The 54,331-nt window shown below is 62.2% G+C and carries 51 protein-coding genes, 1 tRNA gene and 1 pseudogene (1 of these 53 running past the window's edge); 29 read left to right on the top strand and 24 right to left on the bottom strand.

What is annotated here, in order from left to right:
* Positions 1 to 118: 118 nt before the first annotated feature.
* Positions 119 to 1,318: a tyrosine--tRNA ligase gene (gene tyrS / locus FFS13_RS15860; protein ID WP_137820051.1), complete on the bottom strand. Its 1,200-nt coding sequence runs from the start codon at positions 1,316 to 1,318 to the stop codon at positions 119 to 121.
* 212 nt (positions 1,319 to 1,530) lie between these two features.
* Here tyrS and FFS13_RS15850 point away from each other — a divergent pair, with 212 nt between their 5' ends.
* Together FFS13_RS15850 and FFS13_RS15845 are read left to right on the top strand one after the other, a co-directional pair.
* Positions 1,531 to 2,973 (top strand): peptidoglycan DD-metalloendopeptidase family protein, encoded by a 1,443-nt coding sequence (locus tag FFS13_RS15850; protein ID WP_137820050.1) that lies wholly within the window; start codon positions 1,531 to 1,533, stop codon positions 2,971 to 2,973.
* A gap of 5 nt (positions 2,974 to 2,978) precedes the next feature.
* Complete coding sequence (locus FFS13_RS15845; RefSeq protein WP_137820049.1) at positions 2,979 to 4,070, top strand: anhydro-N-acetylmuramic acid kinase; 1,092 nt, start codon at positions 2,979 to 2,981, stop codon at positions 4,068 to 4,070.
* Between the two features lie 78 nt (positions 4,071 to 4,148).
* On the opposite strand, the gene erpA is transcribed toward FFS13_RS15845, so the two are convergent.
* Both erpA and argC read right to left on the bottom strand, forming a co-directional pair.
* A complete protein-coding gene (erpA, locus tag FFS13_RS15840) occupies positions 4,149 to 4,499 on the bottom strand; it encodes an iron-sulfur cluster insertion protein ErpA (RefSeq protein WP_119952572.1) in 351 nt (116 codons plus the stop codon).
* A 207-nt stretch (positions 4,500 to 4,706) separates the two neighbouring features.
* On the bottom strand, positions 4,707 to 5,741 hold the full coding sequence (argC, locus tag FFS13_RS15835; protein WP_137820048.1) for an N-acetyl-gamma-glutamyl-phosphate reductase: 1,035 nt from the start codon (positions 5,739 to 5,741) through the stop codon (positions 4,707 to 4,709).
* A gap of 132 nt (positions 5,742 to 5,873) precedes the next feature.
* Between argC and hemJ the strand changes: the two genes are divergently transcribed.
* The 4 genes from hemJ to FFS13_RS15815 all read left to right on the top strand — a co-directional run bounded on the left by hemJ (position 5,874) and on the right by FFS13_RS15815 (position 9,430).
* The gene (hemJ, locus tag FFS13_RS15830) at positions 5,874 to 6,299 is read left to right on the top strand and encodes a protoporphyrinogen oxidase HemJ (RefSeq protein WP_137820047.1); all 426 of its coding nucleotides are present in this window, start codon (positions 5,874 to 5,876) and stop codon (positions 6,297 to 6,299) included.
* Between the two features lie 34 nt (positions 6,300 to 6,333).
* Entirely contained in the window at positions 6,334 to 7,296 is a 963-nt protein-coding gene (locus FFS13_RS15825; RefSeq protein WP_137820046.1) for a nitronate monooxygenase family protein, read from the top strand.
* Between the two features lie 257 nt (positions 7,297 to 7,553).
* A complete protein-coding gene (locus tag FFS13_RS15820; protein WP_137820045.1) occupies positions 7,554 to 8,576 on the top strand; it encodes a DUF805 domain-containing protein in 1,023 nt (340 codons plus the stop codon).
* A gap of 65 nt (positions 8,577 to 8,641) precedes the next feature.
* Positions 8,642 to 9,430: an SDR family oxidoreductase gene (locus tag FFS13_RS15815; RefSeq protein ID WP_137820044.1), complete on the top strand. Its 789-nt coding sequence runs from the start codon at positions 8,642 to 8,644 to the stop codon at positions 9,428 to 9,430.
* A 30-nt stretch (positions 9,431 to 9,460) separates the two neighbouring features.
* On the opposite strand, the gene FFS13_RS15810 is transcribed toward FFS13_RS15815, so the two are convergent.
* Complete coding sequence (locus tag FFS13_RS15810; RefSeq protein WP_137820043.1) at positions 9,461 to 10,942, bottom strand: AAA family ATPase; 1,482 nt, start codon at positions 10,940 to 10,942, stop codon at positions 9,461 to 9,463.
* A gap of 91 nt (positions 10,943 to 11,033) precedes the next feature.
* Between FFS13_RS15810 and FFS13_RS15805 the strand changes: the two genes are divergently transcribed.
* On the top strand, positions 11,034 to 11,372 hold the full coding sequence (locus tag FFS13_RS15805; RefSeq protein ID WP_137820042.1) for a histidine triad nucleotide-binding protein: 339 nt from the start codon (positions 11,034 to 11,036) through the stop codon (positions 11,370 to 11,372).
* Positions 11,373 to 11,541: 169 nt separating this feature from the next.
* Complete coding sequence (coq7, locus tag FFS13_RS15800; protein WP_137820041.1) at positions 11,542 to 12,189, top strand: 2-polyprenyl-3-methyl-6-methoxy-1,4-benzoquinone monooxygenase; 648 nt, start codon at positions 11,542 to 11,544, stop codon at positions 12,187 to 12,189.
* 68 nt (positions 12,190 to 12,257) lie between these two features.
* On the opposite strand, the gene speD is transcribed toward coq7, so the two are convergent.
* Positions 12,258 to 13,052 (bottom strand): adenosylmethionine decarboxylase, encoded by a 795-nt coding sequence (speD, locus tag FFS13_RS15795; protein ID WP_137820040.1) that lies wholly within the window; start codon positions 13,050 to 13,052, stop codon positions 12,258 to 12,260.
* Positions 13,053 to 13,287: 235 nt separating this feature from the next.
* Positions 13,288 to 13,710, bottom strand: coding sequence for an OsmC family protein (locus tag FFS13_RS15790; RefSeq protein ID WP_137820039.1), 423 nt, complete (start codon positions 13,708 to 13,710; stop codon positions 13,288 to 13,290).
* 233 nt (positions 13,711 to 13,943) lie between these two features.
* Between FFS13_RS15790 and crp the strand changes: the two genes are divergently transcribed.
* Positions 13,944 to 14,588, top strand: a complete 645-nt coding sequence (gene crp / locus FFS13_RS15785) for a cAMP-activated global transcriptional regulator CRP (RefSeq protein WP_137820038.1) — start codon at positions 13,944 to 13,946, stop codon at positions 14,586 to 14,588.
* Between the two features lie 60 nt (positions 14,589 to 14,648).
* Here the strand turns inward: crp and trpC are convergent, their stop codons facing one another.
* The 15 genes from trpC to FFS13_RS15710 all read right to left on the bottom strand — a co-directional run bounded on the left by trpC (position 14,649) and on the right by FFS13_RS15710 (position 30,934).
* The gene (trpC, locus tag FFS13_RS15780) at positions 14,649 to 15,485 is read right to left on the bottom strand and encodes an indole-3-glycerol phosphate synthase TrpC (protein WP_137820037.1); all 837 of its coding nucleotides are present in this window, start codon (positions 15,483 to 15,485) and stop codon (positions 14,649 to 14,651) included.
* Positions 15,482 to 16,528 (bottom strand): anthranilate phosphoribosyltransferase, encoded by a 1,047-nt coding sequence (trpD, locus tag FFS13_RS15775; RefSeq protein WP_137820036.1) that lies wholly within the window; start codon positions 16,526 to 16,528, stop codon positions 15,482 to 15,484. Before trpD ends, trpC begins: the two co-directional genes overlap by 4 nt.
* Positions 16,525 to 17,121: an aminodeoxychorismate/anthranilate synthase component II gene (locus FFS13_RS15770; protein WP_137820035.1), complete on the bottom strand. Its 597-nt coding sequence runs from the start codon at positions 17,119 to 17,121 to the stop codon at positions 16,525 to 16,527. Before FFS13_RS15770 ends, trpD begins: the two co-directional genes overlap by 4 nt.
* Before the next feature lie 23 nt (positions 17,122 to 17,144).
* Positions 17,145 to 18,632 (bottom strand): anthranilate synthase component I, encoded by a 1,488-nt coding sequence (gene trpE / locus FFS13_RS15765; RefSeq protein ID WP_137820034.1) that lies wholly within the window; start codon positions 18,630 to 18,632, stop codon positions 17,145 to 17,147.
* A gap of 153 nt (positions 18,633 to 18,785) precedes the next feature.
* Complete coding sequence (locus FFS13_RS15760; protein WP_137820033.1) at positions 18,786 to 19,637, bottom strand: phosphoglycolate phosphatase; 852 nt, start codon at positions 19,635 to 19,637, stop codon at positions 18,786 to 18,788.
* The gene (gene rpe / locus FFS13_RS15755) at positions 19,634 to 20,308 is read right to left on the bottom strand and encodes a ribulose-phosphate 3-epimerase (RefSeq protein ID WP_137820032.1); all 675 of its coding nucleotides are present in this window, start codon (positions 20,306 to 20,308) and stop codon (positions 19,634 to 19,636) included. Before rpe ends, FFS13_RS15760 begins: the two co-directional genes overlap by 4 nt.
* Before the next feature lie 143 nt (positions 20,309 to 20,451).
* Positions 20,452 to 21,282, bottom strand: coding sequence for an ABC transporter permease (locus FFS13_RS15750; protein ID WP_137820031.1), 831 nt, complete (start codon positions 21,280 to 21,282; stop codon positions 20,452 to 20,454).
* Positions 21,283 to 21,307: 25 nt separating this feature from the next.
* On the bottom strand, positions 21,308 to 22,555 hold the full coding sequence (locus tag FFS13_RS15745; protein WP_137820030.1) for an ABC transporter permease: 1,248 nt from the start codon (positions 22,553 to 22,555) through the stop codon (positions 21,308 to 21,310).
* A gap of 164 nt (positions 22,556 to 22,719) precedes the next feature.
* Complete coding sequence (locus tag FFS13_RS15740; RefSeq protein WP_137820029.1) at positions 22,720 to 23,751, bottom strand: ABC transporter substrate-binding protein; 1,032 nt, start codon at positions 23,749 to 23,751, stop codon at positions 22,720 to 22,722.
* A gap of 61 nt (positions 23,752 to 23,812) precedes the next feature.
* On the bottom strand, positions 23,813 to 24,925 hold the full coding sequence (locus FFS13_RS15735; protein WP_137820028.1) for an ABC transporter ATP-binding protein: 1,113 nt from the start codon (positions 24,923 to 24,925) through the stop codon (positions 23,813 to 23,815).
* 332 nt (positions 24,926 to 25,257) lie between these two features.
* Entirely contained in the window at positions 25,258 to 25,887 is a 630-nt protein-coding gene (locus FFS13_RS15730; protein WP_137820027.1) for a response regulator transcription factor, read from the bottom strand.
* Positions 25,888 to 25,914: 27 nt separating this feature from the next.
* A complete protein-coding gene (locus tag FFS13_RS15725; RefSeq protein ID WP_137820026.1) occupies positions 25,915 to 28,305 on the bottom strand; it encodes a PAS domain S-box protein in 2,391 nt (796 codons plus the stop codon).
* Positions 28,306 to 28,471: 166 nt separating this feature from the next.
* On the bottom strand, positions 28,472 to 29,239 hold the full coding sequence (locus tag FFS13_RS15720) for a TerB family tellurite resistance protein (protein ID WP_137820025.1): 768 nt from the start codon (positions 29,237 to 29,239) through the stop codon (positions 28,472 to 28,474).
* Between the two features lies 1 nt (position 29,240).
* A complete protein-coding gene (gene murU, locus FFS13_RS15715; protein WP_137820024.1) occupies positions 29,241 to 29,912 on the bottom strand; it encodes an N-acetylmuramate alpha-1-phosphate uridylyltransferase MurU in 672 nt (223 codons plus the stop codon).
* Positions 29,909 to 30,934 (bottom strand): aminoglycoside phosphotransferase family protein, encoded by a 1,026-nt coding sequence (locus FFS13_RS15710; protein WP_137820023.1) that lies wholly within the window; start codon positions 30,932 to 30,934, stop codon positions 29,909 to 29,911. Before FFS13_RS15710 ends, murU begins: the two co-directional genes overlap by 4 nt.
* Before the next feature lie 126 nt (positions 30,935 to 31,060).
* Between FFS13_RS15710 and FFS13_RS15705 the strand changes: the two genes are divergently transcribed.
* The 12 genes from FFS13_RS15705 to FFS13_RS15650 all read left to right on the top strand — a co-directional run bounded on the left by FFS13_RS15705 (position 31,061) and on the right by FFS13_RS15650 (position 45,684).
* The gene (locus tag FFS13_RS15705) at positions 31,061 to 33,772 is read left to right on the top strand and encodes an LPS-assembly protein LptD (protein ID WP_137820022.1); all 2,712 of its coding nucleotides are present in this window, start codon (positions 31,061 to 31,063) and stop codon (positions 33,770 to 33,772) included.
* Positions 33,753 to 35,045: a peptidylprolyl isomerase gene (locus FFS13_RS15700; RefSeq protein WP_171006502.1), complete on the top strand. Its 1,293-nt coding sequence runs from the start codon at positions 33,753 to 33,755 to the stop codon at positions 35,043 to 35,045. The genes FFS13_RS15705 and FFS13_RS15700 overlap by 20 nt, the downstream gene beginning before the upstream one ends.
* Complete coding sequence (gene pdxA, locus FFS13_RS15695) at positions 35,042 to 36,028, top strand: 4-hydroxythreonine-4-phosphate dehydrogenase PdxA (RefSeq protein WP_137820020.1); 987 nt, start codon at positions 35,042 to 35,044, stop codon at positions 36,026 to 36,028. The genes FFS13_RS15700 and pdxA overlap by 4 nt, the downstream gene beginning before the upstream one ends.
* A gap of 63 nt (positions 36,029 to 36,091) precedes the next feature.
* Positions 36,092 to 36,898, top strand: coding sequence for a 16S rRNA (adenine(1518)-N(6)/adenine(1519)-N(6))-dimethyltransferase RsmA (gene rsmA, locus FFS13_RS15690; protein WP_137820019.1), 807 nt, complete (start codon positions 36,092 to 36,094; stop codon positions 36,896 to 36,898).
* 118 nt (positions 36,899 to 37,016) lie between these two features.
* On the top strand, positions 37,017 to 37,397 hold the full coding sequence (apaG, locus tag FFS13_RS15685) for a Co2+/Mg2+ efflux protein ApaG (RefSeq protein WP_137820018.1): 381 nt from the start codon (positions 37,017 to 37,019) through the stop codon (positions 37,395 to 37,397).
* Positions 37,397 to 38,221: a symmetrical bis(5'-nucleosyl)-tetraphosphatase gene (locus tag FFS13_RS15680; protein ID WP_137820017.1), complete on the top strand. Its 825-nt coding sequence runs from the start codon at positions 37,397 to 37,399 to the stop codon at positions 38,219 to 38,221. Before apaG ends, FFS13_RS15680 begins: the two co-directional genes overlap by 1 nt.
* Positions 38,218 to 38,547: a thiosulfate sulfurtransferase GlpE gene (gene glpE, locus FFS13_RS15675; protein WP_137820016.1), complete on the top strand. Its 330-nt coding sequence runs from the start codon at positions 38,218 to 38,220 to the stop codon at positions 38,545 to 38,547. Before FFS13_RS15680 ends, glpE begins: the two co-directional genes overlap by 4 nt.
* A gap of 283 nt (positions 38,548 to 38,830) precedes the next feature.
* Entirely contained in the window at positions 38,831 to 40,753 is a 1,923-nt protein-coding gene (locus FFS13_RS15670; RefSeq protein WP_137820015.1) for a PrkA family serine protein kinase, read from the top strand.
* Between the two features lie 219 nt (positions 40,754 to 40,972).
* Positions 40,973 to 42,244 carry a YeaH/YhbH family protein gene (locus tag FFS13_RS15665; protein ID WP_137820014.1) on the top strand — a complete coding sequence of 424 codons (1,272 nt, stop codon included), beginning with the start codon at positions 40,973 to 40,975 and terminating at the stop codon, positions 42,242 to 42,244.
* Between the two features lie 13 nt (positions 42,245 to 42,257).
* On the top strand, positions 42,258 to 43,823 hold the full coding sequence (locus FFS13_RS15660; protein ID WP_137820013.1) for a SpoVR family protein: 1,566 nt from the start codon (positions 42,258 to 42,260) through the stop codon (positions 43,821 to 43,823).
* Positions 43,824 to 43,885: 62 nt separating this feature from the next.
* On the top strand, positions 43,886 to 44,395 hold the full coding sequence (locus FFS13_RS15655) for a DUF4136 domain-containing protein (RefSeq protein WP_137820012.1): 510 nt from the start codon (positions 43,886 to 43,888) through the stop codon (positions 44,393 to 44,395).
* 56 nt (positions 44,396 to 44,451) lie between these two features.
* Positions 44,452 to 45,684, top strand: a complete 1,233-nt coding sequence (locus FFS13_RS15650; RefSeq protein ID WP_137820011.1) for a multifunctional CCA addition/repair protein — start codon at positions 44,452 to 44,454, stop codon at positions 45,682 to 45,684.
* Here FFS13_RS15650 and folK read toward each other — a convergent pair.
* On the bottom strand, positions 45,657 to 46,199 hold the full coding sequence (gene folK / locus FFS13_RS15645; RefSeq protein WP_137820010.1) for a 2-amino-4-hydroxy-6-hydroxymethyldihydropteridine diphosphokinase: 543 nt from the start codon (positions 46,197 to 46,199) through the stop codon (positions 45,657 to 45,659). The two genes, FFS13_RS15650 and folK, sit on opposite strands and share 28 nt — an antisense overlap.
* On the bottom strand, positions 46,190 to 46,546 hold the full coding sequence (folB, locus tag FFS13_RS15640) for a dihydroneopterin aldolase (RefSeq protein ID WP_137820009.1): 357 nt from the start codon (positions 46,544 to 46,546) through the stop codon (positions 46,190 to 46,192). The genes folK and folB overlap by 10 nt, the downstream gene beginning before the upstream one ends.
* Before the next feature lie 75 nt (positions 46,547 to 46,621).
* Here folB and plsY point away from each other — a divergent pair, with 75 nt between their 5' ends.
* Positions 46,622 to 47,191 (top strand): glycerol-3-phosphate 1-O-acyltransferase PlsY, encoded by a 570-nt coding sequence (plsY, locus tag FFS13_RS15635; protein ID WP_137820008.1) that lies wholly within the window; start codon positions 46,622 to 46,624, stop codon positions 47,189 to 47,191.
* Positions 47,192 to 47,242: 51 nt separating this feature from the next.
* Here plsY and tsaD read toward each other — a convergent pair whose 3' ends face one another.
* Positions 47,243 to 48,268, bottom strand: a complete 1,026-nt coding sequence (gene tsaD / locus FFS13_RS15630; protein WP_137820007.1) for a tRNA (adenosine(37)-N6)-threonylcarbamoyltransferase complex transferase subunit TsaD — start codon at positions 48,266 to 48,268, stop codon at positions 47,243 to 47,245.
* Positions 48,269 to 48,467: 199 nt separating this feature from the next.
* On the opposite strand from tsaD, the gene rpsU reads away from it, so the two are divergent.
* The 7 genes and pseudogenes from rpsU to FFS13_RS15600 form a co-directional block, all read left to right on the top strand.
* On the top strand, positions 48,468 to 48,683 hold the full coding sequence (rpsU, locus tag FFS13_RS15625; RefSeq protein WP_002551877.1) for a 30S ribosomal protein S21: 216 nt from the start codon (positions 48,468 to 48,470) through the stop codon (positions 48,681 to 48,683).
* A 133-nt stretch (positions 48,684 to 48,816) separates the two neighbouring features.
* A pseudogene (locus tag FFS13_RS20400) lies at positions 48,817 to 48,951 on the top strand (GatB/YqeY domain-containing protein); the annotation flags it as partial.
* A gap of 64 nt (positions 48,952 to 49,015) precedes the next feature.
* Positions 49,016 to 49,195: a GatB/YqeY domain-containing protein gene (locus FFS13_RS20395; RefSeq protein WP_256657912.1), complete on the top strand. Its 180-nt coding sequence runs from the start codon at positions 49,016 to 49,018 to the stop codon at positions 49,193 to 49,195.
* A gap of 45 nt (positions 49,196 to 49,240) precedes the next feature.
* On the top strand, positions 49,241 to 51,193 hold the full coding sequence (gene dnaG / locus FFS13_RS15615) for a DNA primase (RefSeq protein ID WP_137820006.1): 1,953 nt from the start codon (positions 49,241 to 49,243) through the stop codon (positions 51,191 to 51,193).
* Between the two features lie 68 nt (positions 51,194 to 51,261).
* The gene (gene rpoD / locus FFS13_RS15610) at positions 51,262 to 53,109 is read left to right on the top strand and encodes an RNA polymerase sigma factor RpoD (RefSeq protein WP_137820005.1); all 1,848 of its coding nucleotides are present in this window, start codon (positions 51,262 to 51,264) and stop codon (positions 53,107 to 53,109) included.
* Positions 53,110 to 53,309: 200 nt separating this feature from the next.
* A tRNA-Ile gene (locus FFS13_RS15605) sits at positions 53,310 to 53,386 on the top strand.
* A gap of 651 nt (positions 53,387 to 54,037) precedes the next feature.
* Positions 54,038 to 54,331 carry the 5' end (the start) of a M10 family metallopeptidase gene (locus FFS13_RS15600; RefSeq protein WP_137820004.1) on the top strand. 2,166 nt of this gene lie beyond the right edge of the window, so 294 of the gene's 2,460 nt are visible here — the first part of the coding sequence; the start codon lies at positions 54,038 to 54,040; its stop codon lies beyond the right edge, outside the window.

Here is a 54,331-nt window from a genome sequence, read left to right as displayed (position 1 = left end):
TGCAACCCCTCTTTTAAAGCTAACTTCTTGTTATCTAAGAAGTTTTCTGAGAGGTCTGCGCCGGAAGTGGTGCGCATTATAGGCCCAGCAAATTAACCGTCAAGCACTTATTGTCACTTTATTCGGCTTTCAGCGTAACTCGTGCAAAAGCCTTCTTGCCGGCCTGGCAGACGTGAACCGAACCCCGCTTAAAGGTAAAGGCGCGATCCACCACCTCGCCATCTATGCGCACGCCACCCGAACCGAGCAGATCGCGCGCACCAGCGGCATTCTTCACCAAGCCCGCCTTATTAAGGAGGGACGCAATCGGCAGATCCTCAGCAGACACCAACTCGACCTCCGGCATATCTTCCGGCAACTCGCCATCCTTCATCCGGTTACCCGCCGAACGATGCGCACCAGCCGCCGCCTCTTCGCCATGGAAGCGCGCGACGATCTCTTCAGCCAGCTTGATCTTAATGTCTCGCGGGTTGGCACCTCGCTCAACACTCGCCTTGAACTCCTCAATTTCCGCCATAGCGCGGAAGCTGAGCAGCTCAAAGTAACGCCACATCAAAGCATCGGGAATAGAGACCAGCTTGCTGTACATGACGCCCGGCGCCTCCTGGATACCGACATAGTTACCCAGCGACTTGGACATCTTCTTCACCCCATCCAAGCCCTCGAGCAGCGGCATGGTGAGAATGACCTGAGCATCCTGACCATAAGAACGCTGCAGCTCGCGCCCCATTAGCAGATTGAACTTCTGATCCGTCCCGCCCAGCTCGACATCTGCACGCAAGGCGACCGAGTCGTACCCTTGCACTAAAGGATAGAGAAACTCATGGATGGCAATCGACTGATTGGTCGAGTAGCGCTTACTAAAATCATCACGCTCAAGCATGCGCGCCACGGTGTACTGCGATGCCAGGCGGATGAAATCCGCAGGCGTCAGCTGGTCCATCCAGGTGGAGTTGAACGCCACCTCTGTCTTGGCCGGGTCAAGAATCTTGAAGACTTGCGCCTTATAGGTCTCCGCGTTGTCCAGCACCTGCTCGCGGGTCAGTGGTGGACGCGTGGCGCTTTTACCGCTCGGATCACCAATCATGCCGGTGAAGTCGCCGATCAGGAAAATCACCTGATGCCCCAGCTCCTGGAACTGCCGCAGCTTATTAATAAGCACGGTATGACCCAGATGCAGATCCGGAGCGGTCGGATCGAAACCGGCCTTAATGCGAAGCGGCTGGCCGCGCTTTAGTTTTTCGATCAGCTCAGACTCGACCAAAACCTCTTCCGCGCCACGCTTGATCAGCGCCAGCTGCTCTTCAACCGACTTCATAACAGACCCGTTACCACCTAAAAATCAAAGGGAACCAACCATACAAGATCAGGCACTAATTACAAGTTTTGCCCCACCGTCGCACCCCAACTGACGACTGCCAAGCCCCCAAGCTTGCCTCCTGCGGGTTTTGGTTATATTTTATACAGTTATTTCATATTCATCATTTTCTTCATCTCTTCTATTCATCTTTTCAAAGTCAAAATCACCCTATGCCCCAGACAACCCCCAAAGCGCCTCCGCCGTACCCTAAAAGCCACATACTGGCGGCCAGCGGGGTCGCGGCGCTGCTTAGCTTGGCCTTATTGGTGTTCCCATCGCGCGAAGTAGAGGCAAAGAAGACTTACCTCGGTCTGGAGTTCGGCAACGGCTCCGAGCAGCTTGTGCAAGAGAAAGACGATCTCCGAGCAGACGCCATAGCCGCAGATGAGAGCCCCTCGCCATTTGCCACGATTGAAGGCTCCAGCGATAACCAAAACAGCGCCGGACAAGACACGAACAAGAAGAACAAAGCATCAAACCTAAGCGCTCGCGGTACCCCTCCAAGCGACCCACGCCACAAGACGATGACTGTTGCCAATGGCGATACCTTGTCCACGGTTTTCGCTAAAGCCGGCTTGTCCGCCACAGATCTGCATGAAGTCCTCAATAGCAGCAAAGACGCCAAGCAATTTGGCCAGCTCAAAGTAGGCCAAGTGTTGGAGATGAAGCTCACCCCAGAGGGCCAGTTAGAAGGCCTGCAGAGCAAACTGAGCGACCTAGAAAGCATCAGCCTAGCCAAGACCGATAAAGGTTTTGCCTTCAAGCGCGAACTGACCAAGCCTGCCGTGCGCGCCGCCTACGCTCACGGCGTGATCGACAGCTCACTGTTTGTTTCGGCCAAACACGCCGGCATGTCACATAACCTGACTATGGATTTGGCCAACGTATTTGGCTACGACATCGACTTCGCCCAAGATATTCGCGAAGGCGACGAGTTTGAGGTGATCTACGAAGAAAAGATCATCAACGGTAAGCAGGTCGGCACCGGCAGTATCCTCGCCGCACGCTTTGTTAACCGCGGCAAGCCCTTCAGCGCCGTGCGTTACACCAACAAACAAGGCTCAACCAGTTACTACACCGCCGATGGCAATAGCATGCGCAAGACCTTTATCCGCACCCCTGTGGATTTCGCCCGCATCAGCTCGCGCTTTTCCATGGGCCGGCGCCACCCGATCCTGAACAAGATTCGCGCCCACAAAGGTGTCGACTACGCTGCGCCGCGCGGCACGCCAATCAAAGCTGCGGGCGATGGCAAAGTACTGCTCGCCGGCCGCCGTGGTGGCTACGGCAATGCCGTGATCATCCAGCACGGCAATAGCTATCGCACCCTTTACGGGCACATGCAGGGTTTTGCCAAAGGCGTCCGCACCGGGGTGAGCGTCAAGCAAGGACAGGTCATCGGCTACATCGGCACCACTGGTCTATCCACCGGGCCGCACCTGCACTACGAATTCCAGGTCAAGGGTGTACACGTAGATCCGCTGGGCCAGAAAGTGGCCATGGCTGACCCGATCTCGCGCGCAGAGAAACAGCGCTTCCTGCAAATGAGCAAACCAATGATGGCGCGCATGGATCAGGAAAAAGCCACCATGCTGGCCCTGAACAAGCGCTAAACAGGATGCCGAGCTATTTAGGGGTAATGTCCGGAACCAGCTTGGACGGCCTGGACATTGCCCTACTCGAGCAGAACGACCACCCGACCCTGCTCGCGACCCATTACCTACCCATGCCAACCGAGCTGCGCGCCGAGCTGCTCGCCTTATGTGTATCGGGCCCGGATGAACTGGCGCGCGCTGCCATCGCCGAGCAGCAGTGGGTAGAGCTGGCCGCGCAAGGCATCGAGACACTACTTCACCAAGCGGGCCTGCAACCCAGCGATATTCGCGCCATTGGCAGCCACGGCCAGACCGTGCGCCATGAGCCGGCGCGCGGCTTCAGCATCCAGATCGGCAACCCGGCGCTCCTTGCCGAGCTGACGGGCATCAGCGTGGTTAGTGACTTCCGCCGCCGCGACGTGGCAGCCGGCGGCCAAGGCGCCCCCTTGGTGCCGGCCTTCCATCAAGCGCTGTTCGATGACGGTCGCAGCCGACGGGCCGTGCTCAATATCGGCGGTTTCAGCAATCTCAGCCTGCTCGAACCCGACCAGCCGGTACGCGGCTTCGACTGCGGGCCAGGCAATGTGCTGCTGGATGCCTGGATTCAGCGCCAGCAGGGCCAGAGCTTCGACCGCGACGGGGCCTGGGCGGCCAGCGGCCAGGTAGCGCCGTTATTGCTACAGGCCTTGCTCAGCGATCCGTTCTTCCAGACCCAGGGCCCGAAAAGTACCGGTCGCGAGCTGTTCAACCTAGGCTGGCTGGATCAACAGCTGACGAAGCTGCCGCCCTTTGCTCCAGAGGATGTGCAGGCGACCCTGCTGGAGATGACGGCACTCAGCATCACCGACGCCCTGAAAACCGCACAGAAAGACACCGAACAGCTACTGGTGTGCGGCGGCGGCGCACATAACGGCGCGTTGATGGCGCGCCTGGCTCATCTGTTGCCGGCCTGCAAGGTCAGCAGTACCGCCGACTACGGCGTACCGCCGGACTGGGTGGAAGCCATGGCGTTCGCCTGGCTCGCGCATTGCTGCCTGGAAGGCATCCCGGCTAACCGCCCGAGCGTCACCGGGGCGAGCGGGCTGCGCGTGCTTGGCGCGATTTATCCCGCCTGATTTGCCTGCCCGTTTTCCAACAGGCAGAAACGACAACGCCGCGCATAAGGCGCGGCGTCATGCCGTACAGCCAAGCGCTTAAATCGAGAAGGATGACCCGCAGCCGCAGGTGGTGGTCGCATTCGGATTCTTGATCACGAAACGCGAACCTTCCAGACCTTCCTGGTAGTCCACTTCGGCGCCCGCCAGGTATTGGAAGCTCATCGGGTCGACCACCAAACTCACGCCTTCGCGCTCGACTATGGTGTCATCATCGGCCACTTCTTCATCGAAGGTGAAACCGTACTGGAAACCCGAGCAACCACCGCCCGTGACGAACACCCGCAATTTCAGACGTGGATTGCCTTCTTCATCGACAAGGTTCTTGACCTTGCTCGCCGCGCCCTGCGTGAATTGCAAGGGAGTGGGTGTGAAGGATTCGACGCTCATGCTGCCTATCTCCCGGCTTTAAGCCGTCACAGTACGTTGGGACGCTGCATTATCCGCTTCCCCTAGAAAAACGGTCAACTATTGTGCGGCTCAAGCGCCGACCGGCCATTCCAATGATTCCCGTCGAACCGCTGAAAAGACCGCACGCTCGCCCCGCAGCCGCCATGTGGCGCTAGCCATAAGCGCTCGCGCGACCTGCGCCGGGGATCAAGGCAGCAATGCGGCGTGGGACAGGCCGAGGCGCTCATCCAGGCCAAAGAGGATGTTCATGTTCTGCACGGCTTGCCCGGAAGCGCCTTTGACCAGGTTATCGATCACCGACAGCACCACCACCAGATCGCCACCCTGTGGCCGGTGCACCGCAATCCGGCAGACGTTGGCACCACGCACGCTACGGGTCTCAGGATGGCTACCGGCCGGCATCACATCGACGAAAGGCTCCTTGGCGTAGCGCTGCTCGAAGAGTTGCTGCAGATCGACAGCCTTGTCGGCCACCGTGGCATACAGCGTGGAGTGGATGCCACGGATCATCGGCGTCAGGTGTGGGACAAAGGTCAGACCGACCTCACCACCGGCGGCGCGACGCAGCCCCTGACGGATCTCTGGCAAGTGCCGATGGCCTTTGACCGCGTAAGCCTTGAAGCTCTCAGACGTTTCACTGTACAGCGACCCCACGCTTGCGCCACGACCGGCGCCACTGATACCGGACTTGCAGTCGGCAATCAGCCGCGAGGTGTCGGCCAGACCGGCCTCCAGCAACGGCAGGAAACCCAACTGGGTCGCGGTCGGGTAGCAGCCTGGCACGGCGATCAAGCGCGCCTGCTTGATCTGCTCACGATTGACTTCCGGTAGACCGTAGACCGCTTCCGCCAGCAACTCTGGCGCGCCGTGCGGCTGGCCGTACCATTTGGCCCACTCCTCGGCATCTTGCAGACGGAAGTCGGCGGACAAGTCGATCACCTTGGTGCCGGCGGCCAGCAACTCGCCGGCCAGCGCATGGGCGACGCCATGCGGCGTGGCGAAGAACACCACATCGCAAGCGGCCAGGGTTTGCGTATCCGGCACACTGAAGGCCAGCGAATCGTAGTGGCCGCGCAGGTTCGGGTACATCTCATCGACCTTCATCCCGGCCTCGGAGCGCGAGGTAATCACCACCACCTCAGCCTGCGGATGCTGGGCCAACAGGCGCAACAGCTCTACCCCGGTGTAGCCCGTGCCGCCGACGATACCGACCTTGACCATCACTTGCCCCCTGCAAAAAGCCACTGGAAAGCTGCCGATGATAAGGCCGCATCGGCCATGGGCCAACCGTCATGGTGACGTACGGGCATAACAGCCACTACTATCGGGGCACTTTCAGTTGGGAATCGCGCAATGCTCTACCTATGGCTCAAGGCCCTGCACATCATCGCCATGGTCTGCTGGTTCGCCGGTTTGTTCTACTTACCCCGTTTGTTCGTTTACCACGCCATGAGCGAGGACAGCACCAGCCGCGAGCGTTTCTGCGTGATGGAACGCAAGCTCTACCGCGGCATCATGCTGCCGTCGATGCTCGCCACGGTGGTCTTCGGCATCTGGCTGCTGCTGCTCAACCCGAGTTTGCTGAGCCAGGGCTGGCTGCATGCCAAGCTGACTCTGGTGCTGTTGCTGATCGGCTATCACCACGTCTGCGGCGCCATGCTCAAACGCTTCGCGCGGGGCGAGCAAAATCGCAGCCATGTGTTCTATCGCTGGTTCAACGAAGCACCGGTGCTGTTGCTGCTCGCCATCGTGATTCTGGTGATAGTGCGGCCGTTCTGAGCCTGCCGACCTAATAAATGCATGAGGTAATACCATGTCCCTGCCCGCCCTGCTCGACCAACGCCTACGTTTACCAGTGGTCGCCGCGCCGATGTTTCTGGTCTCCAACCCGCAGCTGGTACTCGCCTGTTGCCAAACCGGCATAGTCGGCAGCTTTCCGGCGCTGAACCAGCGTGAGAGCAGCGGCTTCGAGGCCTGGCTGGAAGAGATCGAAGCCGGACTGCAGGCGGAGTCTGCGCCCTATGCGGTCAACCTGATCGTCCATCAGAGCAACCCGCGCCTACAGGCCGACCTGGCCATCTGCGTCGAACACCAAGTACCAATCGTGATCACCAGCCTCGGCGCGGTGAAGGAGGTCGTGGATGCCGTGCACAGCTACGGCGGCCTGGTCTTCCATGACGTCACCACCCGTCGACATGCCGAGAAGGCGGCCGAGGCCGGGGTCGACGGTTTGATCGCGGTGGCTGCCGGCGCCGGTGGACATGCCGGCACCTGGAGCCCGTTCGCGCTGATCGCCGAGATCCGCCAATTCTTCGACAAGACCCTGCTGCTGGCCGGCTGCCTGAATCACGGCCATGAAATCCTCGCCGCCCAGTTGCTCGGCGCCGACCTGGCCTACCTCGGCACTCGCTTTATCGCCACCCAGGAAAATGACGCGTCACTGGCCTACAAGCAGATGATCCTCGACGCCAGAGCCGCCGATATCGTGCATACCCCGGCCGTATCCGGGGTACCGGCCAGCTTCATGCGCCAGAGCCTGGAACAGGCCGGTTTCGATCTGACGCGCCTGCAGGACAAGGGCGAGGTCAACTACGGCGAGAAACTCAAGCCGATCAGCGACGAGGCCAAGGCCTGGAAAACCGTATGGTCGGCCGGGCAAGGGGTCGGCAATATCCGCGACTTACCCACAGTGGAGGCGCTGGTGAGCCGTCTCGATGCCGAATACCGCGCCGCCCAGGCCCGCTCCATTCAGCTCGGCCAGCGCTGGCCGCGATAAGCCGACGCCGCCGGCGCGCCTACTGTTTATAGGGTGCCCGCTGCCGGGTGTTTCTCCGCCCGCAACTGGCGGAAGGCTTGCTCGACGACTTCAGCGAACTGCGTCTATTGCGCCATAAACGGCTGGTCGGTCGCTGGTTGCCGCAGAGCCTTGGCTAAAGCATCGGTTGATTTTCTACCGCAGGCCGCTTGTCTCGTGGCCTGCGCGCCTATTACGCTGTGCCCGACCTTCTCTCTCTCGCCGACAAGGAAGCCCGCATGACCGATGCTCGATTCAAGATCGTCTTCACTGGCGAACTCATGCCCGCGGTGACACTCGACGCCGTCAAAGACAACCTCGCCCGCCTGTTCAAGAGCGACCGTGCCAAGATTGACGGGCTATTTTCTGGCAGCGCCGTGGCGCTCAAGCGCGATCTGACGGCGAGCGAGGCGGATAAGTATCTGGCCGCACTGCAGAGTGCCGGGGCAAAAGTGCGTAAGGAACCCGATCTTGCCGCCAGCCTGAGCCTGGTGGAAACCGATGACCACCGCACCAGCGAGCCGGAAAGCGCGCCGAGCAGCAACAATATGACCTGCCCCAAGTGCGGCCACGAGCAGCTCAAGTCCGTTGACTGCGCGGCCTGCGGTATCGTCATCGAGAAATACCTCGCCCGCCAGGCGCAACTGGCCGAAACCGCCACGGCACCGACCAACCCAACCGTCCCGGCCGCCAGCGCTGCCGCCCCTTCACCGTACGCCACGCCGCAAGCCCAGGTGGGTGAGGTGTTGCCGGAGTTCGGCGAACTCAATGTCTTCACTACCGATGGCCGGATCGGCCGCCTACGCTACCTCGGCTGGGGCATGGCGATGATGCTGATCGCCATACCGGTATTCGGCATCGTGATGGCGGGCATGGCGCTCTCGGACCTGCTCGGCGGCCTGCTGGCGGTAATCGCGGTGATCACCCTGGTGGTCATCAGCGTCTTCATCGGCGTGCAGCGGCTACACGATATCGGCTGGTCCGGCTGGCTGCTGCTGCTCAACCTGATCCCCGTGGTCGGCAGTGTCTTCTCCCTGTTGATGTTGCTTGTCCCCGGCAGCAACGACGCCAATCGCTTCGGCCCGCCACCGCCGCCCAACAGCCGGGCAGTCACTCTCCTCGCCTGCACGGTCATCCTCGTGCCGATCCTCGGCATCCTCGCCGCCATCGCCATTCCGGCCTACCAGGACTATGTCACCCGCGCCACCAGCGCCGCACTGTCCGCGCCGCCGGCGGAGCAAGTGGTGCCCGCCACGGAATAGATGCCGCCTCGGCAACCTTTTGGGGGCGGCACGGTCTACACCGCCCCTGCACCGGAGAAGCATGCATGCCCCGTTACGCCCTGATTACCGGCGCCTCCAGCGGCATCGGCCTGGCCCTGGCCGAAGCGCTGGCCCGGCGCGGCCGCAGTTTGATTCTGGTGGCCCGGCAGCGCGACGCCCTGGAAAGCATTGCCTGCGAGCTGACTCAGCGGTTTGGCGTCGAGGTGTTATTCCGCGTGTGCGATCTGGGCGAACCGCTGCAGCTCTCCGGCCTGCTGCATGAACTGGAACAGGGCGAGCGGCAGATCGACTTGCTGGTGAACAATGCCGGCCTCGGCACGTCCGGCCCCTTCCTGGAACAGGATTGGGGTCGTGAACGGCAGTTGATCGAGGTAAACATCCTGGCCCTGAGCCGCCTCTGCCATGCCCTGGGCAATGCCATGGCGCTGCAGGGCGGCGGACAGATCCTCAACGTTGCGTCGGTCGCCGGCTTCCAGCCCGGCGCCTGGATGAGCAACTACTACGCCAGCAAGGCCTATGTACTGCACTTCTCCGAAGGCTTGCGGGAAGAGTTGAAGAGTCGCGGCATCAAGGTCTCGGTACTCTGCCCGGGCCCCACCCGCACCGCCTTCTTCCGCGGCGCGCAGATGGATGTCAGCAGGCTTGAGGGCAGCAAACTGATGATGGGCGCCGAAGAGCTCGCACTGCTCACCGTCAAGGCGCTGGAGAAAAACCGCGCGATCATCATTCCCGGTTGGCGCAACCGATTGCTGGCGCTCAGCCCACGCCTGGCGCCGCGCTGGTTGGTGCGAAAACTCGTGGCCGCGATCAACAAAGCCTTCGCCGGGCGCTGAGCCCAGCCCCACCAACCGGCGTCTGGCTCTTTAGCCAGCAGGCACTGTCCGTCCACTCGCCCACGCCCGTAGCTGCGCCAGATCCTCCGCCATCACCACCGACAGCGGCGCGGTGCTCTTGATGTTCTGCAGCAGCAAACTCTGATCCACCGTTTGCTGCTGGGCTTGCCCGGCATACAGGGCACTGACCACCACCTGCTCGATTTCCGCCCCGGAGAAACCGTCGCTGGCTGCGGCCAGTTGCGCCAGATCGAAGCCCGCCGGCTCCAACTCACGGCGCGTCAGATGGATGCGGAAGATCTCCGCCCGCACCGTCGCATCCGGCAAATCGACGAAGAACAGCTCATCGAAACGCCCCTTACGCACCAGCTCCGGCGGCAGCCGGTCGATGGCATTCGCGGTCGCCACCATAAACACCGGCGCCTTGCGCTCGGCCATCCAGGTCAACAGCGTGCCGAGCACCCGTTGACTGACGCCGCCATCCTGCTCGCCGCTGGCCAGGCCCTTCTCCACTTCGTCCATCCACAACACGCAAGGCGCCATCTGCTCGGCCAGCTTGAGGGCTTCGCGCAGATTGCGCTCGGTCTCGCCAAAGAACTTGTTGTACAGACAGGCGAAATCCAAGCGCAGCAATGGCAAGCCCCACAGCCCGGCCACCGCTTTCGCCGCCAGACTTTTACCGCCGCCCTGCACCCCCACCAACAGCATGCCTTTGGGCAGATCGGCGCCTTTGCCTTCGAGGAAGATGCCTTGCCGCTCGGCCAGCCAGCGCTTGAGGTTGCTCAGCCCGCCGACCTCGGCGAAGCGCGCGGTGTCGTACTCGAAACTGAGCACACCCTCCAGATCGAGCAACTGGAACTTGGTCTTGTTCAACTCCGGCAAATCCTCCTGGGTGATCGCGCCATCGTCGCAAATCACCCCCCGCGCCAGGGCCCGTGCCTCTGCGTGGCTCATGCCGCGCAGGTTTTTCACCACCTGCAACAGGGTGCGGTTGTCGGTGCGCACCCGCGCACCGCGATTACGCTCGCTCCAACGCGTCGCCTCCTCGCGCACAATTGCCAGCAACTCATCTTCCGCCGGCAATGCCAGGCTGAACCGCGCGGCATAGCGCTGTACTTCCGCCGGCAATTTCAGCGCATGGGAGACCAGCACCAGGGTTGGCTTGTGCGGCGCCTCGACCATGGCGATTTCCTTGAGCAGGCGCACCAGCTTGGGGTTATCCGCGAGAAACGGATGCAGGTCGCAGAGCACATAGAGGTTCGGCTGCGGGTCGTGCTTGATCAGCTTGAGCGCCGCTTCCGGCTCGCTGGTCGGCTGTTCGCCCTGCTGCTCGGCACCGAAGCCCAGGCGCTGCAGGCCCTCGGTCACCGCCCAGGTATACAGGCCGAGACCGCGTTTGACCGCCAGACTGGTGAGCGTCTCCAGCACCCGCGGCTCATCCCAGGACTCGATCACCACCAGCTTGACCTTGGAGTCGAGCACCAAGCCCAGATCATGAATATCGTTTTTCACACCCACTCCTTGTGAATACCGGCCGAGGCTGGCCGGGCTTACCGCGCACCGTTAAACTCGGGGCTTCTTATCGCAAGCCGGAGAGCTGTCCGTGGACTGTCTGTTCTGCAAGATCGTCGCCGGGGATATTCCCGCGCGCAAGCTTTATGAAGACGACCAGGTGTTCGCCTTCCACGATATCGGCCCGCAGGCCCCCGTGCATTTCCTGGTGGTCCCGAAACGCCATATCGCCACCCTCAACGACCTGGGCGAAGACGATAAAGCTCTGGCCGGGCATATGCTCTTCACCGCCCAGCGCCTGGCCAAGGAGCTGGGCTGCGACGCCGGCTTCCGGGTGGTGATGAACTGCAACGCGCAAGGCGGGCAAACCGTTTACCACATTCACATGCACGTGCTCGGTCAGCGGCAGATGCATTGGCCGCCGGGCTGATGCGGCGACTTTCAACCCTCGCACTGACGACGCTGCTATCGCTGCCGGCCTTCGCTTAATAAGGCCGGCGCGACCTCAAGCAGCCACCGCATAAGGGCTACACCCCGGTCGCGACCGCTTCAGGGGATTGGAGTAAACTGCCCGCGTAGATTTTTCCGGAGGCGCCTTTATGGCTACCGAACGCCACTACTCTGCCGTCGATCGCCTGTTGCTGCAAGCCGATGCGGCGCTGCGCACGCTGCTGCCCTTCAGCGGCCAGCCCTACCGTCCGTCACCGGCTTTGGTGCAGCCCGAAGCCGAGCTGAGTGCCGAAGACGCTCGGCATGTCGCCGGGCTGATGCGCATCAACCATACCGGTGAGGTCTGTGCCCAGGCGCTCTATCAAGGCCAGGCGCTGACCGCCAAGCTGCCGCACGTGCGCGCCGCCATGGAGCATGCCGCCGATGAAGAAGTGGATCACCTGGCCTGGTGCGAACAGCGTATCCGCCAGCTGGGCAGCCACCCGAGCCTGCTCAATCCGCTGTTCTACGGCCTGTCCTTCGGCCTCGGCGCTGTGGCCGGGCTGGTCAGCGACAAGCTCAGCCTGGGCTTTGTCGCCGCGACTGAAGATCAGGTGTGCAAACACCTGGACGAACATCTGACCCAGTTGCCGATCGAGGATGACAAGTCCCGCGCCATTCTCGAACAGATGCGCAGCGATGAAGCGCAACATGCCGCCAGCGCACTCGAGGCCGGCGGCTTCCGTTTCCCGGCGCCGCTCAAGTTCGGCATGAGCCTGCTGTCCAAGGTCATGACCACAAGCACCTATCGGATCTGAACCGGGCGCAATCGCTGGGCAATAAAAAGGGCCGCTGAATCAGCGGCCCTTTTTATTGCTGCAAGAACTCAGCGCGGCATATTGCGCGCGGAGAAGATCTCCAGCATTTCGTGCTTGACCCGAGTGGCCACCAGTTCACGTTGCTCGCTGGAAAGATTCTGCGTGGCGTCGCCGAACAGGTAGTTGTCCAGTTCGAACTCCTTGAGCAGCATCTTGGTGTGGAACAAGTTCTCCTGGTACACGTTGACGTCGGTCATTTGATAGGCCGCCTGCGTGTCCTCGGACAGGTAGTTCTGGATCGAGTTGATCTCGTGATCGATGAAGTGCTTCTGGCCTTCCACGTCGCGAGTGAAACCACGCACCCGATAGTCGACCGTGACTATGTCCGAATCGAACTGGTGGATCAGGTAGTTCAGCGCCTTCAGCGGCGAGATTACCCCGCAGGTGGACACGTCGATATCCACGCGGAAGGTCGCGATGCCGTCCACCGGATGGATTTCCGGGTAGGTGTGCACGGTGATATGGCTCTTATCCAGGTGCGCCAGAATGGTTTCCGGCAGCGGGCCTGGCGACTCCTCGATCTGGCTGTCGGTCGGGGTGACCGGCTGCTCGGAGATCAGAATGGTCACGCTGGCGCCTTGTGGATCGTAATCCTGGCGGGCGATATTGAGGATATTGGCGCCGATAATGTCGACAACATCGGTGAGAATCTGCGTCAGGCGCGCGGCGTCGTACTCTTCATTGATGTACTGGACGTAGGCCTGCTGGTCTTCCGGCGTTTCCGCGTAGCAGATGTCATAGATATTGAAGCTCAAGGTCTTCGTCAGGTTGTTGAACCCGTGGAGCTTGAGTTTGCTTTTCACCGTAGGTAACTCTCTTTAGCTATGCGGCATTGCCGCGTGATCGAGCATGCCCGTCAGATGCGAACGACGCGTCTGCGTAGGACGGTTAACACCTCTTCGCGATGGCGATTTTGGTTGTTCGTTCGAGGCCCTGATTCAATCAACCCAGGCCCCTGAAAAAGGGGCGCTATTATGCAGAGGTCGGTAACCTGCTGCCAGAGTGTGCGCCACTTTTGTGATGTTCGGATGTCGCTACTCAGCCGAGCTCGATGAGCTCGTAATCGTGGGTGATCTCTACCCCGCCGCGACCGAGCATGATCGACGCCGAGCAGTACTTCTCCGCCGACAATTCGACCGCACGTTTCACCTGCGCCTCTTTCAGGCCGCGACCCTTGACCACGAAATGCACGTGGATCTTGGTGAAGACCTTCGGCTCTTCGCTGGCGCGTTCGGCCTCGAGAAAGGCTTCGCAGCTTTCCACCGCTTGGCGGGATTTCTTCAGGATGCTGACCACATCGAAGTTGGTGCAGCCACCCAGGCCGATCAGCAGCATTTCCATCGGCCGCACGCCGAGATTGCGTCCACCGCTCTCCGGTGGGCCATCCATCACCACGGCGTGACCGCTGCCGGACTCCCCGAGAAACAGGGCTTCGCCAGCCCACTGAATGCGTGCTTTCATTGCCACGACTCCGCTGTTAAAAAGAGCGGCCAGCTTAGCACAGCGCTATAGACGGACTTAGTCACAGCAGAACGCCTGATAGTCATAGCGCAGATGTTAGTTACGTCGCAAAACCGCTCAGCGGTCATGGGCCTCTGTTAAGCTGGCGCCGGATTACTGGCACACTGGCCGGATAACTTATAAGAAATTGCCTGCTAGACAAAGGCTTACATTTATCTTCTCGGGGCTAGGTCATGGTAGCGATAACACTTACACCTAAGATAAAAAATCTCGACAAGCTTCTCGCTCACTGCCACCGCCGTCGCTACACCGCCAAAAGCACCATCATCTATGCCGGCGATCGCTGTGAAACCCTGTTTTTCATCGTCAAAGGCTCGGTCACCATCCTGATCGAGGATGACGATGGCCGCGAGATGATCATCGCCTACCTCAATGCCGGAGATTTCTTCGGCGAGATGGGCTTGTTTGAAAAAGACGGCAGCGAAAAAGAACGCAGCGCCTGGGTGCGCGCGAAGACCGAATGCGAAGTCGCCGAACTGAGCTACGCCAAGTTTCGCGAGCTGACCCAACAGGATCCGGACATCCTCTACGCCCTCGGCAGCCAGATGGCCGAGCGCCTGCGCAACACCACGCGCAAGGTCGGCGACCTGGCCTTCCTCGACGTCACCGGGCGCGTCGCCCGCACCCTGCTGGATCTGTGCAAACAGCCGGATGCCATGACCCATCCGGACGGCATGCAGATCAAGATCACTCGCCAGGAAATCGGCCGCATCGTCGGTTGCTCGCGCGAAATGGTCGGTCGCGTGCTCAAGGCCCTGGAAGAACAAGGGCTGGTCCACGTCAAAGGGAAAACCATGGTGGTGTTCGGCACGCGCTGAAACGCAGAAACCAAAAGGCCGGCATTTAGCCGGCCTTTTTTATGGGTGCAATTTAACGTCTCAATCGACGTCGGGGCTGGTCAGCACGCGACCGCGCTCGGGGAAGAACAAACGCTGCAGCTCGGCGCCGGGGTTATCCGCGCGCATAAAGGCCTCGCCGACCAGGAAGCCGTAGACCTCGCTGATTTCCATCAGCTCGACATCCGCACGGTTCATGATCCCGCTTTCGGTCACCACCATACGCTCACGCGGAATCCGTGGCAGCAGATCGAGGGTGGTTTCCAGGTTGACCTCGAAGCTATGCAGACTGCGGTTGTTGATGCCGAGCAACGGCGTGTCGAGGGTCTTCAGCGCCCGCTCCAGCTCATCGCCATCGTGCACCTCGACCAACACATCCAGGCCAAACTCTTTCGCCACCGCCGCCAGTTCCGCCATCCGCGCATCGTCCAGCGCCGAGACGATCAACAGCACGCAATCGGCTCCGAGGGCACGCGCCTCGACTATCTGATAGGGATCGAGCATGAAATCCTTGCGAATCACCGGCAGGCTGCAGGCGGCACGCGCCTGCTGCAGATAGCGATCGGCGCCCTGGAAGAAGTCCACGTCGGTCAACACCGACAGACAGGCCGCGCCGCCGGCCTCGTAACTCTTAGCGATGTCGGCCGGCACGAAGTGCTCACGCAGCACGCCCTTGCTCGGCGAGGCCTTCTTGATCTCGGCAATCACCGCGGGCTCTTTGCGCTTGGCGCAGGCCAGCAGCGCCTTGGCAAAGCCACGCGGTGCATCGGCCGCGCGCGCCTCGCGCTCGAGCTCCGCCAGACTGACCAGCGTGCGCCGGGCAGCGACTTCCTCGACTTTGCGCGCGAGGATTTTTTCGAGGATGGTGGGCAGGCTCACGCTTCATTCTCCTGGCGGAACACCGCGGTCAAGGACACCAGCTCTTCCAGTTTTTCGCGGGCCAGCCCCGTGTGCAGCGCATCGTGAGCCAGGTGCATGCCTTCCTTCAAGCTGCTGGCGTGGTCCGCGGCATAGAGCGCGGCGCCGGCATTGAGGACGATCATCTCGGCGGCTTTCTGACCGTTCTCGGTCTTGCGTCGGCCGAGGGCATCGCGGATCAACTCCAGCGACGCTTGCGGCGTGTCCACCGTCAGGCCGATCAGGCTCTGGCTCTTGATGTCGAAGTCTTCCGGCTGGATGCAGTATTCGCTGATCACCCCCTTGTTCAGTTCCGCAACGAAGGTGGGCGCGGCTAGGCTGATCTCGTCGAGCCCATCCTGCGCATGCACGACCAACACGTGTTCGCTGCCCAGACGTTGCAGCACCTCGGCCATCGGCCGGCACAGCGCCTGGCTGAAGACGCCGATCACCTGATGCTTCACCGCTGCCGGGTTGGTCATAGGCCCGAGCATGTTGAACAGGGTGCGCAGGCCCAGCTCGCGGCGCGGGCCGATCGCATGCTTCATCGCACCGTGATGGGCCGGCGCGAACATGAAACCCACACCGACCGTCTCGACACAGCGGGCCACCTGTTCGGGGCTGAGGTTCAGGTACACCCCGGCGGCCTCGAGCAGGTCGGCACTGCCGCTCTTGCCGGACACCGCGCGGTTGCCATGCTTGGCCACGTTGCCACCCGCCGCCGCGACCACGAAGGCCGCCGCCGTGGAGACATTGAAAATGTTCATGCCATCGCCGCCGGTGCCGCAGGTGTCGACCAGGCGCTCGGCGTTGACATGCACCGGCGCGGCCAGCTCGCGCATGACCTGGGCGGCCCCGGCGATTTCGTCGATGGTCTCGCTCTTCATGCGCATGCCCATCAGGAAGGCACCGATCTGCGCGTCGGTGCACTGCCCGGTCATGATCTCGCGCATGACGTCCTGCATTTCCTCGGTGCTCAGGTCGAGCTGGCTGACGATCCGGTTGAGGGCTTCCTTGATGTTCATCCGCGCACGCCTCCGTGTTGTTTGAGGAAGTTGGCAAAGAGCTCGTGGCCCTGCTCGGTAAGGATAGATTCCGGATGGAACTGCACACCCTCGATGTTCCAGGTTTTATGCCGAAGGCCCATGATCTCGTCCACGGAGCCGTCTTCCCGCTGAGTCCAGGCGGTCACCTCCAGGCAGTCCGGCAGGGTTTCGCGCTTGACCACCAGGGAATGGTAGCGGGTCACCGTCAGCGGGTTGTTCAGCCCGTTGAACACGCCCTGATTTTCGTGAACGACCGGGCTGGTCTTGCCGTGCATCACCTGGCGCGCCCGCACCACATCGCCGCCAAAGGCCTGGCCGATGCTTTGATGGCCCAGGCACACGCCGAGGATCGGCAGCCTGCCGGCGAAGTGCTCGATCACCGCCAGCGACACGCCGGCTTCGGTCGGCGTGCAGGGGCCGGGCGAGACCACAATACGCTCGGGGTTCAGCGCTTCGATTTGCGCCACCGTCAGCTCGTCGTTGCGGATGACTTTTACCTCTGCACCCAGCTCGCCGAGGTACTGCACGACGTTGTAGGTGAAAGAGTCGTAATTATCGATCATTAGCAGCATGGCTCTTACTCCTTGCACGCGGCTCAGGCGTCGGTCTTGGTGGTTTGTTCGGCTAAAGCCACGGCGCGGAACATCGCGCGACGTTTATTCAGCGTCTCTTCCCACTCCAGCGCCGGCACCGAGTCGGCGACTATGCCACCGCCGGCCTGCACATGCAGTTCACCGTTTTTAATCACCGCGGTGCGGATCGCAATCGCGGTGTCCATATTGCCGTTCCACGCCAGATAGCCCACGGCACCGCCGTAGACCCCACGCTTGACCGGTTCCAGCTCGTCGATGATCTCCATCGCGCGGATCTTCGGCGCGCCGGACAAGGTGCCGGCCGGCAGAATCGCCCGCAACGCATCCATAGCGCTCAGCTCGCTCTTCAGCTGGCCGGTGACGTTGGAGACTATGTGCATGACGTTGGAATAACGCTCGATGACCATTCTCTCGGTGACCTTCACCGAGCCGGTTTTGGCCACCCGGCCGACATCGTTGCGGCCCAGGTCGATCAGCATCAGGTGCTCGGCGAGTTCCTTGGCGTCGGACAACAGGTCTTGCTCCAGCGCCAAATCGGCCGCTTCGCTGGCGCCGCGTGGACGGGTGCCGGCGATCGGGCGGACGGTGACCAGGTTGTCCTCGACCCGTACCAGCACTTCCGGCGAGCTGCCCACCACGTGGAAGTCGCCGAAGTTGAAGAAGTACATATAGGGCGTCGGGTTGAAGCAGCGCAGCGCCCGGTAGAGATCGATCGGCGCCGCCTTGAAGTCGATGGACATGCGCTGCGACGGCACCACCTGCATGCAGTCGCCGGCGAGGATGTATTCCTTGATGGTGCCCACCGAGCGTTCGTAGTCCTCACGGGTGAAGCTGGAGCGGAACAGCGGCTCGGCGCCCGATTCCTGGGTGAAGTCCAGACCACGCCGGGGCGTGATCGGCTGACGGAGCTTTTCCAGCAACTCTTCCAGACGCGCCCGGCCATTTTCGTAGGCGTTGGCCTCGGCGGGGTCGGCCAGCACTATCGCGTGCATCTTGCCGGCCAGGTTGTCGAACACCACCACCGCGTCGGAGACCATCAGGAGGATGTCGGGATTGCCCAGCGGATCAGGGTTCGGGCACTTGCCCAGACGCTTCTCCACATAGCGCACGCAGTCGTAGCCGAAATAGCCGACCAGGCCACCGTTGAAACGCGGCAGCCCCGGGATGCTCGGCACCCGGTAGCGCGCCTTGAACTGTTCGACGAAGGCCAGCGGATCTTCGGCCTCCAGCCGCTCGATCTCGACGCCATCCTGGCTCACACTGATCTGTTGCTCATGCACGCGCAGCACGGTGCGGCACGGCAGGCCGATGATCGAGTAACGCCCCCATTTCTCCCCGCCCTGGACGGACTCGAGCAGATAGGAGTTGGGTTGGTCGGCCAGCTTCAGGTAGATCGACAGCGGGGTGTCGAAGTCGGCCAGGGTTTCGCAGGCAAGCGGGATACGGTTATAGCCGGCAGCGGCTAAACGCAGGAATTCTTCGCGGGTCATGAATCAGCCTCGTGGCTTGAGGGTAAAAGCCTATCTAATATCTGCTGCGTTTGGTGAGGCGGCGTTTCACCTTGCCTGACCTGCGCTCGCGACGATCTTAGATTAGGTTTAGGTCGGATAGGCAAACGCACCGGCGAACCGGCCAGGATCAAGTCAGGCGCGCCAACGCCAACGGGCCAAGGCCTTGAGGATTTTCATCCCGGACTGTATGAACCCTGACTTCACGAACCAGTGTTTGCGGGTGACCACCACGATGGAATCTCTTGGGCGGGGGGATTGAGTAGTGTCGGGCAACGTTAGCGCAGCGGCTGGCTCGAAGCAACCAGGCAGCAGCTCGCGCAGATCATCGATCACCAGCGCCGGCGACTCTTCGGCAATCGGCCGGCCGTGGTTATAACCGTAACTCATGGCCACGCAGGACACGCCGGCGGCTTTGGCGGCCAGCACGTCGCTGCGCGAGTCACCGATAAACAGTGCATCTTGCGCATTGACTTCGGCCATTTTCATCACCTGCAGCAGCGCCGTCGGGTCGGGCTTCTGCTGCGGCAGGGTATCGCCGCCGATGATCCAACGGAAATAGCGACCGATGCGCATTTCATCCAGCAGCGGCGCGACGAAACGCTCCGGCTTGTTGGTGATCAGCGCCATCTCGACGCCCTGCTGCTTCAGCCACTTCAGCGTTTCGCGCACGCCAGGATAGAGCAGGGTCAGGCCATGGCTGTCGGCATAAGCCTCCATAAACACGGCCAGGGCTCGCTCGGTCTCGGCCTCGCCCACTGCCCCATGCTGCAGATCGCCGGCCAGGGCGCGCCGCACCAGCACCCGCGCGCCATTACCGACCCAGTTGCGCACCCGCTCGATACCCGCGGCCGGCCGGCCGAGGGTCAACAGCATCTGGTCGATAGCCGCCGCCAGATCCGGCACCGAGTCGACCAGGGTACCGTCCAGGTCGAACATCACCAGGCGCGGCAGGCGACCGGGGAGCAACCGCTCGAAACCACTCATCCGCGTGCGCGCGCCAGTTCTTCACGCATCTGCCGGATGACGGCGGCGTAGTCCGGCGTATTGAAGATGGCGGAGCCGGCGACAAAGGTGTCGGCACCGGCGGCGGCGATTTCGCGGATGTTCTGCACATTCACCCCACCGTCGATTTCCAGGCGAATCTCACGCCCGGAGGCCTCGATCAGCGCCCGTGCCTCTCTCAATTTATCCAGGGTGCTGGGGATAAACTTCTGCCCGCCGAAGCCTGGGTTGACACTCATCAACAGGATCATGTCGACCTTGTCCATCACGTACTTCAGGCTTTCCAGCGAGGTGGCCGGGTTGAACACCAGGCCGGCCTTGCAACCGCCGTCCTTGATCAACTGCAGCGAGCGATCGATATGGCCGCTGGCTTCCGGATGGAAGGTGATGTAGCTGGCACCGGCCTCGATGAAGTCGCCGATGATGCGGTCGACCGGCGACACCATCAGGTGCACGTCGATCGGCGCGGTGATGCCGTACTTGCGCAGTGCCGTGCAGACCATCGGGCCGATGGTCAGGTTGGGCACGTAGTGGTTGTCCATCACATCGAAGTGGACGATGTCGGCGCCGGCGGCGAGGACGTTGTCGACTTCCTCACCCAGGCGGGCGAAGTCGGCGGAGAGAATCGACGGAGCAATAGCGAAGGGCTGCATGGCGCACCTCAGAGCGAAATCACAGTGGCGCGCATTGTAGCCGAGTCGGCTGATCCGGCGGTTGTCATGTGTCAGTGGCGGGCCTGCAACTTTGCTCGCAGGCCCGCCACTCCAGTCACAGTCCAGCCTCTACAGCAGCGAACTCAACCCTCGTTTGGCGCGATACGCAGCTGCTCGCTACGCCCACGCAGCCATTCCAGGGTCAGCAACAGCACCACGGAGAAGCCGATCAGCAGGGTTGCCGCCGCGGCGATGGTCGGGCTGAGGTTCTCGCGGATGCCGCTGAACATCTGCCGCGGCAGGGTGGCTTGCTCGGGGCCGGCGAGGAACAGCGTGACCACCACCTCGTCGAACGAGGTGGCGAAGGCGAACAGCGCGCCGGAGATCACCCCGGGGGCGATCAGCGGCAGGGTCACCCGGAAGAACGCCGTCAGCGGCGCGGCGCCGAGGCTGGCCGCCGCGCGCACCAGGTTGTAGTTGAAACCCTGCAAGGTGGCCGACACGGTGATGATCACGAACGGTACGCCGAGCACGGCATGCACCAGAATCAGCGATATATAGCTGTTGCCCAACCCCAGCGGCGCGAAGAACAGGTAGCTGGCCACACCGACTATCACCACCGGCACCACCATCGGCGAAATCACCAGGCTCATCACCAGCGCCTTGCCGCGGAACTCGCCGCGGGTCAGGCCGATCGCCGCCAGGGTGCCGAAGACCATCGCCAGCACGGTCGCCGCCGGGGCGACGATCATGCTGTTCTTCAACGAGCGCATCCATTCGGCCGAGGCGAAGAAGTCCTGGTACCAGTGCAGCGAGAAGCCCTGCAGCGGATAGACCAGGAAACTCCCGGAGTTGAACGACAACGGCACTATCACCAGCACCGGCAAGATCAGGAACAACAACACCAGGCCGCAGAGGCTGCGCAGCGTGTAGAACCAGACGCGCTCGATGGGGGACAGGTAAGGACTGAGCATTTCGACTTCTCCTTGAACAGACGGCTTAGCTCAGGCGCAGGCGGCTCGCGCCCACCAGCCAGCTGTAAACCACGTAGAGCACCAGGGTGGCGAAGAGCAGCAGGCCGCCGAGGGCCGTGGCCATGCCCCAGTTGATGCTGGTGTTGGTGTAGAACGCGACGAAGTAGCTGACCATCTGGTCGGTCGGGCTGCCAAGCAGCGCCGGGGTGATGTAGTAACCAATCGCCAGGATGAACACCAGCAGGCAACCGGCGCCGACACCGGCCAAGGTCTGCGGGAAGTACACCCGCCAGAAGCTGGCGAACGGATGGCAGCCGAGGGAAATCGCCGCCCGCATATAGGTCGGCGAGATGCCCTTCATCACGCTGTAGATCGGCAGGATCATGAACGGCAGCATGATGTGCACCATCGAGATGTACACCCCGGTACGGTTGAACACCAGCTCCAGCGGCTTGTCGATCAGCCCCAGGCTCATCAGCGCGCCGTTGATCAAACCGCCCGACTGCAAGAGCACGATCCAGGCGGCCACCCGCACCAGAATCGAGGTCCAGAACGGCAGCAGCACCAGGATCATCAACAGGTTGCTCTGGCGTGACGGCAGGTTGGCCAGCAGATAGGCCAGCGGATAGGCCAGCACCAGGCAGATGGCGGTGATCACCAGGCCCATCCAGAAGGTGCGGGCGAAAATATCCAGGTAAATCGCCTGATCCGGCGTGGCCGCTGCCAGCTCGCCGAGGTCGTCGATGCGATGATCGACCGCCGCCAGCAGATAAAACGGGGTGACGCTGCGGGTGTTGCGGCTGATCGCCTGCCAATAGGCCGGGTCGCCCCAACGCTCATCGAGGGCTTGCAGCGCCTCTTTATAAGAGGCCGGCTCGGTTTTGAACGGTAGCGCCCGGGCGGTTTTCGCCATCAGGCTGCGGTAACCGGCCAGTTCCATGTTCAGGCGTTTGGACAGATCGCCCAGGGTCTGATTCTTCCGCGCCTCGGCCAGGTCCAGGCTCAGCGCCTTATAAGCAGGCTCGCCAGGCAAGGCCTTGCCATCCCAACTGGCGACCGCCTCGAGGGTGCGTGGCAGCGTGCCGACCACTTCGCTGTTACCGACGCTCTTGTAGAGCAGCGCGACGATCGGCACCAGGAAGATCAGCAGCAGAAACAGCACCAGCGGCAGAATCAGCGCCTGGGCTTTCAAGCGGTTCAGCCGCTCGGCACGCGCCAGGCGTTGTTTCAGGGTGGGGCCGGCGACCTCGGTCAAGGACACTGCGATGGCCATAGCGAACTCCGGGAAACGGGTGGTCTAAGCCACCGTAAATAAAATCTACTCGTCGTCCCCGCGTAGGCGGGGACCCAGTTCTCGAGTTTTCTGGGCTCCCGCCTGCGCGGGAGTGACGGTACTGCGGTCGCGTAGCCGGCATTGCTCCGGCTACGCGACCCGACCTACTTGGCCGCCCAGGAGTTGAAGCGCTGCTCCAGTTGCTCGCCGTAGTCGGCCCAGAAGGTGACGTTCATGGCCACCTGGTTCTCGATGTTTTCCGGGGTGGTCGGCATGTCTTTCAACAGCGCCTTATCCAGCAGCGGCACGGCCTGCTTGTTCGCCGGGCCGTAGGCGATGTTTTCCGAATAGATCTTCTGTTGCTCGGGCTTGACCGAGAAGGCGATGAACTTCTGTGCTTCGGCCGAGTTCTTCGCGCCTTTCGGGATGGCCCAGGCGTCGAAGTCATAGATGCCGCCGTTCCACACCACCTTCAGGTTGCTTTCCTTCTGTACGGCAGCGATGCGGCCGTTGTAGGCCGAGCTCATCACCACGTCACCGGAGGCCAGGTACTGCGGCGGCTGGGCGCCGGCTTCCCACCACTGAATGCTCGGTTTCAGCTGATCGAGCTTCTTGAACGCGCGGTCGACGCCCTCCTTGGTCGCCAGCACGCTGTAGACGTCCTTCGGCGCCACGCCATCGGCCATCAAGGCGAATTCCAGGGTGTACTTGGCGCCCTTACGCAGGCCGCGCTTGCCGGGGAATTTCTCGGTGTCCCAGAAATCCGCCCAACTGGTCGGCGCGCTTTGCAGCTTGTCGGCGTTGTAGGCGAGCACCGTGGACCAGACGAAGAAGCCCACGCCGCACGGCTGGATGGCCCCCGGCACGAAGTCTGCGGGATTACCGAACTGGGCCGGGTCGAGCTCTTCGAACATGCCCTCGTCACAGCCGCGGGCCAGCTCCGGCGATTCCACTTCGACCAGATTCCAGGACACGCTCTTGGTGTCGACCATGGCTTTCACCTTGGCCATCTCGCCGTTGTACTCACCGGCGATGATTTTGCCGTTGCCGGCCGCCTCCCAGGGTGCGTAGAAGGCCTTGACCTGGGCGTTCTTGTTCGCCCCGCCGAAGGACACCACGGTCAGGTCGGCCGCCATGGCCTGAGCGGCGCAAGCCAGCCCGAGAGCCAGGGCGGTGAGTTTGAGAGATTTATTCATTGTTGTTTTCTCCACAGTTCAGGTTGGTAAAGAATGCAGGGTTGGTAAAGCGCGGGGTCGATCAGTGAGCTTCCAATAACGGGTCGAGCGCGCGGACGTGCTCGACGTGCCAGCCGAGCGGCACCACGTCACCCACCGCGAGGGCCGGATCCAGCTCGGCAATCGGTTGTTTGACGAAGAAGTCGGCCTTGCCACACACCTCCAGACGCACACGCACGTGGTCGCCCAGGTAGATGAATTCCTCCACCCGACCGGAGAAGCGATTCGTGCAGGCCTCGCTGGAGCCGTTCAACAGCACCCGTTCCGGGCGGATCGAGAGGGTCACCGGCTCGCCGGTCTGACCGACGTTGACCGCCAGCGCCTCGACCTTCTCACCGCGCGCCAGCTCGACCACGCAGCGCTCACCCGTGTGGCTGAGCAGACGCCCATTGATGCGGTTGTTCTCGCCGATGAAGTTGGCGACGAAGGTGTTCTTCGGCTCTTCATACAGGGTGCGCGGGGCGGCGATCTGCTGGATCTCGCCCTGATGGAATACCGCCACCCGGTCGGACATGGTCAGCGCTTCGCCCTGGTCGTGGGTGACGTAGACCACGGTCACGCCGAGGCGCTTGTGCAGGTGTTTGATTTCCATCTGCATGTGCTCGCGCAGCTGTTTGTCCAGCGCGCCAAGCGGCTCATCCATCAGCACCAGTTGCGGCTCGAACACCAGTGCACGGGCCAGCGCCACGCGCTGCTGCTGGCCGCCGGAGAGCTGGCCGGGATAGCGGTTGCGAAAGCTGTCGAGCTGCACCATCGACAGCGCGCGCTTGACCCGCTCGCTGATGTCGGTCTTGCTCAGGCCACGCACCGACAGCGGAAACGCCAGGTTCTCCGCCACGGTCATGTGCGGGAACAAGGCGTAGTTCTGAAAGACCATGCCGATGTCGCGCTTGTGCGGCGGGACGTTGTTGATCGAGCGCCCGGCGAGGAGGATTTCCCCGGCGGTGGGCGTCTCGAAACCGGCCAGCATCATCAGGCTGGTGGTTTTGCCGGAGCCGGACGGCCCGAGCAGGGTGAGGAATTCGCCTTTGCGAATCTCCAGGTTGAGGTCTTTGACGATGAGGTTCTCGCCGTCGTAGCTCTTCTGTACGCCACGGAAGCTGACCAACACATCGTTCGCTTGCGTCTCGACCATAACCACACCTTTATTTTTTTGTATGTCGTGGTTAAAGACTAGAGAAGCCTGCAGGCAGCGCAAATCGGGGGGTATGAGAGATTGCTATAAGAACAGTGGCCGACTGTGGGTAGGGATTGCCCTACACCGACGGCGCGAACAGGCATGGACCGGCGGGCGGCGACGGCGAGCTAGGCCTGCCGCCACGCAATGGGGGTCGCAAATGGATATGTCGCTGCTGAAGATGCGCCGGGGAATGCCGTAGGGCAGACACCAGAGCGCAGCGAACAGTCCGCCGCCTGGCGTTGCGTGGCATGACCTGGCGTACTGCTGCGCGAATACGCCCTAGCGCATCAGACCAGCTTATGCTCCAGGGCATAGCGCACCAGATCCGCCACCGAGCCGGCATTCAGCTTTTGCATCAAGCGTGCCTTGTGGGTGCTGATGGTCTTGTTGCTGAGCGCCAGTTGCTGGGCGATATCGTTGACGTTGGCACCCTGGACCAGGCGCTCGAACACCGAGAACTCGCGCTCGGACAGCCGCGCATGCAACGGCCGTGAATCGGTCAGGCCGACTTCGAAGACCATCCGGTCGGCCAGCTCCGGGTCGATATAGCGGCCGCCGGCGGCCACCTTGCGAATCGCCGTGAGCAGCAACGCCGGGTCGCTGTCCTTGGTCGCGTAACCCGCCGCCCCGACCTTCAAGGCCCGCGCGGCCATCTGCGCCTCATCGTGCATCGACAGCACCAGGATCGCCGGCGCATGGTGCAAGGCGCGAATCCGTGGAATCGCCTCCAGGCCATTGACGCCGGGCATGGAGATATCCAACAGCACCACCTCGCACTCGAGCTGCCGCAGGATTTCCAGCAACTGCTCGCCATTACTGGCTTCGCCGACCACGCTGAGGTCCTTGGCCAGGCCAATCAGTTGCTTGATGCCCTCACGGACGATGGTGTGATCTTCGGCAACCAGAACACGAATCACGCAGGTGTCTCCTTAGGCTGGGGCCTGTCAATCCAATGGGATGCGCACGCTCAAGGTGGTGCCTTCGCCGAGCCGACTGTCGAGCGTCAGGCTGCCACCGAGCATCAGCACGCGCTCACGCATGCCGACCAGGCCGAAGGAGCTGGGGCGGCCCGGGGCGACGACGAAACCGCAGCCATCGTCGCTGACCGTCAGGCACAACGCACCCTCCTCCAGTGCCAGGCGCAGTTCGACAGTATGCGCCTGCGCATGCCGCATGACGTTGGTCAGCGCCTCCTGGAGGATGCGAAACAGGCCGATGGCCTTGGCGTCCGCCAGCGCCGGCAAGTTCTCCGGCACCTGCACCAGGCAGGGAATCTGCGTGCGCGCCTCGAAGCGCTGGGCCTGCCATTCGATCGCCGAGCCGATGCCCGCGTCGAGGATCGGCGGACGCAGGGCGGTCGCCACATCGCGCACCAGTTGGAACAGATTGGCGATCAAGCGCTTCATGCTGTTCAGGCGTTCCTGCAAGCCCGGGTCGAGCTCGGCATAGGCCAGCTCGCACATCGAGGTTTCCAGCTTGAGCACGGTCAACACCTGGCCCAGCTCATCATGCACTTCACGGGCGATGCGGGCTTTTTCCTCTTCGCGCACGCTCTCCAGGTGCGCCGACAACTCGCGCAGTTGCGCGCGCGACTCGGCCAGTTCCAGCTCGATGCGCTTGTTCTCGCTGATGTCCCAGACGATGCCGTCCCAGACCACCAGGCCATCCTGCAGATGCCGGGCAATCGCCTTGATATCCGCCCAGCGCTGTTCGCCCTCGCGGGTCAGGATGCGGCCCTGCCAATGCCAATCGCTGTCGCTGGCGAGCGCCTGATCCTGGCTGCGGTGATAACTGGCTTTATCGTCCACATGCACCAGGCTGCGCAGGCCGCGGTCGGCGGCCAGCAGCGTGCTGGCGGAATAGCCGACCAGGCTTTCGCTGCCTTCGCTGATGAAGGCAAAGTCCACCGCCGCATCGGGTTGCGGGCGCTCCAGGCGAAACACCAGACCCGGCACGTTGGCGGCGATGCCTTGCAGGCGTGCCTCGCTTTCCTGCAGGGCGGCCAAGGCCCGGCGCCGCTCGGTGACGTCGGTGATGTACACCACCAAATACTCGGCCTGGCGAAAACGCAGGAAGCTCAGCGATACATCGGCCGGCAGCGCACTGCCGTCGGCGCGGCGGCAATTGGTCTCGAAACTCAAGGGTCCCTCCTCGCTCGAACGCGCACGCTTCCACAGCGCCAGCCAGCGATCCATGTGCAGGCTCGGCTCGAATTCGATCAGCGGTCGATCGACCACGCCCCCCGGCACATAACCGAGCATCTGCTCCGCCGCACGGTTGGCGTAGCGCACGTGGCTGTCCCAGTTGACCCAGAGAATGCCGACTGTGCTTTGATCGATGGAGAACTGGGTCAGGCGCAGCGCTTCTTCCGCCGCCTCGCGCAATTCGATGGCGTGCCGCGCAGCCAGCAAGCCACGCTCCAGCGCATGCAGTTGGCGGCGCAGCCAGAACAGGCAGGCCAGTGCCGCCAGCAGCAACACCGCGAGCAGCAAGCCGAGGTTCTGCCAGAAGCCCGGCGACTCGGCGAGCCGCGGATACTTGAGCTGCAGCCAGCGCCCGTGCAGTTGATCCAGCTGCTTGGGGGAGATCGTCCGCAGCGCGCTATCGATGATCCCGGACAGCTCCGGCCAGTCGCGCCGCGAGGCGATACGCAGCAGTTGCGGCAAGCCGATATCACCGACCACGGCGAGCTCGGCGAATTCGCTCTCGCGGGATAAGCGGCTGAGCTGCGCCTCATCGATCACCGCATATCTGACCTGCTGGCCGAGCAGGTTCTGCAGCGCCTGGCGCTCGCTGGTCGCCGCTTGCAGGTTGAGGTTGATGTAGGTGCCGCGCAGGTAATCGGCCACCGCACTGGGCATGCGCACGGCGACCGGATCTTGCGCACCGAGCTGTTCCAGATCGACCGCCGCGCCGCCATTGCGCGCGCCCACGAGCAACTGCGGCACGCGCATATAGGGGTCGGAATACAGCCACAGCCTGAGCCCGGCCGGGGTCTGGCTCAGGCCCGGGGCCAGGTCGACTTGCCTGGCCCGCACCGCGGCCTCCAGCGCGGCCTGATCGGCATACTGCTGCCAGACCAACTCGACCTGCAGCGCCGCCGCCAGCCAATTCATCAGCTCGACATTGGCCCCGGAGAGCTGCTGCAGGCGCCGATCGAATTGCGCATAAGGCGCCTGCAAGACCACCCCGACGCGCAACTGCCGATGCTCAGCCAACCAGGCGCGTTGCTGCTCATTCAACGGCAACGCCAGCGCTGCCGCTGCCGCGCTGAGGGCCGGCGTTGGCAGCAACAGCCAACAGGTCAGGAGGCAAAGGGTCAGCAAACGAATCATCCAGCGCACAGCCCCGGGTAGTTAGAAAAGGACAACCGCCATACCTTACTCCAGCCCACCCAGATCCGGCGAAGGCGCGGCCTGACCAAGAGCCAGCAGGCCATTAGGTTGCCGCCATAGCTCCCGGCCTGGACTGTTCCGCTGCACCCACTGCTACGCCGGACAGCTAGCGAAAACCGCGGCGCTCACGGATCAAGCCGTAAGCGCCGTGCAGCTCGCGGGTTTTCTCCGTGGCCTCGCGTACCCGCGCGGGATCGGCTCCGGCGCCGAGCAGTTTGTCCGGATGGTGCCGGCTCAATAGCCGCCGGTAAGCCCACTTGATCGCGGCGGGCTCGCTCTCGGCCGTCACGTCGAGCAAGCGCAAGGCGTTCTGATAGGCCGCCGCACCCTGCAACAAGGAGCCCTTATGCGGCTCATATTCACCGGCCAGTGCGGCAACCCGGTCGCTGCGCCAACCCAGCCACTGGCCCCACAGCAGAATCAGCTCGCGCTCCCGCGCGGTCACCCGCCCATCGGCCCCGGCCATCCGCCAGCAGGCTCGCAGCAGCTCTTCGACCCGGCCTTCGCGGTTGCGCAGTTGGCGTAATGGCAGGCGCAAGCCCTCGCGCCCGGCCTTGCCACGGCTGAAGGCGTCGATGGCCCGCCGCTGCCCTGCGTCATCCAGCTGCAGCCGGCGCATCTCGGCGCGCGCCAGTTGGATATGGGCTTCCAGCACCTGCCCTCCGCTCTTGGCCAAACGCCCGAGCAACACAAACAGCAGTTCCTCATCACTCGGCATGGGCGCCGCGCCTAAGCGCTCACGCAGGCTCGCCCAACTCTGCAAGCCCATACGACGATCCAACACCTGCCCGAGCAATGTGCCGAGCAGCGCGCCGGGGATGCTGGCCAACGCCAGGCCCGCAGCCGCACCGAGCAGCGTGGCCGGCCAAAGCATCTCAGCCCGCCACCGCGAGCAAACGCTCGACGTGCGCCAGCCGCTCGTGGGTGCCGACATCCACCCAGCGCCCGCCGAACCGCTCACCGCTGACTTGGCCCGCGGCCATCGCCTGACGCAGCAAGGGCGCCAGCTTGAAGGCGCCCGCCTGGCAGTCGGCAAACAGCGCCGGATCGAGCACCGCGATCCCGCTGTAGGTCAGGCTCGGCGCACCGTCCTGGCCATCGCCGACCCGGCCATCCGCCAGACAGAAGTCACCGCGGGCGTGATGCGCGGGGTTATCCACCAGCACCAGATGGGCCAAGCCGCTTAGGGGTCGCCGCAGCGTGGCAAAGCCGTAATCGGTCCAGATATCGCCGTTGACCACCAGAAACGGCGCATCGCCGAGCAGCGGCAAGGCCCGGAAGATCCCCCCGCCGGTCTCCAAGGGTTCACCTTCGGCGGAATAACGGATGCTCATGCCAAAGCGTGCGCCATCGCCCAGATGGTCCTCGATCTGCTGGCCGAGCCAGGCGTGGTTGATCACCACCTCGCGAAAGCCCGCCGCCGCCAACGCCCGCAGGTGATATTCGATCAACGGCACGCCGGCCACCGGCACCAAGGGCTTCGGCGTGTGCAGGGTCAAGGGCCGCATGCGCTCGCCTTTGCCGGCGGCGAGGATCATCGCCCTCATGCCGGGGCGACCTCGGCCTGTGGCAGGCTGGCCAGGAGTTCACCGAGCTCGGCCAACTCCGGCCGCCGCGCCAACACCGCGTCGATATAACGGAAGAAGCGCGGCACATCGCCGAGGTACTTCGGCTTGCCGTCACGGTGGCAGATGCGCGCGAAGATACCGATGACCTTGAGGTGGCGCTGCACCCCCATCAAATCACTGGCCCGCAGGAAGTCCTCCAACTCAGGCTGAACCGGGATACCGGCCTCGCCCGCCAGTTGCCAATAACCCGCCAACCAGCTGCGCACCTGCGCTTCCGGCCAGCTGAGGAAGGCGTCCTTGAACAGGCAGGTGACGTCATAGGTGACCGGGCCGTAGACCGCATCCTGGAAATCCAACACTCCCGGCTTGGGCTCACTGTCCATCAGGTTGCGCGGCATATAGTCACGGTGCACCAGCACTTGCGGCTGGGCCAAGGCGCTGTCGATCAACAGCACGCAGACCCGCTGCCAGGCCGCCAGTTGCTCGCCACTCAGCTCGACCCCGAGTTGGCGCCGCAGATACCAATCCGGAAACAGCTGCAACTCGCGGCGCAGCAAGGCCTCGTCATAGCTCGGCAGTTGCGCATCCAGTGGCAGTTGCTGGAACGCCAACAAGGCCTGCAACGCACCGGCGAACAAGGCCTCGGCGTTATCCGGGTTGATCACCTCGAGGTAGGTCTGCCGGCCCAGATCGGAGAGCAACAGAAAGCCCCGCTGCAGATCCGCAGCCAAGATCTGCGGCACGTTGACCTGCGCCTCGGCCAGTAAGCCGGCGATCTTGACGAAGGGTCGGCAATCTTCCTGCGGCGGCGGGGCATCCATCACGATCAAGCTGCGGCCCGCCCCTTCCCAGCGAAAGTAACGCCGAAAGCTCGCATCACTACTGGCCGGCGTCAGCGTCGAGGGTGGCACGACACCCCAGCCCTTGGCGGTAAACAGGGCCGGTAAATGCTGGTCGAGCCAGCCAGTCAGCTGTTGCAGGCGTACATCTTCATCAAGCATTACAAGGGTCTCCGACGGCGCTAGCCGTTGTGCGGGTCATGCTTTATTATCCAGCATCTTTTTCAGCCCATCGAGAGGCGTGCGGTCCTAGCGGGCCGATGGCGCGCAGGAAGCCCGGACTACAAGATGGCAGTAAAATACCCCGCGTTTCGTAAAAAATTCCCACTGCTGGTTACCGGCAGTCTATTGGCCTTGCAATCCGTTGCCACCCAATATGTGGTCGCCGCCGAGCAGTTTGACTGCAAGGTGTCCGCATCTGGCGGCTGGGCCTGTACCCCGAAGGCGGATGCCGCCGCGCTCCCACCACGTCCCGTGCATAGCACTGGCGCGGTGAGCTCGACGGTTGGCACTGTCGCAGAAAAGCCGGGCAGCACAGGCGCCGCCGCCGAAGGGCAAGCCCCTCAGCTGGTTACCGAGAGTGAGGGCAAAGGCCTGGCGACACGTAGCGCCGACTTCAGCCATCTGGATTGGGTGCCCCGCGACAAGCTCAGCGCCGCCCAGCTGGCCGAGACCGGCCCCTACTGTGCCGGCGCCTATATCGAGCCGAGCCGGCCCGGGATGAACGACCAGACGCCGCTCGATGAAGCGCCGATGTTCGTCTCGGCCAAGGCCTCGCGCTATGAGCAAGAACAGCAAGTCGCCACCCTGGCCGGCGATGTGGTGCTGCGCCAAGGCAGCATGCAAGTCGAAGCCGACGAGGCCAGCCTGCACCAAGCCGAGAACCGCGGCGAACTAAACGGCAACATCAAGCTGCGCGATAACGGTGCCCTGGTCGTCGGCGATCACGCCGAGCTGCAGCTGGACAACGGCGAAGCCAAGATCGATAACGCCGAATACGTGCTGCACAAGGCCAATGTTCGCGGCAGTGCGCTGTACGCCAAGCGCCAGGAAGACGCCATCATCCGCCTCAAGGATGGCACCTACACCCGCTGCGAACCAGGCAGCAATGACTGGAACCTGAAAGGCAACAACATCACGTTGAACCCGGCCACCGGTTTCGGCACGGCCACCAACGTGACCCTGCGGGTGAAGGACATTCCGGTCTTTTACACGCCGTACATCTATTTCCCGATCGACGACCGGCGCCAGTCCGGCTTCTTGCCGCCGAGCATCGGCACGTCCAGCGACACCGGCTTCATGCTGGTCACGCCTTACTACTTCAACCTTGCGCCGAACTACGACGCCACCCTCTACCCGCGCTACATGAGCGAGCGCGGCCTGATGATGGAAGGCGAGTTCCGCTACCTGACCAAAAGCAGCGAAGGGCAACTGGGCGCCTCCTACCTGGACGACCAGGAAGACGAGCGCAAGGACGAGCCGAAGTTCGAAGACCAGCGCTACCTCTATAATTGGCAACACAAGGGTGGCCTGGACTCGCGCCTGCTGGCCGAAGTCGACTACACCAAGATCAGCGACCCGTACTACTTCCAGGACCTGGAAACCGACCTGGATGTCAGCAACCAGACCTTCGTCGACCAGCAAGGCAGCCTGACCTACCGCGGCGACAGCTTCGCGGCGCGACTCAATGTGCATGCCTATGAGCTGGCCACCGTCACGGACGTCACGCCCTATGATCGACTGCCACAGGTCACCTTCGATGGTGCCCTGCCGTTCCAGCCCGGTGGTTTGAACTTTACCTACGGCACCGAGTTCGTCCGCTTCGACCGTAACCTGGATGAATATGTCTTCGCCGGCACGGCAAGCCCGGACAGCAACCTACGGGGACTGACACGGACCAACGGCGACCGCGCGCATGTGGAGCCAGGCGTCGGCCTGCCGCTGAACTGGCACTGGGGCTTCGTCAAACCGACGGTCAAGTACCTCTATACCGACTACAGCCTGGACCTGGATCAGCGGGGTAAGAACACCCTGGCCGCCGGCCAGAGCTTCGAGAGCAGCCAGGATCGTGGTGTTCCGCTGTACAGCCTGGATAGCGGCCTGTATTTCGACCGCGATACCACGTTCTTCGGCAAGGGCTTCCGCCAGACGCTGGAACCGCGCCTGTACTACCTGAATGTGCCGTTCCGCGATCAGTCGGACATCCCGGTCTTCGACACCAGCGAAACCACCTTCAGTTATGCCTCCTTGTTCCGTGAAAACCGTTTCTCCGGCAAGGATCGCATCGGTGACGCGAACCAGCTGTCGCTCGGCACCGCCAGCCGCTTTATCGAGCCGAACGGCTTCGAGCGAGCCCGCGTCGCCGTCGGCCAGATCTTCTACTTCGAAGACCGCCGCGTGCAGCTGCCGGGTATCGACGAGAAAGAGACTGCCTCCACCTCGCCGTACGCCCTGACCGGTCAATATCGCTTCAACCGCGACTGGCGCCTGTCCTCCGACTACAACTGGGATCCCGACCAGGGCGAAACCCGCTCGGGCAACCTGATGTTCCATTACCAGCCGGAAGCCGAGCCAGGCAAGATCGTCAACGCCGGCTACCGCTACCGTAACGACACCAGGCGCTTCAACCCGAACACCGGTGAGTTCGAGTTCGGCGGTGAAGAGTTCAAGATTGACCAGTCCGACTTCTCGGTCATCTGGCCAGTCGTTCCGCAGTGGAGCGCGATTGCCCGCTGGCAGTTCGACTACAACCAGAGCCGTACGCTCGAGGCCTTTGGTGGCTTCGAATACGACAGCTGCTGCTGGAAGCTGCGCCTGATCAACCGTTACTGGGTCGAGTACGATGAGTTCAACCTCACCCGTGACGAAGAGAAAGGCGACCGCGGGATCTTCCTGCAAATCGTGCTGAAGGGCCTCGGTGGCGTCGTCGGCAATAAGGTAGAGGGTTTCCTCGACCAAGGCATTCAAGGTTACCGTGAACGTGAAGACCAAGCTTTCTGATTGTCTGCGCCCGCTGTTGCTGGGCGCAGTGTTTCTGGGTACCGCGGCGCAGGCCGAAGTGCAATCCATCAACCGCGTCGTGGCCATCGTCGATACCGACGTCATCATGCAGAGCCAGCTGGATAGCCGTCTGCGCGAGGTGCAACAAACCATCGCCAAGCGCGGCGCCGCCCTGCCGCCGGAACATGTGCTGAGCCAGCAAGTGCTGGAGCGGCTGATCATCGAGAACATCCAGCTGCAAATCGGCGATCGCTCGGGTATCCGCATCACCGACGAAGAACTGAACCAGGCGATCGGCACTATCGCCCAGCGCAATAACCTGAGCGTCGAACAGTTCCGCGCGGCGCTGGCCCAGGACGGACTGTCCTACGACGATGCCCGCGATCAGGTGCGCCGGGAAATGGTCATCAGCCGCGTACGGCAACGGCGGGTGGCCGAGCGCATTCAAGTGACCGACCAGGAAGTGCAGAACTTCCTCGCCTCCGACCTCGGCAAAATGCAGCTCTCGGAAGAGTTCCGCCTGGCCAACATTCTCATTCCCGTCCCGGAAAGTTCGACGCCAGAGACCATTCAGGCCGCCGACCGGCAAGCCAGAGAACTCTACCGGCAACTGCAGCAAGGCGCCGACTTCGCGCAGCTGGCGATCGCCCGCTCCGCCAGTGAAACCGCCCTGGAGGGCGGTGAAATGGGCTGGCGCAAAGCCGCACAGATGCCACCACCGTTCGACAGCATGATCGGTGCCCTATCCGTCGGTGAAGTGACCGAGCCGATGCGCACTCCCGGCGGCTTCATCATGCTCAAGCTGCTGGAAAAGCGCGGTGGCGGCTCCCAGGTGCGCGACGAAGTGCATGTCCGCCACATCCTGATCAAACCGAGCGAAATCCGCAGCGAAGCGGAGACCCAGCGCCTCGCCGAGCGCCTCTACGAGCGCATTCTGGCGGGGGAAGACTTTGCCGAACTGGCCAAGAGCTTCTCGGAAGACCCGGGCTCCGCGCTGAATGGCGGCGATCTCAACTGGATCGACCCAAACTCCCTGGTTCCGGAATTCCGCCAGGTGATGGCGCATACCGCCGGTGGCGAACTGTCCAAACCGTTCAAGAGCGCCTATGGCTGGCACGTGCTGCAGGTCATGGGACGCCGGGCCACAGATAGCAGCGCAGAGTTCCGCGAACAGCAGGCCCTGAATGTGCTACGCAACCGCAAGTACGACGAAGAGCTGCAAGCCTGGTTGCGCCAGATCCGCGACGAGGCCTATGTAGAAACCAAGCTGTGACTCCACGGCGCTTCGCTCTAACGCCTGGCGAGCCTGCAGGTATCGGTCCCGACCTATGCCTGCTACTCGCCCAGCACACCCAGCCCCACCCCCTGATCGCGATTGCCAGCCGTGACCTGCTCGTCGAGCGGGCCGCGCAACTGGCGCTGAGCGTACGCTTACTGGCGGTCACGCCGGACGCCTGGCCTGATGCACCGGCACCAGCCGGCTGTCTGTATGTCTGGGATACGCCCTTGCGCGCAGCGGTAGAGCCCGGCCAGCTAGACCCGGCAAACGCCGCCTATGTGCTGGAAACCCTGACCCGGGCCGCCCAAGGCTGTGTAAACGGAGACTTCGCCGGGATGATCACCGCCCCGGTGCACAAAGGCGTGATCAACGAGGCGGGGATCGCCTTCTCCGGTCACACCGAGTTTCTCGCCGAACTCACCCACAGCGCACAGGTGGTGATGCTCTTGGCTACCCGCGGCCTGCGCGTAGCCCTGGTGACCACCCATCTGCCACTCAAAGAGGTGGCCGCGGCCATTACCGCCGAACGCCTGGAGCGGGTCGCCCGCATCCTGCACGCCGATCTGGTCAGCAAGTTCGGCATCGCCGCGCCACGTATCCTGGTCTGCGGCCTGAATCCCCATGCCGGCGAAGGTGGTCATCTCGGCCGCGAAGAGATCGACGTCATCGAACCCACCCTGGAACGTCTGCGCAGCGACGGCCTGAACCTGATTGGCCCGCTGCCGGCCGACACCCTTTTCACCCCGAAATATCTGGAGCACTGCGACGCAGTGCTGGCGATGTACCACGACCAGGGCCTGCCGGTGCTGAAGTACAAAGGCTTCGGCGCCGCCGTCAATGTGACCCTGGGTCTGCCGATCATCCGCACCTCGGTCGATCACGGCACCGCGCTGGATCTCGCCGGCAGCGGCAAGATCGACACCGGCAGCCTGCAAGTCGCGCTGGAAACCGCTTACCAGATGGCCGAGAGCCGCTAGGCTGGTCTTTATTTCCGGCGAGTTTCACAACGCGGTTCGCCATTAAACGTCAACAGAGCCTATATGAACGAGCACTACCAACACCGCGCCCGCAAGCGCTTCGGCCAGAATTTCTTGCATGATGCCGGGGTGATTCACCGCATTCTGCGCGCCATCTATGCCCGCCCAGCCGAGCGGTTGCTGGAGATCGGTCCAGGCCAAGGCGCACTGACGGAGGGCCTGCTCGCTAGCGGCGCACACCTGGACGTGGTCGAGTTGGATCTGGACTTGATTCCACTGCTCAAGCATAAATTCGATGCCAACCCCAACTTCACCCTGCACCAGGGCGATGCGTTGAAGTTCGACTTCGCCAGCCTGAATCCCGCACCGCATAGCCTGCGGGTGGTTGGCAACCTGCCGTACAACATCTCCACTCCGTTGATTTTCCATCTGCTCGAGCATGCTTCGCTGATCCGCGACATGCACTTTATGCTGCAGAAGGAAGTGGTCGAACGCCTGGCGGCGACGCCCGGCGGTGGCGACTGGGGCCGCCTGTCGATCATGGTGCAGTACCACTGCCAGGTGGAGCATCTGTTCAATGTCGGCTCTGGCGCCTTCAAGCCCGCGCCCAAGGTCGACTCGGCCATCGTGCGCCTGGTGCCGCATGAAACCCTGCCGCACCCGGCGAAAGACCATCGGCAACTCGAACGCGTGGTCCGCGAGGCGTTTAACCAGCGGCGCAAAACGCTGCGCAATACGCTGAAGGCCCTACTCAGCAGCGACGCGATCGAAGCCGCCAATGTCGATGGCAGCCTGCGCCCCGAGCAACTGGATCTGGCCGCCTTTGTCCGCCTGGCGGACCAACTGTGCGAGCAGACGAGCGCCGAGTAGGCCCTAGCGCGCTGTCGCGCAAATCCGTTCAAGCCTTCACTCGGCAAAATTGAACAGTTATTTTTCAGACGGCGCACTAAACTCGACTCCCGGCTGTTCCGCCATCAGAGCCATTCGCATGTCCGATCCCCGTTACCAGGTCGACGTCAGCGTCGTCACCCGCTTTCTCCCGGAGCAATCGCAGCCGGAGCAGAACCGCTTTGCTTTCGCCTATACCGTGACCATCCACAACAATGGCCAACTAGCGGCCAAGCTGCTGTCGCGCCACTGGCTGATTACCGACGGTGATGGCCGCGTGCAGGAGGTTCGCGGGCCCGGCGTGGTTGGCCAGCAACCGCTGATCGAGCCGGGCCAGAGCCACACTTACAGCAGCGGCACGGTCATGGGCACCAGCGTCGGCAATATGCAGGGCAGTTACCAGATGCTCGCCGATGACGGTAAACGCTTCGACGCGCTCATCGCGCCGTTCCGCCTAGCCGTGCCCGGGGCCCTGCACTGATGACGCTGTATGCTGTCGGCGATCTGCAAGGCTGTCTGGAACCCCTGCAATGCCTGCTGCAACGCGTCGCCTTCGATCCCAGCAAAGACTGCCTGTGGCTGGTCGGTGACCTGGTCAATCGCGGCTCGCAGTCACTGGAGACCCTGCGCTTTCTCTACGCCATACGCGACTCACTGGTCTGCGTGCTGGGCAACCACGATTTGCACCTGCTGGCGGTGGCGCACAATATCGAGCGTCTGAAGAAAGCCGACACCCTGCGCGAGATCCTCGAGGCGCCGGATCGCGATGACCTGCTCGACTGGCTGCGGCGGCAAAAGCTGCTGCACTATGACGCCGAGCGCGACATCGCCCTGGTGCATGCGGGCATCCCGCCGCAGTGGACCCTGAAGAAGGCGCTCCAATGCGCCGCCGAAGTCGAAGAGGCGCTGCTCGACGATACCCGTCTGCCCCTGTTCCTCGATGGCATGTATGGCAACGAACCGACCAAGTGGGACAAGGATCTCAAGGGCGTGACGCGCCTGCGGGTGATCACCAATTACTTCACCCGCATGCGCTTTTGCAAAGCCGACGGCACACTAGACCTGAAGAGCAAGGAAGGGCTCGGCAGCGCGCCACCCGGCTATGCCCCCTGGTTCAGTTACGCCGAACGCAAGACCCGCGGGCTGAAGCTGATCTTCGGCCACTGGGCCGCCCTGGAAGGCCAGTGCCACGAGCCCGGCCTGTTTGCCCTGGACACCGGCTGCGTGTGGGGCGGCGCCCTGACCTTATTGAATGTCGATAGCGGCGAGCGCCACCGCTGCGACTGTACGGAGAACCGTTTATGAGTGAGTTCAAACGCATCCCCCCCGAACAGGCCCACGCCCTGCGCGAGCAAGGTGCAGTGGTGGTCGATATCCGCGACCCGCAGAGCTTTGCCCTCGGCCATATCAGCGGCTCACGCCATCTGGACAACCACTCGCTGCACGACTTCATCGCCAAGGCCGACCTCGACAAACCGCTGATCGTCACCTGCTACCACGGCAACTCCAGCCAGAGCGCCGCAGCTTATCTGGTCAACCAGGGTTTCTCCGAGGTTTACAGCCTGGATGGCGGCTTCGAGCTATGGCGCGCGACCTTCCCGACCGAGACCGCCACCGAGCAGGCCGAATAAAAATTTTCAGGCTGGCGACCCCGCGCCATCCCTGGGCTGCCGCCCTGCTCTGACGAACGGTAATTGGCACTTATCGTTCGCCAGCCCTTGACCTTGCCAATTCCGAACTATCCTTACCCCCAGGCCATCCAAAATAGGGGAGAGCCGGCACACCGGCTTCCGGGCTATCGGCAGCGACCTTTTAGGTGTTCTGGGGGATTCACATCCGCCGATTCGTCGGCTGATTGCCAGCACCCGCACGACCGATCCCGCGCCGGCTCCGAGCATCAAGCGAGGTGACGTCATGAGTATTTTCAGCCACTTCCAACAGCGTTTCGAAGCGACCCGCCAGGAGGAGTATTCCCTTCAGGAATACCTCGAACTGTGCAAGCAGGACCGCAGCGCCTATGCCACCGCGGCTGAACGCCTACTGCTGGCCATTGGCGAACCGGAGTTGCTCGATACCTCCCACAACTCCCGACTATCGCGGATCTTCTCCAACAAGGTGATCCGCCGCTACCCGGCCTTTGCCGACTTCCATGGCATGGAAGAATGCATCGACCAGATCGTGTCTTTCTTCCGCCATGCCGCCCAGGGCCTGGAAGAGAAGAAGCAGATCCTCTATCTGCTCGGCCCGGTCGGTGGCGGCAAATCCTCACTCGCGGAAAAACTCAAACAACTGATGGAGAAGGTGCCCTTCTACGCGATCAAGGGCTCGCCGGTATTCGAGTCGCCGCTGGGGCTGTTCAATAGCACCGAGGACGGCACGATTCTCGAAGAGGACTTCGGCATTCCGCGGCGCTACCTGAGCACCGTCATCTCGCCTTGGGCGACCAAGCGCCTGGCCGAGTTCGGTGGCGACATCAGCCAATTCCGGGTGGTCAAACTCTACCCCTCGATCCTTAATCAGATCGCCATCGCCAAGACCGAACCCGGCGATGAGAACAACCAGGACATCTCCGCCCTGGTCGGCAAGGTCGACATCCGCAAGCTGGAAGACTTCCCGCAGAACGACGCCGACGCCTACAGCTATTCCGGCGCCCTGTGCCGCTCCAACCAGGGTCTGATGGAATTCGTCGAGATGTTCAAGGCGCCGATCAAGGTGCTGCACCCGCTGCTGACTGCCACCCAGGAGGGCAACTACAACAGCACCGAGGGTCTCGGCGGCCTGCCGTTCAGCGGCATCCTGCTGGCCCACTCCAACGAGTCGGAATGGCATAGCTTCCGCAACAACAAGAACAACGAAGCCTTTATCGATCGGATCTACATCGTCAAGGTGCCCTACTGCCTGCGCGTCAGCGACGAGATCAAGATCTACGACAAGCTGCTGTTCAACAGCTCGCTGGCCAAGGCCCATTGCGCCCCAGACACCCTGAAGATGCTGGCGCAGTTCTCGGTACTCTCGCGCCTGAAGGAGCCGGACAACTCCAACGTCTACTCGAAGATGCGCGTCTACGATGGCGAAAACCTCAAGGACACCGATCCCAAGGCCAAGTCGATCCAGGAATACCGCGACACCGCCGGAGTCGACGAAGGCATGAACGGCCTGTCGACCCGCTTCGCCTTCAAGATCCTCTCCAAGGTGTTCAACTTCGACCCGCACGAAATCGCCGCGAATCCGGTGCACCTGTTGTATGTGCTGGAACAACAGATCGAGCAGGAACAGTTCCCGGCGGAAATGCGCGAGCGCTATTTGCGCTACATCAAGGAATACCTGGCGCCGCGCTATATCGAGTTCATCGGCAAGGAGATCCAGACTGCCTACCTGGAGTCTTACAGCGAGTACGGGCAGAACATCTTCGATCGCTACGTGCTGTACGCCGACTTCTGGATTCAGGACCAGGAATATCGCGACCCGGAAACCGGCGAAATCCTCAATCGCGTAGCCCTCAACGAGGAGCTGGAGAAGATCGAAAAACCCGCCGGAATCAGCAACCCGAAGGATTTCCGCAACGAAATCGTCAACTTCGTGCTGCGTGCCCGCGCCAACAACAACGGCAAGAACCCGACCTGGCTCAGCTACGAGAAGCTGCGCGTGGTGATCGAGAAGAAGATGTTCTCCAACACCGAGGATCTGCTGCCGGTCATCAGCTTCAACGCCAAGGCGAGCAAGGAGGATCAACAGAAACACAACGACTTTGTCTCCCGCATGGTCGAGCGCGGCTACACCGACAAGCAGGTACGCCTGCTGTCCGAATGGTATCTGCGGGTCAGAAAGTCGCAGTAACCGGCCACCGGCCTGGCCGGTCGTTGTTGCCGCAGAGCCTGCGCCCAGTCACGGCCGCAGGCTCTATGAGCCGGTTCAAGATCGTCGCGAGCGCAGGTCAGGCAAGGCGAAAACAGGTGAGAAAGCGGAGTTTACGAGTGGTAAATGAGCATTCCGAACCTGTTTTCAACGCCGCATGACCAAGCGCAGTAGATATTGAACAGGCTCAAAGGAGCGCCCATGAGCTATGTGATAGACCGCCGCCTGAACGGCAAGAACAAGAGCACGGTGAACCGCCAGCGCTTCCTGCGGCGTTATCGTGATCACATCAAGAAGGCGGTGGAAGAAGCCGTCGGCCGCCGCTCCATCACCGACATGGAGCACGGCGAACAGATCAGCATTCCCGGTCGCGATATCGACGAGCCGCTGTTTCATCACGGCCGGGGCGGTAAGCAGACCATCGTCCATCCTGGCAACAAGGAGTTCACCGCCGGCGAGCGGATCCCGCGCCCGGCAGGCGGTGGCGCAGGCAAAGGCGCCGGCAAGGCCAGCAACTCCGGCGAGGGCATGGACGAGTTCGTCTTCCAGATCACCCAGGAGGAGTTCCTCGACTTCATGTTCGAGGATCTGGAGCTACCCAACCTGGTGAAACGCCACCTGACCGGCAGCGACACCTTCAAAACGGTGCGCGCGGGGATCAGCAATCAAGGCAATCCCTCGCGGATCAATATCGTCCGCACCCTGAGGTCGGCCCATGCGCGACGTATCGCGCTGTCCGGCAGCAGCCGCATCAAACTGCATTTCACAGAGCTGGAGCTGGAACGGCTTAAACGCGAAGAACCCGACAACTTCGAAGACATTCAACGCACCGAGGCCGAAATAATTCGCCTGCTCGCGCGCATCAAAAAGGTGCCCTTCCTCGACACCTTCGACCTCAAGTACAACCTGCTGATCAAGCAACCGAATCCCAGCTCCAAGGCGGTAATGTTCTGTCTAATGGACGTTTCCGGCTCCATGACCCAGTCCACCAAGGACATCGCCAAGCGCTTCTTCATCCTCTTGTACCTGTTCCTCAAACGGAACTACGAGAAGATCGATGTGGTGTTTATCCGCCACCACACCAGCGCCCGCGAGGTGGATGAGGAGGAGTTCTTCTACTCCCGGGAAACCGGCGGCACCATAGTCTCCAGCGCCCTGAAGCTGATGCAGGAAGTCATGGCCGAGCGCTACCCGGTCAACGAATGGAACATCTACGCCGCCCAGGCTTCGGACGGTGACAACTGGAATGATGACTCGCCTATTTGCCGTGACATCCTGCTCAAGCAAATCATGCCGTTCGTGCAGTACTTCACCTACGTCGAGATCACCCCGCGCGAGCACCAGGCGCTGTGGTTCGAGTACGAACAGGTCGGCGAGGCCTTCGCCGACACCTTCGCCCAGCAGCAGTTGGTGTCCGCCGGCGACATCTATCCGGTGTTCCGCGAGCTCTTCCAGCGCCGGCTAGTGACATGAGGGGACTCAAAAAATGACTCCCAACGAAAAGAAACGCCAGCCGATCTCCACCGGTTCGGAATGGACCTTCGAGCTGATTCGCGCCTACGACCGCGAAATCAGTCGACTCGCCGAAGGCTATGCGCTGGACACCTACCCGAATCAGATCGAAGTGATCACCGCCGAGCAGATGATGGATGCCTACGCCTCCGTCGGCATGCCGCTCGGCTATCACCACTGGTCCTACGGCAAACACTTCCTCAGTACCGAGAAGTCCTACAACCGCGGACAGATGGGCCTGGCCTACGAGATCGTGATCAACTCCGACCCCTGCATCGCCTACCTGATGGAAGAGAACACCATGTGCATGCAGGCCTTGGTGGTGGCGCATGCCTGCTACGGGCACAACAGCTTCTTCAAGGGTAATTATCTGTTCCGCACCTGGACCGACGCCAGCTCGATCATCGACTACCTGGTGTTCGCCAAGCAGTACATCATGCAGTGCGAGGAACGCCACGGCATCGACGCGGTTGAAGACCTGCTGGACTCCTGCCACGCCCTGATGAACTACGGCGTGGACCGCTACAAGCGGCCCTACCCGATCTCCGCCGAAGAGGAACGGCGGCGGCAGAAAGACCGTGAGGAGCACCTGCAGAAGCAGATCAACGACCTCTGGCGGACCATCCCCAAAGGCGCCGGCAAGGGCAGCGATAAAGACAGCAAGCGCTTCCCCGCAGAGCCCCAGGAAAACATCCTGTATTTCCTTGAGAAACACGCGCCGTTGCTGGAGCCCTGGCAGCGCGAAGTGGTGCGCATCGTCCGTAAAATCGCCCAGTACTTCTATCCACAACGCCAGACCCAGGTGATGAACGAAGGCTGGGCGACCTTCTGGCACTACACCCTGATGAACGACCTGTATGACGAAGGCTTGGTCACCGACGGTTTCATCATGGAGTTCCTCCAGTCGCACACCAGCGTGATCTACCAGCCGCCTTTCGACAGCCCCTATTACAACGGCATCAACCCCTACACCCTGGGTTTTGCCATGTACCGCGACATCCGCCGCATCTGCGAAGAGCCGACCGAAGAGGACAAACGCTGGTTCCCGGATATTGCCGGCAGCGACTGGCTGGCGACCCTGAAATTCGCCATGAATAGCTTCAAGGATGAGAGCTTTATCCTGCAGTACCTCTCCCCCAAGGTGATCCGCGACCTGAAGCTGTTCAGCATCCTGGATGACGACCAGAAGGACGAGCTGCTGGTCTCCGCGATCCACGACGAACCGGGTTATCGCCTCATCCGCGAAACCCTCGCCGCCCAGTACAACCTTGGCAATCGCGAACCCAACATCCAGATCTGGAGCATCGATCGCCGCGGTGACCGCTCACTGACCCTGCGGCATCAGCAGCACGATCGCAAACCGCTGGGCGACTCCACCGAGGAGGTGCTGAAACACCTGCACCGCCTGTGGGGCTTCGACATCCATCTGGAAACCGTGCAGGGCGAGAAAATCGTCCATACCCAGCATGTCCCCCCCAGATCCGAGCAAGAGGGCACAGGCGACTACCCACGGCTCGACCTGATGATCCCGCCCATTTGATCGGTTGACCGCTCGCGAGCTGCCGCCGAGCATGCCGTTATCCTCCGCGGAGCCTGCCGCCCATGCGTGTGTTTGTCGTTTTGCTGCTCTGCCTGGCACTGGCCAGCTGCGCCAGCCACAGCCCCCAGATCCGCGTGGTGCAAGCCGCCGCGCCCGCCTTGGCGAGTCGCCATAGCTTTCAGTTGCTGCCACCGGAGCAGGCACTCAGCGGCGAGCTGCCTTTGCGTGAGCAGTACGCCCAGCTCGAACCACTGCTGCGCCAAGGCCTCGCCGAACGCGGTTATCACGAAAGCCCGCAGCCCGAGTTGCGGGTGTATTACTGGCTGGCCCTGCACGACACCCCGCTGGAATTTCGCGTCGACACGCCGCCACCCAACCCGCTCGGCGCCTACCAGGCCATCCACCGCCTGCACGATGAAACCGGCACCCTGCGCTTACGGCTGACCGACCTGAACGGCCAGGTGCTCTGGGAAGGCCTGGCCAGCACCGGGCTGAGCCCCGCCTGGGATAGCACCGAACAGCTGCAAAGCGCCGTAGCCGCGTTGCTGCAACAGATTCCCGTCGCCCACTGAGCCTCCGTTTTCGGGGCGCAGCGGTTATGCTGTCGCGCTAACGGAAGGGGTTTTCCATGCAGATTTACAAGGTCGGCGGCGCTGTGCGCGACCGCTTGCTCGGCCGTCCGGTCACCGACATCGATTGGCTGGTGGTCGGCGCCAGCGCCGAAGAGATGCAAGCCCTGGGCTTTCGCCCGGTTGGCGAGGACTTTCCGGTATTTCTCCACCCGCAGAGCGGCGAGGAATACGCCCTCGCCCGTACCGAGCGCAAAAGCGGGCGCGGCTACGGCGGCTTTACCTTCTACGCCAGCCCCGAGGTCACCCTCGAAGAAGACCTGATCCGCCGCGACCTGACGATCAACGCCATGGCCGAAGACGACCACGGCGCGCTCTACGACCCCTACGGCGGCCAGCACGACCTTGCCGCCCGCCTGTTGCGCCACGTCTCTCCGGCCTTCGCCGAAGACCCGCTACGGGTGCTGCGCGTCGCCCGCTTCGCCGCCCGTTATGCGCCATTGGGTTTTCGCATCGCCACGGAAACCCTGACGTTGATGCGCCAGCTCAGCGAGTCTGGCGAACTGCTGGCGCTGACCCCCGAGCGCGGCTGGAAAGAGATTTCCCGCGCGCTGCTGGAGCCATGCCCGGAGGTGTTCATCGAAGTGCTGCGCGACTGTGGCGCGCTCAAGGTGTTGCTGCCGGAAGTCGATAGCCTGTTCGGTGTACCGCAACCGGCCGCCCATCACCCGGAAATCGACACCGGCGCCCATGTGCTCAGCGTGCTGCGCCAATGTGCCGAGCATGCACAGCCACTGACGGTGCGCTGGGCCTGCCTGCTGCATGACCTGGGCAAAGGCCTGACGCCGGAAAGCCAGTGGCCACGGCATATCGCCCACGAACACAACGGCCTGCGCCTGATCCGCGCGGTGAATGAGCGCTGCAAAGCACCGCGCGATTGCCAGGAGCTGGCCCTGCTGGTCGGCGAGTACCACAGCCACGCCCATCGGGTCCTGGAGCTGAAACCCACGACCCTGCTGGAGCTGCTGCAGAGCTTCGACAGCTATCGCCGGCCGCAGCGCTTCGAGGAATTTATCGCCGCCTGCGAGATGGACGCCCGCGGCCGCCTTGGCCTGGAACAACGCGACTACCCGCAAGCCGCCTACCTGCGCGGCGCGGCCGAGGCTGCGCGCGCAGTGACGGTACAACCGCTACTGGCGCAAGGTTTCCAAGGTGCAGAGCTGGGGGAGGCGTTAAAGCGTGAGCGCCTGACGGCACTCAAAGCCTACAAGGCCGGCTCCGGGAAGGCCTGACGCAGCGATGGCGGGGTCAGCTCGCGGTCGCGCCAGATAAAGGACACCGGCCACAGCGCCTGATCGATCCGCGCCCCTTGCCAGAGCGCGGCAAAAGTCTGCCCCACTCCCGGATGCAACCTCTCCGGCGCCAACAGCGCCAGCGGCCAGAGCACGAACGCGTTTTTCAGGATTTCCGCGCGCGGTAACACCAGGCCGTCGAAATTGCCGACCTGCTCGCCATACAGCAGCACGTCGATGTCCAGCGGCAGACCCTTGCGCTCAGGCGCATAGCGGCCATTGTCCGCCTCGATGAACTTCAGCCGCCGATCCAGCTCGATCAGCGGCAGATCGGTTTGCGCGGCCACCACCAGATTGAAGAAGGGACCGCTTTTGATCCCCACCGCCTGGCTCTCGAATACCGGCGAGCAGTGCAACTGCCGCAGAAAGCCCGACAGCGCCTCGAGACCGGCAGTCAAATGCGCCTCGCGCTCGATATTGCTACCGAGGCCAAGCAAGATCGGGGTCAGAGACATCCGCGCTCGATCTCCACCCCGACCCCGCCACTGGCCGCCGGTATGGCGCCGGGCTTGGTCAACTTCAAACGCAACCAGGGAATCTGGAACTCGCTCATCAAGGTCTCGGCCAAACGTTCGGCGAAGGTTTCCACCAAGATGAACTGCGCTTGCGCGGCAAACGCCTGAATCCGCGCCGATACCGCGGCATAGTCGAGCGCCTTGGTCAGGTCATCGCCGGCCGCCGCCGGGCGATTATCCCAGCCGAAACTCAGATCCAGACGTAGACACTGGCGAATCTCACGCTCCCAGTCATACGCACCGATCACCGTGTCGACTTCCAGACCCTCGATAAACACTCTGTCCAAACACTCTGCTCCGCCGCACGACAAGGGCACAGGGCCCCGTTAGAATCGGGGCTTGTCCGCCCCGGAATGGATACCATGTTTTGGTTGCTGGCGATCCTCGCCTACCTGCTCGGTTCGTTGTCCTTCGCCATTCTGCTCAGCCGTCTGGCTGGCGGCCCGGATCCTCGTGCCAGTGGCTCGGGCAATCCCGGTGCGACCAATATGCTGCGGGTCGCCGGCAAGAAACTGGCGATCCTGACCCTGCTCGGCGATCTGCTGAAAGGCCTGCTGCCCGTCTTGATCGCACACCTGCTGGGCTTTCATCTCCAACAACAAGCCTGGATTGGTCTGGCCGCAGTGATCGGCCATCTCTATCCGCTGTACTTTCACTTCCGCGGCGGCAAAGGCGTCGCCACTGCCGCCGGCATGCTCCTCGGCCTCTACCCACCGGCCGCCTTGCTGGCTATTGGCGCCTGGGCGCTGACCTTCCAGCTCACGCGCACCAGCTCGCTGGCTGCCCTGATCGCTACGCCACTCACCCTGCCATTACTGGCTTGGCAGCAACCAGGGGCACTGTTACCGATGAGTGTGTTGACCGGCCTGATCGTCTGGCGGCACCGCGGCAATCTACGCGACCTGTTCGCCGGGCGCGAACGACATTTCTGAGTCTGCCTCCTGAGGCCGACTCAAGCTCAGTCCCACCCACGCGCAATACGCCTAGAGTGCCGGCAGTTGCTCCATCGGCCAGCGCGCCTGCACCTTGATGCTTGGCCCTTCGTGCTGACCGGCCTGCAGGCGCTGGCAACCAGCGTAGGCGATCATCGCGCCGTTGTCGGTGCAAAATGCCGGACGGGCATAAAAGACCTTGCCGTTGAGCTCCGCGAGCATTTTTTCCAGTGACTGGCGCAGTGCCTGGTTGGCGCTAACGCCACCCGCGATCACCAGACGCTTGAGGCCAGTTTGTTTAAGGGCTCGCCGACACTTGATGGTCAGAGTCTCCACCACCGCCTGCTGGAAGGCCAGGGCGATGTCGCAACGGGTCTGTTCACCGTCGTCGCCAGTGCTGCGGCACTGCTGCCAGGTGTTCAAGGCAAAGGTTTTCAAGCCACTAAAGCTGAAATCCAGCCCAGGCCGGTCGGTCATCGGCCGCGGGAAGACGAAGCGCCCCGGCGTGCCACTCTCCGCCAGCCGGGCGATTTCCGGCCCACCGGGATAGCCCAGACCGATCAACTTGGCGGTCTTATCGAAAGCCTCACCGGCGGCATCGTCCAGCGACTCGCCGAGCAATTGATAACGACCGATACCATCCACCCGCACCAACTGGGTATGCCCGCCGGACACCAAGAGCGCGACGAACGGAAACTCCGGCGGCTGCTCTTCCAGCATCGGCGCCAGCAAGTGCCCCTCCATGTGATGCACACCCAGCGCCGGAACACCCCAGGCAAACGCCAACGCCTGAGCACAGGAGGCGCCAACCAGCAGCGCACCGACCAGGCCGGGGCCGGCGGTATAGGCGATGGCATCGATCTCGCCTGGCGCACAGCCAGACTCCGCCAGCACCTGACGGATCAGCGGCAACATGCGCTTGACGTGGTCGCGCGAGGCCAGCTCCGGCACCACCCCGCCATAGGCGCGGTGCAGATCGATCTGGCTGAACAGGGCATCTGCCAACAGACCGCGCTCGCTGTCATACAGCGCGACGCCGGTTTCATCACAAGAGGTTTCTAATCCCAGTACGAGCATGGGTTTGTCCCTTCAGCCTGGGCAAATTCGAAGGCGCGCATAATAATCGCCCCCCCAGGCCCCGGCCAGCGGTTTTCGATCAGAGGCTTTGCATTCCTGGCGATGAGGCGTTAACATCCGCAACCCTTAAAAACCGACGTCCTCCAGCGCCATTTGCCACGAGTACGTCTACCCCGGTAATGAATGAAGGTAGCTCTGGATGCCAGCCGTCAAAGTTAAAGAGAACGAACCCTTCGACGTAGCTCTGCGTCGCTTCAAACGCTCCTGTGAAAAAGCCGGTGTTCTGGCCGAAGTTCGCAGCCGCGAGTTCTACGAGAAACCCACTTCCGAGCGCAAGCGTAAGGCTGCAGCCGCAGTTAAGCGTCACGCTAAGAAAGTGCAGCGCGAACAGCGCCGCGCCGTACGCCTGTATTAATCCACAGACGCACGTAGTCAGTTTTTGCCACGCCCGGCCCAAAGCCGGGCTCCGGCATGACCGAAGCCAGCTCAAGATCTGCATCACCGAGGCCATCAAGGACGCCATACGCGCCTAAGATAAGCCTCGACTGATGACGTTACGCCTCGCCATGGCCGATATTAAGCGTATCGAAATTGACGAGCGTATCGTGGTCGATGACGCTCGCACCCTGCTGATCCTCGACAAGATGATCAAACAGCGTCGCGACTCCCCGCATCAGCTCAGCGACGCTGGTCGCAAAGACCTCGCCGAAGCCGAAGCCGCCGAAATTGTCGTGCTTCAAGCCTTATATGCCGAAACCACTAGACGAGCCCGAGATCAGCTCGCTGATCCAGCACGCTATCGTCGACAGCGGCGCCCAAGGCATGCCGGACACGGGCAAAGTGATGGCAGTCTTGCGCCCCCAGACGCAAGGCCGCGCCGACATGGCACTGATCAACCAACAACTGAAAGCCTGTCTGTCCTCCTGATTCCGCCGCAGCTATGCTGGCGACTCGCCTGATTACGAGAACGCCATGGCCGGGCTGATACCCCAGACTTTTATTGATGACCTGCTGAACCGCACCGACATCGTCGACGTGGTCAGTTCGCGCGTTCAATTGAAGAAAACCGGCAAGAATTTCAGCGCCTGCTGCCCATTCCACAAAGAGAAAACCCCCTCGTTCAGCGTCAGCCCAGACAAGCAGTTCTACTACTGCTTCGGCTGCGGCGCCGGCGGCAACGCCCTGGGTTTTATCATGGATCACGACAACCTGGACTTTCCCCAGGCCGTCGAGGAACTGGCAAAAGCCGCCGGCATGGAAGTGCCGCGCGAGGAAAGCAGCGGCCGCAATCAAAAACCGCGACAACCGACCGACTCGCCGCTCTACCCCCTGCTGACCGCCGCCGCCGACTACTACCGGCAGGCACTGAAAAGCCACCCAACCCGCAAAGCCGCCGTGGACTACCTGAAAGGCCGCGGCCTGTCGGGCGAGATTGCCCGCGACTTTGGCCTCGGCTTCGCCCCGCCCGGCTGGGATAACCTGCTCAAACATTTGAGCAGCGACAGCCTGCAGCAGAAAGCCATGATCGACGCCGGCCTGCTGATCGAAAACGCCGAGAGCGGTAAACGCTACGACCGCTTCCGCGATCGCGTGATCTTCCCGATCCGCGACAGCCGCGGCCGCGTGATCGCCTTCGGCGGCCGCGTACTGGGTGACGACAAGCCGAAATACCTGAACTCGCCGGAAACCCCGGTCTTTCATAAAGGCCAGGAACTCTACGGCCTGTTCGAAGCGCGCAAGAATAACCGCAACCTCGACGAGATCATGGTGGTCGAGGGCTATATGGACGTGATCGCCCTCGCCCAGCAAGGCTTACGCAACGCCGTCGCGACCCTCGGCACCGCCACCAGCGAGGAACACCTCAAGCGCCTGTTTCGCCTTGTCCCGAGCGTCTTATTCTGCTTCGACGGCGACCAGGCTGGTCGCAGCGCCGCCTGGCGCGCACTGGAATCGACCCTGCCGAGCCTGCAAGACGGCCGCCGCGCACGGTTTTTGTTTCTTCCAGAAGGCGAAGACCCGGACACCCTGGTACGCAGCGAAGGCACCGATGCGTTTCGCGCCCGCATCAATCAGCAGGCGCAGCCGCTGGCCGACTATTTTTTCCAGCAACTCACCCAGGAAGCCGACCCGCGCTCACTGGAAGGCAAGGCCCATCTAGCCACCCTGGCCGTACCGCTGATCGACAAAATACCCGGTGCCAACCTGCGCACCCTGATGCGCCAGCGCCTCAGCGAAATTACCGGCCTCAACAGCGAAGCGCTTGGCCAGGCGATCCAGAACGCCCCCGCCGAGGAGCCGCCAAGCTACGATCCGAGCGCCTACTACGACGTAGCCCCTGGCTACGGACACGAGGAATACAGCCCTCAACCCGAACAAAATTGGCAAAAGAAGCCTGGACAGAAAGGCCGCGGACAGCAGCAGTGGGAAAAATCCCGGGACAAGAAAGGCAAGCGCCCGGACTTCGAGTCCAGGGCGCCACGCATAGCCGCACCGGTAGAGTCGCCCACGCTGACCGCCTTGCGCACGCTACTGCACCACCCGGAATTGGCGCATAAGGTCGAGGATGCCAGCCATTTCGCCGCGGAAAACGATACCTACGCGCAACTGCTGGTCGCCCTGCTCGGAGCCCTGCAGAAGAATCCCAAGCTACGCTCATTGCAGTTGATCGCCCGCTGGCACGGCACCGAACAAGGCCGCCTGCTTAAGGCGCTGGCAGAAAAGGAATGGCTGATTCAGGCCGACAACCTTGAACAACAGTTTTTCGACACTATAACTAGTCTTGCAGCCCGCCAACGCGAGCGCAGCCTGGAACATTTGCTCCGCAAAGCACGTCAAAGTGAACTAAGCGCAGAAGAAAAAGACCAACTGCGCGACTTACTCAGCCGCACTATTACTCCCATCACCCCGACCTCAACTGGCGCGTGAGGTCCCTGCTCAGGTATAATCCTCGGCTTGTTTTTTTGCCCGCCAAGACCTTCAGTGGATAGGGTGTTATGTCCGGAAAAGCGCAACAACAGTCTCGCCTCAAAGAGTTGATCAGCCGTGGTCGTGAGCAGGGTTACCTGACTTACGCCGAGGTCAACGACCACCTGCCGGAGGATATTTCCGATCCGGAACAGGTGGAAGACATCATCCGCATGATTAACGACATGGGGATCAACGTATTCGAGAGCGCCCCGGATGCGGATGCCCTGCTATTGGCCGAAGCCGATACCGACGAAGCCGCCGCTGAAGAAGCTGCTGCTGCGTTGGCCGCGGTAGAAACCGATATCGGGCGCACTACCGACCCGGTGCGCATGTATATGCGCGAAATGGGCACGGTGGAGCTGCTCACTCGTGAAGGCGAGATCGAAATCGCCAAGCGCATCGAGGAAGGCATTCGCGAAGTGATGGGCGCTATCGCTCATTTCCCGGGAACTGTCGACAGCATTCTCGCCGAATACACCCGCGTCACCACCGAGGGCGGGCGCCTCGCCGAAGTCCTCAGCGGCTATATCGACCCGGACGATGGTATTGCCGCGCCGGCCGAAGTCCCCGTTCCGGCCATCAAAGACGGCGCGGCCGCCGAGACCGAGACCGAAGACGAAGAAGCCGAAGGCGACAGCGAAGACGAAGAAGAAGGCGATGGCGGCCCGGATCCGGAAGTCGCACGCCAACGTTTCGGCGCGGTAGCCGAGCAGCTGGAACAAGCCAAGAAAGTGCTGAAAAAGCACGGGCGCGACAGCAAGCAAAGCATTGCCGAGCTGAAGGCCTTGGCCGAGCTGTTTATGCCGATCAAGCTGGTGCCGAAGCAGTTCGACGCCCTGGTTGTGCGGGTGCGTGACTCCCTGGAGCGCCTGCGTGCCCAGGAACGCGCCATCATGCAACTCTGCGTGCGGGATGCCCGCATGCCGCGAGCCGACTTCTTGCGCCAGTTCCCCAGCCATGAAATCGACGAAAGCTGGACCGAGCAACTGGCCAAAGGCAAGAGCAAATACGCCGAGGCCATCGGTCGCCTGCAGTCCGACATTCAGCGTTGCCAGCAGAAGCTCGCAGCACTTGAGACCGAGACCGGCCTGAAGCTGGCCGAGATCAAGGACATCAACCGGCGCATGTCGATTGGCGAGGCCAAGGCCCGCCGCGCGAAGAAGGAGATGGTTGAAGCGAACTTGCGCCTGGTGATCTCGATCGCCAAGAAGTACACCAACCGCGGCCTGCAGTTCCTCGACCTGATTCAGGAAGGCAACATCGGCCTGATGAAGGCGGTGGACAAGTTCGAATACCGTCGCGGCTACAAGTTCTCGACCTATGCCACCTGGTGGATTCGTCAGGCGATCACCCGCTCGATCGCCGACCAGGCGCGGACCATCCGTATCCCGGTACATATGATCGAGACGATCAACAAGCTCAACCGCATCTCTCGCCAGATGCTGCAGGAGATGGGCCGCGAGCCGACTCCGGAAGAGCTGGGTGAGCGCATGGAGATGCCCGAGGACAAGATCCGCAAGGTCTTGAAGATTGCCAAAGAGCCGATCTCCATGGAAACCCCGATCGGTGATGATGAAGACTCCCACCTGGGCGACTTCATCGAAGACTCCACCATGCAGTCGCCGATCGACGTAGCCACGGTCGAAAGTCTCAAGGAAGCGACCCGCGAAGTGCTGGCCGGCCTCACTGCCCGTGAAGCCAAGGTACTGCGCATGCGCTTCGGCATCGATATGAATACCGACCACACACTGGAAGAGGTGGGTAAACAGTTCGACGTGACCCGCGAGCGGATTCGTCAAATTGAAGCCAAGGCGCTGCGCAAGCTGCGCCATCCGACGAGAAGCGAGCATCTACGCTCCTTCCTCGACGAGTAACCACAAAACCCCCGGCCTAGCCGGGGGTTTTGCTTTCCGCCCCCACCACCCATAGCAGCCCGTCTACACTCGCCAATACCCCGAGTCGTAATGAGGCTGCCATGCCGCGACTGCGGATGCCCTCACCAGCAATTTTCTCGGCCCACACCGTTTGGTTGGCACTCTACAGAACGCCCCGTTATAATCCGCCGGCTTTCTGAGGGCCTATAGCTCAGTTGGTTAGAGCAGGGGACTCATAATCCCTTGGTCGCAGGTTCGAGTCCTGCTGGGCCCACCATATATATCAAAGACTTAGCCTGCCTGGCTTTCAGTTGCAGCGCTCCTTGCCTATGCAACAGCTGATCGACTTGCGTCTCGTCAGCTGCGTTGACCGCCCTACCGACCACGCCATACCCAGTTCAATCTAGGCGTCACTCTCTCGCAGCTAGAGCAACTGCCAGCCGCCGAAAGTGCCTACCTCGCCGCCATCGCGCAGAACCCAGCCCTCGAACGTATGCAAAAGCCGCCAGAGGTCCTGGCGATCTAACAATCGCTGCCGGATAAAAAAATCGTCAGCACCGATGAGGCCTGCGAGTTGCACCTACTCGCGCTCACCTGCCAGAGCCGCGCCTTTGCCTAGAGCATGGCGGGCAGTTTGTTGACCGCGATCGACCTACCGAAGCTCATCACCACACTCGGAAAGTACCAAGAACGCACGCTTCAACTGGCGACTCAAATCTGCTGGCGGGGTTGCAGCGACGCCCGAACCAAGGCCGCCAGCATTCGCCTTTGTTCGATATGCCACGTTTTTTTAAAGACATTGAAAGTACAATCAGCACCGTCGCGCCGAAGCCCGGATAGAGGTAGCCAACCTCCGCCCTAATCGGCACGTCATTAACTACAAGGGAATGCAGTGTTCCTGACATCAAATACGGATAATTAATACGTCATGCCAGCACCTAACGGATCGACAGTCTCCAGTGAAGTAGCTCTTTCCAACAATCTGCATATCAATAGCCTGGTGTATGGCAGCAAATGGGGCGGCGCCCTCGGCTCCAGCGCGGCGCTGTCCTATAGCTTTCTCTCCAGCAGCTCGTATTACGCGACCGAATACTCCTTCGACAACGAGCACCTGAACAGCTACCAGCTGACCAGCAATCAAAAAGCGGCTGTCACCCAAGCGCTCGGTGCCTGGGCCGCGGTTGCGAATATCAGTTTCTCGCTAACCACCGACTCGAGCACC

Source organism: Pseudomonas sp. 2FG (assembly GCF_005502935.1).
In the GTDB taxonomy this organism is placed as follows: domain Bacteria; phylum Pseudomonadota; class Gammaproteobacteria; order Pseudomonadales; family Pseudomonadaceae; genus Aquipseudomonas.
Note: the sequence above shows the minus strand (reverse complement) of the source record. Positions and strands in the feature narration are given on the sequence as shown.

What these genes read in the sequence shown, in the direction of transcription:
- tyrS (WP_137820051.1), bottom strand. Translation starts at nt 1,318, where the DNA reads ATGAAGTCGGTTGAAGAGCAGCTGGCGCTGATCAAGCGTGGCGCGGAA.
- FFS13_RS15850 (WP_137820050.1), top strand. Translation starts at nt 1,531, where the DNA reads ATGCCCCAGACAACCCCCAAAGCGCCTCCGCCGTACCCTAAAAGCCAC.
- FFS13_RS15845 (WP_137820049.1), top strand. Translation starts at nt 2,979, where the DNA reads ATGCCGAGCTATTTAGGGGTAATGTCCGGAACCAGCTTGGACGGCCTG.
- erpA (WP_119952572.1), bottom strand. Translation starts at nt 4,499, where the DNA reads ATGAGCGTCGAATCCTTCACACCCACTCCCTTGCAATTCACGCAGGGC.
- argC (WP_137820048.1), bottom strand. Translation starts at nt 5,741, where the DNA reads ATGGTCAAGGTCGGTATCGTCGGCGGCACGGGCTACACCGGGGTAGAG.
- hemJ (WP_137820047.1), top strand. Translation starts at nt 5,874, where the DNA reads ATGCTCTACCTATGGCTCAAGGCCCTGCACATCATCGCCATGGTCTGC.
- FFS13_RS15825 (WP_137820046.1), top strand. Translation starts at nt 6,334, where the DNA reads ATGTCCCTGCCCGCCCTGCTCGACCAACGCCTACGTTTACCAGTGGTC.
- FFS13_RS15820 (WP_137820045.1), top strand. Translation starts at nt 7,554, where the DNA reads ATGACCGATGCTCGATTCAAGATCGTCTTCACTGGCGAACTCATGCCC.
- FFS13_RS15815 (WP_137820044.1), top strand. Translation starts at nt 8,642, where the DNA reads ATGCCCCGTTACGCCCTGATTACCGGCGCCTCCAGCGGCATCGGCCTG.
- coq7 (WP_137820041.1), top strand. Translation starts at nt 11,542, where the DNA reads ATGGCTACCGAACGCCACTACTCTGCCGTCGATCGCCTGTTGCTGCAA.
- FFS13_RS15790 (WP_137820039.1), bottom strand. Translation starts at nt 13,710, where the DNA reads ATGAAAGCACGCATTCAGTGGGCTGGCGAAGCCCTGTTTCTCGGGGAG.
- crp (WP_137820038.1), top strand. Translation starts at nt 13,944, where the DNA reads ATGGTAGCGATAACACTTACACCTAAGATAAAAAATCTCGACAAGCTT.
- trpD (WP_137820036.1), bottom strand. Translation starts at nt 16,528, where the DNA reads ATGAACATCAAGGAAGCCCTCAACCGGATCGTCAGCCAGCTCGACCTG.
- FFS13_RS15770 (WP_137820035.1), bottom strand. Translation starts at nt 17,121, where the DNA reads ATGCTGCTAATGATCGATAATTACGACTCTTTCACCTACAACGTCGTG.
- trpE (WP_137820034.1), bottom strand. Translation starts at nt 18,632, where the DNA reads ATGACCCGCGAAGAATTCCTGCGTTTAGCCGCTGCCGGCTATAACCGT.
- FFS13_RS15760 (WP_137820033.1), bottom strand. Translation starts at nt 19,637, where the DNA reads ATGAGTGGTTTCGAGCGGTTGCTCCCCGGTCGCCTGCCGCGCCTGGTG.
- rpe (WP_137820032.1), bottom strand. Translation starts at nt 20,308, where the DNA reads ATGCAGCCCTTCGCTATTGCTCCGTCGATTCTCTCCGCCGACTTCGCC.
- FFS13_RS15750 (WP_137820031.1), bottom strand. Translation starts at nt 21,282, where the DNA reads ATGCTCAGTCCTTACCTGTCCCCCATCGAGCGCGTCTGGTTCTACACG.
- FFS13_RS15745 (WP_137820030.1), bottom strand. Translation starts at nt 22,555, where the DNA reads ATGGCCATCGCAGTGTCCTTGACCGAGGTCGCCGGCCCCACCCTGAAA.
- FFS13_RS15740 (WP_137820029.1), bottom strand. Translation starts at nt 23,751, where the DNA reads ATGAATAAATCTCTCAAACTCACCGCCCTGGCTCTCGGGCTGGCTTGC.
- FFS13_RS15735 (WP_137820028.1), bottom strand. Translation starts at nt 24,925, where the DNA reads ATGGTCGAGACGCAAGCGAACGATGTGTTGGTCAGCTTCCGTGGCGTA.
- FFS13_RS15725 (WP_137820026.1), bottom strand. Translation starts at nt 28,305, where the DNA reads ATGATTCGTTTGCTGACCCTTTGCCTCCTGACCTGTTGGCTGTTGCTG.
- FFS13_RS15720 (WP_137820025.1), bottom strand. Translation starts at nt 29,239, where the DNA reads ATGCTTTGGCCGGCCACGCTGCTCGGTGCGGCTGCGGGCCTGGCGTTG.
- murU (WP_137820024.1), bottom strand. Translation starts at nt 29,912, where the DNA reads ATGAGGGCGATGATCCTCGCCGCCGGCAAAGGCGAGCGCATGCGGCCC.
- FFS13_RS15710 (WP_137820023.1), bottom strand. Translation starts at nt 30,934, where the DNA reads ATGCTTGATGAAGATGTACGCCTGCAACAGCTGACTGGCTGGCTCGAC.
- FFS13_RS15705 (WP_137820022.1), top strand. Translation starts at nt 31,061, where the DNA reads ATGGCAGTAAAATACCCCGCGTTTCGTAAAAAATTCCCACTGCTGGTT.
- rsmA (WP_137820019.1), top strand. Translation starts at nt 36,092, where the DNA reads ATGAACGAGCACTACCAACACCGCGCCCGCAAGCGCTTCGGCCAGAAT.
- apaG (WP_137820018.1), top strand. Translation starts at nt 37,017, where the DNA reads ATGTCCGATCCCCGTTACCAGGTCGACGTCAGCGTCGTCACCCGCTTT.
- FFS13_RS15680 (WP_137820017.1), top strand. Translation starts at nt 37,397, where the DNA reads ATGACGCTGTATGCTGTCGGCGATCTGCAAGGCTGTCTGGAACCCCTG.
- glpE (WP_137820016.1), top strand. Translation starts at nt 38,218, where the DNA reads ATGAGTGAGTTCAAACGCATCCCCCCCGAACAGGCCCACGCCCTGCGC.
- FFS13_RS15670 (WP_137820015.1), top strand. Translation starts at nt 38,831, where the DNA reads ATGAGTATTTTCAGCCACTTCCAACAGCGTTTCGAAGCGACCCGCCAG.
- FFS13_RS15665 (WP_137820014.1), top strand. Translation starts at nt 40,973, where the DNA reads ATGAGCTATGTGATAGACCGCCGCCTGAACGGCAAGAACAAGAGCACG.
- FFS13_RS15660 (WP_137820013.1), top strand. Translation starts at nt 42,258, where the DNA reads ATGACTCCCAACGAAAAGAAACGCCAGCCGATCTCCACCGGTTCGGAA.
- FFS13_RS15655 (WP_137820012.1), top strand. Translation starts at nt 43,886, where the DNA reads ATGCGTGTGTTTGTCGTTTTGCTGCTCTGCCTGGCACTGGCCAGCTGC.
- FFS13_RS15650 (WP_137820011.1), top strand. Translation starts at nt 44,452, where the DNA reads ATGCAGATTTACAAGGTCGGCGGCGCTGTGCGCGACCGCTTGCTCGGC.
- folK (WP_137820010.1), bottom strand. Translation starts at nt 46,199, where the DNA reads ATGTCTCTGACCCCGATCTTGCTTGGCCTCGGTAGCAATATCGAGCGC.
- plsY (WP_137820008.1), top strand. Translation starts at nt 46,622, where the DNA reads ATGTTTTGGTTGCTGGCGATCCTCGCCTACCTGCTCGGTTCGTTGTCC.
- tsaD (WP_137820007.1), bottom strand. Translation starts at nt 48,268, where the DNA reads ATGCTCGTACTGGGATTAGAAACCTCTTGTGATGAAACCGGCGTCGCG.
- rpsU (WP_002551877.1), top strand. Translation starts at nt 48,468, where the DNA reads ATGCCAGCCGTCAAAGTTAAAGAGAACGAACCCTTCGACGTAGCTCTG.
- FFS13_RS20395 (WP_256657912.1), top strand. Translation starts at nt 49,016, where the DNA reads ATGCCGAAACCACTAGACGAGCCCGAGATCAGCTCGCTGATCCAGCAC.
- dnaG (WP_137820006.1), top strand. Translation starts at nt 49,241, where the DNA reads ATGGCCGGGCTGATACCCCAGACTTTTATTGATGACCTGCTGAACCGC.
- rpoD (WP_137820005.1), top strand. Translation starts at nt 51,262, where the DNA reads ATGTCCGGAAAAGCGCAACAACAGTCTCGCCTCAAAGAGTTGATCAGC.